73 protein-coding genes and 1 tRNA gene (2 of these 74 running past the window's edge) are annotated in these 52,427 nt (G+C 71.7%); 24 read left to right on the top strand and 50 right to left on the bottom strand.

All coding sequences use genetic code 11. The features are described 5' to 3' along the window. Together BM290_RS04585 and BM290_RS04580 are read left to right on the top strand one after the other, a co-directional pair. A protein-coding gene (locus BM290_RS04585; RefSeq protein ID WP_093610328.1) for a VWA domain-containing protein crosses the window boundary here: on the top strand, positions 1-37 show its 3' end. 914 nt of this gene lie to the left of the window's left edge; 37 of the gene's 951 nt are visible here — the last part of the coding sequence; its start codon lies beyond the left edge, outside the window; the stop codon is at positions 35-37. Between the two features lie 528 nt (positions 38-565). Beyond that, on the top strand, positions 566-1,426 hold the full coding sequence (locus tag BM290_RS04580; protein WP_093610326.1) for a tyrosine-type recombinase/integrase: 861 nt from the start codon (positions 566-568) through the stop codon (positions 1,424-1,426). Positions 1,427-1,486: 60 nt separating this feature from the next. On the opposite strand, the gene BM290_RS04575 is transcribed toward BM290_RS04580, so the two are convergent. Then, positions 1,487-1,822, bottom strand: a complete 336-nt coding sequence (locus BM290_RS04575) for a hypothetical protein (RefSeq protein ID WP_093610324.1) — start codon at positions 1,820-1,822, stop codon at positions 1,487-1,489. Between the two features lie 306 nt (positions 1,823-2,128). On the opposite strand from BM290_RS04575, the gene BM290_RS04570 reads away from it, so the two are divergent. Continuing rightward, positions 2,129-2,338, top strand: a complete 210-nt coding sequence (locus BM290_RS04570) for a helix-turn-helix transcriptional regulator (protein ID WP_239143378.1) — start codon at positions 2,129-2,131, stop codon at positions 2,336-2,338. Between the two features lie 50 nt (positions 2,339-2,388). On the opposite strand, the gene BM290_RS04565 is transcribed toward BM290_RS04570, so the two are convergent. The 4 genes from BM290_RS04565 to BM290_RS04550 form a co-directional block, all read right to left on the bottom strand. After that, the gene (locus BM290_RS04565) at positions 2,389-2,628 is read right to left on the bottom strand and encodes a DUF397 domain-containing protein (RefSeq protein ID WP_093610320.1); all 240 of its coding nucleotides are present in this window, start codon (positions 2,626-2,628) and stop codon (positions 2,389-2,391) included. 249 nt (positions 2,629-2,877) lie between these two features. Beyond that, entirely contained in the window at positions 2,878-3,147 is a 270-nt protein-coding gene (locus tag BM290_RS04555) for a hypothetical protein (protein WP_093610318.1), read from the bottom strand. Further along, positions 3,144-3,302 carry a hypothetical protein gene (locus BM290_RS48085; protein ID WP_177319578.1) on the bottom strand — a complete coding sequence of 53 codons (159 nt, stop codon included), beginning with the start codon at positions 3,300-3,302 and terminating at the stop codon, positions 3,144-3,146. Before BM290_RS48085 ends, BM290_RS04555 begins: the two co-directional genes overlap by 4 nt. 210 nt (positions 3,303-3,512) lie before the next feature. Further along, a complete protein-coding gene (locus BM290_RS04550) occupies positions 3,513-4,688 on the bottom strand; it encodes a helix-turn-helix domain-containing protein (protein WP_143133617.1) in 1,176 nt (391 codons plus the stop codon). A 188-nt stretch (positions 4,689-4,876) separates the two neighbouring features. Here BM290_RS04550 and BM290_RS04545 point away from each other — a divergent pair, with 188 nt between their 5' ends. After that, a complete protein-coding gene (locus tag BM290_RS04545; protein ID WP_093610314.1) occupies positions 4,877-5,368 on the top strand; it encodes a DUF4190 domain-containing protein in 492 nt (163 codons plus the stop codon). Positions 5,369-5,454: 86 nt separating this feature from the next. Next, positions 5,455-5,628 (top strand): hypothetical protein, encoded by a 174-nt coding sequence (locus BM290_RS48080; RefSeq protein WP_177319577.1) that lies wholly within the window; start codon positions 5,455-5,457, stop codon positions 5,626-5,628. On the opposite strand, the gene BM290_RS04540 is transcribed toward BM290_RS48080, so the two are convergent. Further along, positions 5,620-6,285, bottom strand: coding sequence for a hypothetical protein (locus BM290_RS04540; RefSeq protein ID WP_143133615.1), 666 nt, complete (start codon positions 6,283-6,285; stop codon positions 5,620-5,622). The genes BM290_RS48080 and BM290_RS04540 overlap by 9 nt on opposite strands. A gap of 28 nt (positions 6,286-6,313) precedes the next feature. Here BM290_RS04540 and BM290_RS04535 point away from each other — a divergent pair, with 28 nt between their 5' ends. Next, entirely contained in the window at positions 6,314-6,628 is a 315-nt protein-coding gene (locus tag BM290_RS04535; protein WP_143133614.1) for a hypothetical protein, read from the top strand. Between the two features lie 4 nt (positions 6,629-6,632). Here the strand turns inward: BM290_RS04535 and BM290_RS04530 are convergent, their stop codons facing one another. The 34 genes from BM290_RS04530 to BM290_RS04370 all read right to left on the bottom strand — a co-directional run bounded on the left by BM290_RS04530 (position 6,633) and on the right by BM290_RS04370 (position 21,152). Then, positions 6,633-6,977, bottom strand: coding sequence for a hypothetical protein (locus BM290_RS04530; RefSeq protein WP_093610308.1), 345 nt, complete (start codon positions 6,975-6,977; stop codon positions 6,633-6,635). After that, entirely contained in the window at positions 6,974-7,807 is an 834-nt protein-coding gene (locus BM290_RS04525) for a peptidoglycan-binding domain-containing protein (RefSeq protein ID WP_093610306.1), read from the bottom strand. The genes BM290_RS04530 and BM290_RS04525 overlap by 4 nt, the downstream gene beginning before the upstream one ends. Positions 7,808-7,821: 14 nt before the next feature. After that, positions 7,822-8,586: a hypothetical protein gene (locus BM290_RS04520; RefSeq protein WP_093610304.1), complete on the bottom strand. Its 765-nt coding sequence runs from the start codon at positions 8,584-8,586 to the stop codon at positions 7,822-7,824. Continuing rightward, positions 8,586-8,843, bottom strand: a complete 258-nt coding sequence (locus tag BM290_RS04515; protein WP_093610302.1) for a hypothetical protein — start codon at positions 8,841-8,843, stop codon at positions 8,586-8,588. Before BM290_RS04515 ends, BM290_RS04520 begins: the two co-directional genes overlap by 1 nt. Continuing rightward, positions 8,840-9,070 (bottom strand): hypothetical protein, encoded by a 231-nt coding sequence (locus BM290_RS04510; protein WP_093610300.1) that lies wholly within the window; start codon positions 9,068-9,070, stop codon positions 8,840-8,842. Before BM290_RS04510 ends, BM290_RS04515 begins: the two co-directional genes overlap by 4 nt. Further along, positions 9,067-9,321 carry a hypothetical protein gene (locus tag BM290_RS04505; RefSeq protein ID WP_093610298.1) on the bottom strand — a complete coding sequence of 85 codons (255 nt, stop codon included), beginning with the start codon at positions 9,319-9,321 and terminating at the stop codon, positions 9,067-9,069. The genes BM290_RS04510 and BM290_RS04505 overlap by 4 nt, the downstream gene beginning before the upstream one ends. Continuing rightward, complete coding sequence (locus BM290_RS04500) at positions 9,318-9,626, bottom strand: hypothetical protein (protein WP_093610296.1); 309 nt, start codon at positions 9,624-9,626, stop codon at positions 9,318-9,320. The genes BM290_RS04505 and BM290_RS04500 overlap by 4 nt, the downstream gene beginning before the upstream one ends. Further along, positions 9,623-10,054, bottom strand: coding sequence for a DUF6248 family natural product biosynthesis protein (locus BM290_RS04495; RefSeq protein WP_093610294.1), 432 nt, complete (start codon positions 10,052-10,054; stop codon positions 9,623-9,625). Before BM290_RS04495 ends, BM290_RS04500 begins: the two co-directional genes overlap by 4 nt. Beyond that, positions 10,051-10,314, bottom strand: coding sequence for a hypothetical protein (locus tag BM290_RS04490; protein WP_093610292.1), 264 nt, complete (start codon positions 10,312-10,314; stop codon positions 10,051-10,053). Before BM290_RS04490 ends, BM290_RS04495 begins: the two co-directional genes overlap by 4 nt. Beyond that, positions 10,311-10,574, bottom strand: coding sequence for a hypothetical protein (locus tag BM290_RS04485; protein WP_093610290.1), 264 nt, complete (start codon positions 10,572-10,574; stop codon positions 10,311-10,313). Before BM290_RS04485 ends, BM290_RS04490 begins: the two co-directional genes overlap by 4 nt. Positions 10,575-10,646: 72 nt before the next feature. Continuing rightward, positions 10,647-10,877, bottom strand: coding sequence for a hypothetical protein (locus BM290_RS04480; RefSeq protein ID WP_143133613.1), 231 nt, complete (start codon positions 10,875-10,877; stop codon positions 10,647-10,649). Next, positions 10,870-11,244: a hypothetical protein gene (locus BM290_RS04475; protein ID WP_093610286.1), complete on the bottom strand. Its 375-nt coding sequence runs from the start codon at positions 11,242-11,244 to the stop codon at positions 10,870-10,872. The genes BM290_RS04480 and BM290_RS04475 overlap by 8 nt, the downstream gene beginning before the upstream one ends. Further along, complete coding sequence (locus BM290_RS04470) at positions 11,241-11,495, bottom strand: hypothetical protein (protein ID WP_093610284.1); 255 nt, start codon at positions 11,493-11,495, stop codon at positions 11,241-11,243. The genes BM290_RS04475 and BM290_RS04470 overlap by 4 nt, the downstream gene beginning before the upstream one ends. Beyond that, the gene (locus BM290_RS04465) at positions 11,488-11,823 is read right to left on the bottom strand and encodes a hypothetical protein (protein WP_093610282.1); all 336 of its coding nucleotides are present in this window, start codon (positions 11,821-11,823) and stop codon (positions 11,488-11,490) included. The genes BM290_RS04470 and BM290_RS04465 overlap by 8 nt, the downstream gene beginning before the upstream one ends. Continuing rightward, the gene (locus tag BM290_RS04460) at positions 11,816-12,067 is read right to left on the bottom strand and encodes a hypothetical protein (RefSeq protein ID WP_143133612.1); all 252 of its coding nucleotides are present in this window, start codon (positions 12,065-12,067) and stop codon (positions 11,816-11,818) included. The genes BM290_RS04465 and BM290_RS04460 overlap by 8 nt, the downstream gene beginning before the upstream one ends. Further along, positions 12,060-12,395 carry a hypothetical protein gene (locus BM290_RS04455; RefSeq protein WP_093610278.1) on the bottom strand — a complete coding sequence of 112 codons (336 nt, stop codon included), beginning with the start codon at positions 12,393-12,395 and terminating at the stop codon, positions 12,060-12,062. Before BM290_RS04455 ends, BM290_RS04460 begins: the two co-directional genes overlap by 8 nt. Beyond that, positions 12,392-12,901, bottom strand: a complete 510-nt coding sequence (locus BM290_RS04450) for a hypothetical protein (RefSeq protein ID WP_093610276.1) — start codon at positions 12,899-12,901, stop codon at positions 12,392-12,394. The genes BM290_RS04455 and BM290_RS04450 overlap by 4 nt, the downstream gene beginning before the upstream one ends. Before the next feature lie 37 nt (positions 12,902-12,938). Further along, a tRNA-Gly gene (locus tag BM290_RS48075) sits at positions 12,939-13,017 on the bottom strand. Positions 13,018-13,025: 8 nt separating this feature from the next. After that, complete coding sequence (locus tag BM290_RS04445) at positions 13,026-13,322, bottom strand: hypothetical protein (protein ID WP_093610274.1); 297 nt, start codon at positions 13,320-13,322, stop codon at positions 13,026-13,028. Positions 13,323-13,328: 6 nt separating this feature from the next. Next, positions 13,329-14,051, bottom strand: coding sequence for a hypothetical protein (locus tag BM290_RS04440; RefSeq protein ID WP_093610272.1), 723 nt, complete (start codon positions 14,049-14,051; stop codon positions 13,329-13,331). After that, positions 14,048-14,296 carry a hypothetical protein gene (locus tag BM290_RS04435; protein ID WP_093610270.1) on the bottom strand — a complete coding sequence of 83 codons (249 nt, stop codon included), beginning with the start codon at positions 14,294-14,296 and terminating at the stop codon, positions 14,048-14,050. Before BM290_RS04435 ends, BM290_RS04440 begins: the two co-directional genes overlap by 4 nt. Further along, positions 14,293-14,907: a RuvC family protein gene (locus BM290_RS04430; protein WP_093610268.1), complete on the bottom strand. Its 615-nt coding sequence runs from the start codon at positions 14,905-14,907 to the stop codon at positions 14,293-14,295. The genes BM290_RS04435 and BM290_RS04430 overlap by 4 nt, the downstream gene beginning before the upstream one ends. Continuing rightward, the gene (locus tag BM290_RS04425; protein ID WP_093610266.1) at positions 14,904-15,242 is read right to left on the bottom strand and encodes an ArsR/SmtB family transcription factor; all 339 of its coding nucleotides are present in this window, start codon (positions 15,240-15,242) and stop codon (positions 14,904-14,906) included. Before BM290_RS04425 ends, BM290_RS04430 begins: the two co-directional genes overlap by 4 nt. After that, the gene (locus tag BM290_RS04420) at positions 15,239-16,021 is read right to left on the bottom strand and encodes an ERF family protein (RefSeq protein WP_093610264.1); all 783 of its coding nucleotides are present in this window, start codon (positions 16,019-16,021) and stop codon (positions 15,239-15,241) included. The genes BM290_RS04425 and BM290_RS04420 overlap by 4 nt, the downstream gene beginning before the upstream one ends. After that, complete coding sequence (locus BM290_RS04415) at positions 16,018-17,031, bottom strand: YqaJ viral recombinase family nuclease (protein ID WP_093610262.1); 1,014 nt, start codon at positions 17,029-17,031, stop codon at positions 16,018-16,020. The genes BM290_RS04420 and BM290_RS04415 overlap by 4 nt, the downstream gene beginning before the upstream one ends. Then, positions 17,028-17,393, bottom strand: coding sequence for a hypothetical protein (locus tag BM290_RS04410; protein WP_093610260.1), 366 nt, complete (start codon positions 17,391-17,393; stop codon positions 17,028-17,030). The genes BM290_RS04415 and BM290_RS04410 overlap by 4 nt, the downstream gene beginning before the upstream one ends. Beyond that, positions 17,390-17,803 carry a hypothetical protein gene (locus BM290_RS04405; protein ID WP_093610258.1) on the bottom strand — a complete coding sequence of 138 codons (414 nt, stop codon included), beginning with the start codon at positions 17,801-17,803 and terminating at the stop codon, positions 17,390-17,392. The genes BM290_RS04410 and BM290_RS04405 overlap by 4 nt, the downstream gene beginning before the upstream one ends. Continuing rightward, a complete protein-coding gene (locus tag BM290_RS04400) occupies positions 17,800-18,312 on the bottom strand; it encodes a hypothetical protein (protein WP_093610256.1) in 513 nt (170 codons plus the stop codon). The genes BM290_RS04405 and BM290_RS04400 overlap by 4 nt, the downstream gene beginning before the upstream one ends. Continuing rightward, complete coding sequence (locus BM290_RS04395) at positions 18,309-18,623, bottom strand: hypothetical protein (RefSeq protein WP_093610254.1); 315 nt, start codon at positions 18,621-18,623, stop codon at positions 18,309-18,311. Before BM290_RS04395 ends, BM290_RS04400 begins: the two co-directional genes overlap by 4 nt. Before the next feature lie 168 nt (positions 18,624-18,791). Beyond that, positions 18,792-19,037, bottom strand: coding sequence for a hypothetical protein (locus tag BM290_RS04390; RefSeq protein WP_093610252.1), 246 nt, complete (start codon positions 19,035-19,037; stop codon positions 18,792-18,794). Next, entirely contained in the window at positions 19,034-19,381 is a 348-nt protein-coding gene (locus BM290_RS04385) for a hypothetical protein (RefSeq protein WP_093610250.1), read from the bottom strand. The genes BM290_RS04390 and BM290_RS04385 overlap by 4 nt, the downstream gene beginning before the upstream one ends. Further along, positions 19,381-20,661, bottom strand: coding sequence for a hypothetical protein (locus BM290_RS04380; RefSeq protein WP_093610248.1), 1,281 nt, complete (start codon positions 20,659-20,661; stop codon positions 19,381-19,383). Before BM290_RS04380 ends, BM290_RS04385 begins: the two co-directional genes overlap by 1 nt. A gap of 76 nt (positions 20,662-20,737) precedes the next feature. After that, the gene (locus tag BM290_RS04375) at positions 20,738-20,935 is read right to left on the bottom strand and encodes a hypothetical protein (RefSeq protein ID WP_143133611.1); all 198 of its coding nucleotides are present in this window, start codon (positions 20,933-20,935) and stop codon (positions 20,738-20,740) included. 7 nt (positions 20,936-20,942) lie between these two features. Then, the gene (locus BM290_RS04370) at positions 20,943-21,152 is read right to left on the bottom strand and encodes a helix-turn-helix domain-containing protein (protein WP_093611179.1); all 210 of its coding nucleotides are present in this window, start codon (positions 21,150-21,152) and stop codon (positions 20,943-20,945) included. Positions 21,153-21,266: 114 nt separating this feature from the next. On the opposite strand from BM290_RS04370, the gene BM290_RS04365 reads away from it, so the two are divergent. From BM290_RS04365 to BM290_RS04345, 5 genes are all read left to right on the top strand, one after another. After that, positions 21,267-21,584, top strand: a complete 318-nt coding sequence (locus BM290_RS04365) for a helix-turn-helix domain-containing protein (protein WP_093610244.1) — start codon at positions 21,267-21,269, stop codon at positions 21,582-21,584. 136 nt (positions 21,585-21,720) lie between these two features. Beyond that, a complete protein-coding gene (gene fabG, locus BM290_RS04360) occupies positions 21,721-22,425 on the top strand; it encodes a 3-oxoacyl-ACP reductase FabG (protein ID WP_093610242.1) in 705 nt (234 codons plus the stop codon). A gap of 32 nt (positions 22,426-22,457) precedes the next feature. After that, positions 22,458-23,225, top strand: coding sequence for an enoyl-ACP reductase FabI (gene fabI / locus BM290_RS04355; RefSeq protein ID WP_093610240.1), 768 nt, complete (start codon positions 22,458-22,460; stop codon positions 23,223-23,225). Between the two features lie 20 nt (positions 23,226-23,245). Then, on the top strand, positions 23,246-24,274 hold the full coding sequence (locus BM290_RS04350) for a ferrochelatase (protein ID WP_093610238.1): 1,029 nt from the start codon (positions 23,246-23,248) through the stop codon (positions 24,272-24,274). Then, positions 24,217-25,053: an HAD-IIA family hydrolase gene (locus BM290_RS04345; protein ID WP_373871028.1), complete on the top strand. Its 837-nt coding sequence runs from the start codon at positions 24,217-24,219 to the stop codon at positions 25,051-25,053. The genes BM290_RS04350 and BM290_RS04345 overlap by 58 nt, the downstream gene beginning before the upstream one ends. Here the strand turns inward: BM290_RS04345 and BM290_RS04340 are convergent. Next, entirely contained in the window at positions 25,019-25,495 is a 477-nt protein-coding gene (locus BM290_RS04340) for a signal peptidase I (RefSeq protein WP_177319576.1), read from the bottom strand. The genes BM290_RS04345 and BM290_RS04340 overlap by 35 nt on opposite strands. Positions 25,496-25,624: 129 nt before the next feature. Between BM290_RS04340 and BM290_RS04335 the strand changes: the two genes are divergently transcribed. The 3 genes from BM290_RS04335 to BM290_RS04325 all read left to right on the top strand — a co-directional run bounded on the left by BM290_RS04335 (position 25,625) and on the right by BM290_RS04325 (position 27,837). Then, on the top strand, positions 25,625-26,047 hold the full coding sequence (locus tag BM290_RS04335; protein ID WP_093610232.1) for an NUDIX domain-containing protein: 423 nt from the start codon (positions 25,625-25,627) through the stop codon (positions 26,045-26,047). After that, positions 26,044-26,451, top strand: coding sequence for an NUDIX hydrolase (locus BM290_RS04330; RefSeq protein ID WP_093610230.1), 408 nt, complete (start codon positions 26,044-26,046; stop codon positions 26,449-26,451). The genes BM290_RS04335 and BM290_RS04330 overlap by 4 nt, the downstream gene beginning before the upstream one ends. Positions 26,452-26,628: 177 nt before the next feature. Then, positions 26,629-27,837 (top strand): M20 metallopeptidase family protein, encoded by a 1,209-nt coding sequence (locus BM290_RS04325; protein WP_203779161.1) that lies wholly within the window; start codon positions 26,629-26,631, stop codon positions 27,835-27,837. Between the two features lie 421 nt (positions 27,838-28,258). Here BM290_RS04325 and BM290_RS04320 read toward each other — a convergent pair whose 3' ends face one another. The 3 genes from BM290_RS04320 to BM290_RS04310 all read right to left on the bottom strand — a co-directional run bounded on the left by BM290_RS04320 (position 28,259) and on the right by BM290_RS04310 (position 34,856). Continuing rightward, entirely contained in the window at positions 28,259-33,445 is a 5,187-nt protein-coding gene (locus BM290_RS04320) for an Ig-like domain-containing protein (RefSeq protein WP_093610226.1), read from the bottom strand. 125 nt (positions 33,446-33,570) lie between these two features. Beyond that, on the bottom strand, positions 33,571-34,068 hold the full coding sequence (locus tag BM290_RS04315; RefSeq protein ID WP_093611177.1) for an NUDIX domain-containing protein: 498 nt from the start codon (positions 34,066-34,068) through the stop codon (positions 33,571-33,573). A gap of 5 nt (positions 34,069-34,073) precedes the next feature. Next, entirely contained in the window at positions 34,074-34,856 is a 783-nt protein-coding gene (locus tag BM290_RS04310) for a hypothetical protein (RefSeq protein WP_093610224.1), read from the bottom strand. Positions 34,857-34,945: 89 nt separating this feature from the next. Between BM290_RS04310 and BM290_RS04305 the strand changes: the two genes are divergently transcribed. Further along, positions 34,946-35,752 (top strand): DUF3097 domain-containing protein, encoded by an 807-nt coding sequence (locus BM290_RS04305; protein WP_093610222.1) that lies wholly within the window; start codon positions 34,946-34,948, stop codon positions 35,750-35,752. Here BM290_RS04305 and pdxR read toward each other — a convergent pair. Further along, positions 35,703-37,202, bottom strand: coding sequence for a MocR-like pyridoxine biosynthesis transcription factor PdxR (pdxR, locus tag BM290_RS04300; protein WP_093610219.1), 1,500 nt, complete (start codon positions 37,200-37,202; stop codon positions 35,703-35,705). The two genes, BM290_RS04305 and pdxR, sit on opposite strands and share 50 nt — an antisense overlap. 14 nt (positions 37,203-37,216) lie before the next feature. Between pdxR and BM290_RS04295 the strand changes: the two genes are divergently transcribed. Beyond that, on the top strand, positions 37,217-38,170 hold the full coding sequence (locus BM290_RS04295) for a DMT family transporter (RefSeq protein WP_093610217.1): 954 nt from the start codon (positions 37,217-37,219) through the stop codon (positions 38,168-38,170). A gap of 278 nt (positions 38,171-38,448) precedes the next feature. Here BM290_RS04295 and BM290_RS04290 read toward each other — a convergent pair whose 3' ends face one another. Next, positions 38,449-39,753, bottom strand: a complete 1,305-nt coding sequence (locus BM290_RS04290) for a serine hydrolase domain-containing protein (RefSeq protein WP_093610215.1) — start codon at positions 39,751-39,753, stop codon at positions 38,449-38,451. A gap of 74 nt (positions 39,754-39,827) precedes the next feature. Between BM290_RS04290 and BM290_RS04285 the strand changes: the two genes are divergently transcribed. The 3 genes from BM290_RS04285 (at position 39,828) to BM290_RS04275 (ending at position 42,252) form a co-directional block, all read left to right on the top strand. After that, positions 39,828-40,277 (top strand): NfeD family protein, encoded by a 450-nt coding sequence (locus BM290_RS04285; protein ID WP_093610213.1) that lies wholly within the window; start codon positions 39,828-39,830, stop codon positions 40,275-40,277. A gap of 14 nt (positions 40,278-40,291) precedes the next feature. Further along, positions 40,292-41,386, top strand: coding sequence for an SPFH domain-containing protein (locus tag BM290_RS04280; protein WP_093610211.1), 1,095 nt, complete (start codon positions 40,292-40,294; stop codon positions 41,384-41,386). Positions 41,387-41,583: 197 nt separating this feature from the next. Beyond that, positions 41,584-42,252 carry a hypothetical protein gene (locus tag BM290_RS04275; protein WP_093610209.1) on the top strand — a complete coding sequence of 223 codons (669 nt, stop codon included), beginning with the start codon at positions 41,584-41,586 and terminating at the stop codon, positions 42,250-42,252. On the opposite strand, the gene BM290_RS04270 is transcribed toward BM290_RS04275, so the two are convergent. Further along, positions 42,187-43,035: a TrmH family RNA methyltransferase gene (locus BM290_RS04270; RefSeq protein ID WP_093610207.1), complete on the bottom strand. Its 849-nt coding sequence runs from the start codon at positions 43,033-43,035 to the stop codon at positions 42,187-42,189. The genes BM290_RS04275 and BM290_RS04270 overlap by 66 nt on opposite strands. A gap of 51 nt (positions 43,036-43,086) precedes the next feature. Here BM290_RS04270 and BM290_RS04265 point away from each other — a divergent pair, with 51 nt between their 5' ends. Next, positions 43,087-44,631: a flavohemoprotein gene (locus BM290_RS04265; RefSeq protein WP_093610205.1), complete on the top strand. Its 1,545-nt coding sequence runs from the start codon at positions 43,087-43,089 to the stop codon at positions 44,629-44,631. A 321-nt stretch (positions 44,632-44,952) separates the two neighbouring features. Here BM290_RS04265 and BM290_RS04260 read toward each other — a convergent pair whose 3' ends face one another. After that, entirely contained in the window at positions 44,953-45,324 is a 372-nt protein-coding gene (locus BM290_RS04260; RefSeq protein WP_093611175.1) for a cupin domain-containing protein, read from the bottom strand. A gap of 511 nt (positions 45,325-45,835) precedes the next feature. On the opposite strand from BM290_RS04260, the gene BM290_RS04255 reads away from it, so the two are divergent. Next, a complete protein-coding gene (locus BM290_RS04255) occupies positions 45,836-46,288 on the top strand; it encodes a MarR family winged helix-turn-helix transcriptional regulator (RefSeq protein ID WP_093610203.1) in 453 nt (150 codons plus the stop codon). On the opposite strand, the gene BM290_RS04250 is transcribed toward BM290_RS04255, so the two are convergent. Beyond that, the gene (locus tag BM290_RS04250) at positions 46,255-47,556 is read right to left on the bottom strand and encodes a MurL-like N-terminal domain-containing (RefSeq protein WP_483392416.1); all 1,302 of its coding nucleotides are present in this window, start codon (positions 47,554-47,556) and stop codon (positions 46,255-46,257) included. The two genes, BM290_RS04255 and BM290_RS04250, sit on opposite strands and share 34 nt — an antisense overlap. Before the next feature lie 73 nt (positions 47,557-47,629). Here BM290_RS04250 and murD point away from each other — a divergent pair, with 73 nt between their 5' ends. After that, complete coding sequence (gene murD, locus BM290_RS04245; protein WP_093610201.1) at positions 47,630-48,982, top strand: UDP-N-acetylmuramoyl-L-alanine--D-glutamate ligase; 1,353 nt, start codon at positions 47,630-47,632, stop codon at positions 48,980-48,982. Between the two features lie 232 nt (positions 48,983-49,214). Here murD and BM290_RS04240 read toward each other — a convergent pair whose 3' ends face one another. Then, positions 49,215-49,940, bottom strand: coding sequence for a hypothetical protein (locus BM290_RS04240; RefSeq protein WP_093610199.1), 726 nt, complete (start codon positions 49,938-49,940; stop codon positions 49,215-49,217). Between the two features lie 470 nt (positions 49,941-50,410). Here BM290_RS04240 and BM290_RS04235 point away from each other — a divergent pair, with 470 nt between their 5' ends. Both BM290_RS04235 and BM290_RS04230 read left to right on the top strand, forming a co-directional pair. Beyond that, positions 50,411-51,409: a MurR/RpiR family transcriptional regulator gene (locus BM290_RS04235; protein WP_093610197.1), complete on the top strand. Its 999-nt coding sequence runs from the start codon at positions 50,411-50,413 to the stop codon at positions 51,407-51,409. Positions 51,410-51,450: 41 nt separating this feature from the next. Next, positions 51,451-52,427, top strand: partial view of an extracellular solute-binding protein gene (locus BM290_RS04230; protein ID WP_093610195.1) — the 5' portion only. It continues 337 nt past the right edge of the window; the window shows 977 of its 1,314 coding nt (coding positions 1-977); its start codon is at positions 51,451-51,453; its stop codon lies off the right edge, out of view.

Here is a 52,427-nt window from a genome sequence, read left to right as displayed (position 1 = left end):
CGCGACGAGCTTGTTGTGGACGTCGAGACTGCCGTGATCACGGTGTCGTGGTCACGGAGTGTTGTGGGCGAGCACGAAGAGCACTACGACCCACGCCGAGAGCAGGGTGAAACCGAGAGGCGCGACGAAGTTACGCATGGTGAACCGTCTTCCGCTGGCGACTGAGCAAAGGGCGCTGGGTCACTCGCGGCCGGAAACCATCGCACGCGAAAAGGCCGGCGGGACGCCGGTGGGCGTACGGATGGGGAGTCGTCTGGTCAGCGGTCAGAAACGCTGACGAGCGTCCCGGCCACGACTGGGAGGATCGCTATCTCGCACAGCGATCACCTCCGTAGCTCGTCGGGCCTGGGAACCGTTTGGGAGCGTACTCCTTAATCGCAACTTTGCCCACGACTACCCCATCGGGTCACTCAAACGGACGAAAGGATGACCACCGGCCCCGAATCGGCCCCTACGCCGGCGGACGCCGGGATTCCGTACGACCCGTGTCAGCCATTCCGGTGAGCCAGCGGCGCCCCAAGGCACTCCGGCCGCTCGGTCGGCCGGGTGATCGGCCGATGCCCCGATGACCGCCGTCGCCCAGGATCGAGAGCAGGAGGCGATCATGGACGACACCGACATCGACCCGATCCGCGACTACCTGCAGTTCCGCGAAGACGGAGCCCTCGGCATCCGCCCGCTCGGCGAGAACTCGCTCGAGCACTACGAGACCATCCTGCGGCGCATGGACCTCGGCCTGCAGGCGGGCATCCTCGGCTCTACCACCGACGAGATCCGCGCCTGGATCTGCCGGCCCGGCCGCAGCGCCTCGACCCGCTCGAACTACATCGCCATCGTTCGCGGCTACGTCCGCTGGGCGGTCGCCGAACGATGGATCGACTACGACACCACCGTCCGCCTGCCGAACATTCCGACACCACCAGGCCGGCCGAAGCCGTGGCCCGAGGAGGCGCTCGCCGACATCCGGGCGCGGGCAGCCGCGCCCTGGGCGCTGGCGATCGACCTGTCGTCGTACGGCGGCCTGCGGTGCATCGAGATCTCCCGCCTCGACCGCGAACACGTCACCAGCCGGGTCACCCGGTTGTGGGGTAAAGGCGGTAAGTACCGCGACGTGCCGACCCACCCGTACATCTGGGAGCGCGTGGAGAGCATGCCGGCCGGGCCGTTGATGGTCGGCGCCCGTACCAAGATGCGGATGACTCCGAACAGCATCTCGGTCGGCGTCCGGGCGCACCTGAAGACGCTCGGCTATCCGGGCTTCCACAACCACATGGGCCGGCACCGATTCGGCACGCGCGCCTACCAGACGTCCGGCCACGACATCCGTGCCGTGCAGGAGTTGCTTGGCCACTCCAGCATCGCCACCTCGCAGCGGTACGTCGACGTTGCCGAGGGCGCGCTCGCCAGCGCCGTCGCTGGCCTGTGAAACGTGGAAAGCGCCGCCCACCTCCCTGCCGAGGTGGGCGGCGCTTTCACGTGGGGAGGACTACTCGCGGCGGAGCCGCCGGGGGCGGCGGTCCCGGTCGTGGGCGGGGGAGCCCGGCCGTACCGGGCGGATCGCGAGCTGGTTGCCGTCGCCGACGAATTCGACCCGGGGCCCGCGGGGGTCGACGTTGTCGCGGCGTGCGATGAGGACCTGTGCGGTCCCGTCGGCGAGCATGCGCAGCCCGTCTTTGTAAGTGCGGACGATGCCCGCGAAGGTGTACCCGGCTTCCGTGCAGTGGGTCATGCACTGGCCGAAGTAGTGGGCGGTGATGTCTCCCTTCGAGATGGGCACGAAGACGACAGCGGCTTCGGGCGGACGGTTTTCGGTGTTGGCCACGGTTGATCTCCCCTCTGATCGTTACCGGTCGCCGCAGGCCTGTCTCGGCCTTGTGACCTGCGGCGATGAGGCCCCGAGGGGGATCATTTTCAGCGGCAACTACCGTCGATTGCTACCCCAAGTAGCGGTATCGCAACCGAATGTTTCGATCAGGTGTCCGAAAGTCGGATATGAAACGTTGTCACATCCGGGCCACTCGGACACTCCGGAAGGGTGGTCACTCGACAATGTCATTTCTGACAGCCATCTGACACAGTCACCTCTCTCAGTCATCACCCCCAGCACTCATGCCCATAGCGTCGAAGCATGCGCACAGGACGGCTCATGGGAGCCGGCGAGATCGGCCGCCGCCTCGGCGTCGGACCGTCACGCGTGCAGCAGCTCATCAATCGCAAGGGCTTCCCCGACCCCTACGACGAGCTCGACATGGGCAAGGTGTGGCGAACTGCTGACGTCGAGAAGTGGATCCGGGAGCACCGCAGCGACCTCGCCCAGGATCCCGAGGGCAGCGAGTAGGCCAGCGGCCGGGAGCGCCCATCGCCCCCGGCCGCCGTCGTGCGGTGTGGTCAGTTCTTCCGGTCGAACTCGCCGTCCTTGGCGCCGCCGACGAAGGCGTCCCACTCGCCCGGGGTGAACAGCAGCGCGGGGCCGTTGACGTTCTTCGAGTCGCGGACCGCGACCCCCTCGCCGACGAACGCGACCTCCACGCAGTTGTCACTGTTGGGGGTCGACTTGGTGCTCTTCGTCCAGGTGGCGTCGGCCAGCTCCAGCGGGTTGACCATCATGCCCTTGTACGGGATCTCCATGGGTGTCACCTTCCTGCTTGCGGCCGGGCCTGCGTGCCCAGCCGACGAATCGTTGGTAGAGGTCCGGCTCGTCGAGGACGAGTGCCGCCTCCTCCAGGTCGCTCGCGAGGCGGAGCAGCAGATCGGAACGCCGGTCCGCGGTTTCCCACAGGCTGGTGCGGGCGGTCTCGCACGGCCAGGGGTATCCGCATGTGCGGCAGTCCCACGTGGCCGTATCGGCGGCGTGCCACGGAAGACCGTCCGGAGCCGTCATCCGCGTACACCCGTCATCTCGTAAACGCCCCGCTCGACGGGCCGCGCGTACAGCGTCTGGTGCGTCCAGCCCGCGGGTGTCGGCAGCCCTTCGAGGATCTCGCCGTACAGCCACAGCCAGCCCGGCTCCGGGGCGGGGTTCACAGTGTTCAGCTGCATGAACCGCATGCGGATGTCCGGCGCGCCAGGGCGCCGAATGAGGATCGTCTCGCCGCGCATCGGCGCCGGGGCCGGGGTGATGAGTGCGGGCGTCTCACCGGCCTTCACGATCGCGGCCGGCGGATCGTGCCCATGCCGACCGGCGCCACCGCGGTGATCCGCTTGACGGCTCGCAGATACTCCGCGCGTTCGGCATCGCGCCACGCGTGCACGGCGCGCACCCGCCGCCGCCACAGCAGGTGCCGCATCACCTCGATGAGCATGTCAGCCTCCGGAAGGTTCCGGGGCGGCGAGCGGTCACGAGTCCGCCCGCCGCCGATCTGGGGCGGCGACGGGCATGAGCCTTCTCGGGGCCTCGGCGCCCGCCGCCGCTGCAACGATCGTGACCCGGAGGCAGCGCACTGAACAGCACAAACGCGTCCACAGCAGCGTCCACAAGCGCCCGATGCGTCCACAAACTGTGGACGCCCCGATCAGGTGGCTTGGCTTGACGCTTCCACAGCATCGTGCAGCGAATCGACCAACCATGACGGCGCCGACGCCCGGCTCGCCCGCCGAGATGCGGCACGCAAAATCCGAGGCACACGCGCCGACGAGCCCGCGGCCGCCGTGTCCAGCAGCTGGCCCACCACGTCATCGACCTCACGCCAGCCGTGTACGTCGACCAGGTCCGAGATCAGCCATGCCCGGTACAGAACTTGGTCACGGCCTTGCCTTGCCGGCAGCGCTTGCACGGCCTGCTCCGACCAGGCCACCGCGCCGGGGCCGTCGCCGGCCAGCGACCGAATCCGTGATTCGTGCACGGCCAGTTCGGCGGTGTGCAGCCACCACGTCCAGCCCGGGTCGTCAGGGCCGATACCCCCCGACAGCTCCCGCCGGGCAAGGTTGAACTCGGCCAGCGCCCGCTGGCCGTCGCCGAGCCGGGCCAGCGCCCGAGCCCGGCGGACCCGCATCAGACCGACCACTCGTTTCGAGCGGGGCTGCTCGGCGATCACCTGGTCTGCGATCGCGAGGCCCTCGGCGCCCTGCCCCAGGTAAGTGGCCTGCATCGACAGATGCGACGACAGGAAGCGGGCCATGCTCGTGTCTCCGGCTCGCTGGGCGATCAACAGCGCCTCGGTGGCCGCACGGCGGCTGTCTTCTTGCTGGTCGCTGTCGTAGGCGAGCCACGCGGCGACCTCGCCGACCTCAGCAACGGCGGCGTGCACGTCGGCATGGTCGGGGTTACGTGCACCGACCCGGGCGAGGCGATCCCTATTGGCGTTGAACGCGGCGAGGGCGGTGATGTGCAGGCCGGCGGATCCGTGGGCGGTGTCGAGGGCGACCAGGTGCCGGACGGTCTCGTGGAGGTGCTCGATGTCGTTGGCGCCCATCGGCTCGGCGAGGTCGACGGCCGATTTCCCATTCAGGTCGGCGACAGCGGGTGGCGCGGGCTTTGCGCTGTCGACCATCCCGACGAGTTGGCCATGGGCTTCCAGGGTGTCGTCGAGGCGCTGCGCGATCTGGGATGTGGGTGGCCGGGTGCCGCGTTCCAGCATGCCGATGTAGGACTTGCTGATGTAGGCGCGGTCGGCGAGCTGGCGCACGGACAGGCCGCGGGCATCGCGTAGCTCGCGGAGCTTGGCTGCAAAGTCGACCAGGTCTGGCATGTCACGTCCCCTGCTTGCGGTCAGGGTGGTGGCGGCCGGGCCGCAAGACACCGGCCGCCACCGTCGATGGTATGCCACGTCAACGAGCGGTTGGGCCAGCAGCTACGGGTCCGCCGTTCGGCCGGACTTCGTCGCTGATCATCCGTCCACACTGGCCCCGCCAGGCCGTCAGCAACCATGCTCGTGAGTTGCCGCCGATCACCGACCCGGGAGAGTTCGTGTCGTACCCGCCGCCCTACCACGGCCACTACCGGCAGCCACCAGTCTCACCCGGCCCATACCCGCCCCAGCAGTACCCGCAGCAGCCGCAGTCCCCGGCCGGCTACTACCCTCCGACCCAGCAGTACGCGCCCCAGCCCTACCCCCAGCAGCAGTACGCCCAGCCGCCGATGATCAGGGTCGCGCCGACTTCCGGGTGGGCGGCAGCCTCTCTGGTGCTCGGTTTGATCGGCCTGTTCGGCGGCTGGTGCGCGATCGGTATCCCGTGCATCCTGGCGGTCGTCGCCGGCCACATCGGGCTGAAAGAGACCCAGGACGGTTCCCGCGGAGGCCGAGGTATGGCGGTGGCAGGGCTGATTCTCGGCTATCTGGTGGTCATCCCGGCCGTGCTGATCTTCTTCACTGTGGGCGGGCTCGGTGTGATCGGGTCAACGGTGCCGGATCCGACCGGCACGCCGTAGCCCCGGATACGACGAAGCGCCCCGCCCCGCGGACGTTTGTCCACAGGGCGGGGCGCGGCTCGTTGGTTCTGGTCTACGGTCGGCGGATGGACTTGGAGGAGCGGATCACGGCCCGGCTGGTCCGGGTGGTCGAGCACCAGCGGCGCGGCAACGTCGAGGTGCCGGACGGCCAGCTGGCGCTCGTCGACGAGGACGGGACGCCGCGGCTGAGTCTGGCGGACGTGGCCCGGCTCGCCGCTGACGAGGCTCGGTCAGGGTAGGCCCCAGATCGCGCCGGGGGTGCGCCACAGCTGGTTGGCGAGGGCGCCGGGGGTGACGGCCTGCTCGGCGGTGTTCGGCATGACGTCCTTGCCCGCGAGCGTCCACGCCTGGTCGACGAGCACGGAGCAGATCGCCTCGACCGGCAGTTGCAGGCCCGGGACGAGCATCATCTCGGCCGAGAGCCCGGGGACCTTGACGGCGGGATGCCTCCGGTTGATCCACGCCTGCAGCCGTTTCGCCTTGAACCCGAAGCGCCAGGCGGCCAGCGCCGCGTAGGACCCGAACGAGTACGGGGTGCCGACCATGTGCCGGGCAATCGCCGCGGCGTCGGCGGCCTGGCCCGGGTAGTCCTCCGGTAGCCTCAGGTACGCGTGCCGCGGCGTCCAGTGCGTGCCGGTGAACAGGTCAATCTCCTCCGCACCGCCGGGCATCGCCTGCACAAGCCGGGGTCCGGTGCGCAGGTCCGGCTCGCCGCTCCAGTCGTCCATCGCCTCGACCACGATGCCGACGTGCCGCACCGACAGTCGGCCGACGCGGAACACCTCGCCGAGCGCCAGCTGGCCGAGGCCGACCGGGAACACGCCCGGGACCAGGCCCCCGATCGGGGCGAACATGATGTCGCCCGGCCGCAGGTCGGCCAGAGAGCCGATCGCCATGATGGACTCCTCGAGGAGGTGGAGCAGGATGAAGAGAACGCCGTTCGGGGCCGAGTTGTCCCGCGAGCAGCGGATGGCGGTCGCGGCCGTCACCGGCCACGCCGAGCGGCTGCTGTCCGGGCTCGGCCGGCCCGTCGACGAGCACGCCGTCGCCGAGCTCCACGCGATCGCCACCGACCCGGTGGTCTACGGGATCGCCCTCGGCAACGTGCTGGCCGCGATCGAGCGCGGCGGCTGGGACCACCTGCAGCCGATGGCCGACCTCTACCGGGCGGCCGGCGCCGACGCCGAGGTGGCGGACCGGCAGCGGGCGTGGCGGCTGTCCCGGCCCTGGCCGATCTGACGGGCTACTTCAGCCCCGACACGATCAGGGCACCGACCACCGAGGTGATCAGGGTGATGGGCATGCCGATCGCTGCCAGTTTCACGGACCATGTGGCCTGCCAGGACCGCTGCTGCGCCGTCTTCTCGGTCTCCCGGCGCTCCTTGCGTTCCTCTTCGAGGTCGTCTTCGAGGCGCTGGACGCGGTCGCGGTACGCCAGCATGTCCGCGGCGTACACCGGCGCCGGCACGAAGCTGAGGCCGGCGATCTCGCGGCGGATCGCGGCGAACCCGGCTTGCATCTCCCTCTCGACCCGGTTTACGGACCGGGCGACCTCGCCGAGGGTCGGCTCGTAGGCGTCGCCGGTCACTGGGCTTCGACCGTGAGCTGGCCGCCGGTCACGGTCAGCGTGCCGGTCAGCTCACCGGCCGGACCCGGGTCGCCCTTCGGGCCCGGCGAACCCTGCGGGCCGGGCGCTCCGGCCGGCCCCGCCGGACCGGCCTTGCCGGCGCGGCGGTTCATCATCTCCCGCAGCATCGCGAACCCGTGGTAGCCGGAGATGTAGCTAATGCTGTTCTGGCCCAGTGCCTTGCGGTGGGCGTTGACGGCCGCCTCCATCTTCGGGCCGTAGTCGCCGTCCACCGTCCCGAGGACCGGGCCATAGCCCAGGTCACCGAGGACGAACTGCCAGAACTTGACCTCTTCGCCGCTGTCACCCTTGCGCACCAGCATGTCGTCTTCCCCCTTGAGTTCGTCCAGGCCCCACGACGCCGTCGACGCCTCGTGTGCGGTTTCGTACGACGCGCTGAAGTGCGCGTGTTCGGTGTGCGGCGAGTCGCCGTCGTAGTCGCGCTGCTTCCAGCCGTTCGACGCTTCCCAGATCCGCCGGTTGTAGATCACGTACCGCAGCCGCTTCTCCGCGCCCGACCGGCAGCGGGCGACGATGTGCTGGACGACCATCTCCATGGTCAGACCCGGGGTCCGCAGATCCGCGTCCAGGTCCACGGCGTGGACCTCGTGCTTGGAGTCGGCGTCGCGGATCGGGACCTTGCCGACCTCGTCGTCGTTGTGGTCCGAGACGTGCTGCTGGTGGGCAGCGTCGCCGATCGTGCCGTCCGTGGTCTTGTCGCGGTTCGGCGCGATGAGGTTCAGCTCGTCGCGTAGGCAGTCGAGACACGGCACCAGAATCCAGCTGGCCATCCCAGCCTCCCCTCCTACAACGAAACCCCGGTGTCACCGGGGTCCTTGCCCGTGCACTCGACGATCAGGTGGCACGGCTCAGTGGCGCTCGCGAAGATCTGGAAGGTGCCGAGCGCGGTCACCCGCTGGCCGGTCAGTAGCACCGAGAGGTAGCCGTTGGACGGCGCGAAATAATCGGTCACCAGCGGGGTGAGCGCGGCCTGCGCGTTCGCGTCCTGGTAGTCGCGCATCATCCCGATCTGCGTGCTCGCCGTGGTGGCCGGCGTTCCCGGGGCCGCGTTCTGCGCCACCCGGATCCGCGCCGCACCGACCTCACCGTCGACCGTCGAGTCGAGCGTCAGGCACGAGGTGATGATCCGGTAGACGTAGCCGCCCAGCACCGGGATGTCGTCCAGCCGCAGATAGCCGGCCTCGCTGGTGATGCCGGATTTCGCGGTCGTCCGTACGGCGCGGGCGACCACACCGATCGCGTTGACGTCGGCGGCGTTGGTGTTGTCGCCAGCGAAGACGAGCGTCACAGCGCCCACCTCCCCGTGTTGTAGATGCTGCCGGGGGCCGTGGGCGGTGGTCTCGTAGGTGCAGCTGGTCGAGCGGCAGGTGGCCGGGTACCAAACGGTCCGGCCGATCTCTTCGGGCTGGCCGGGCTTGAGGGGGTGCTGGCAGCGGGGGCAGATGCCGACGGAGAGGCCGTTGCGGAGGCAGCGGTCCCATTCGATGCCGCTGACGGCGTCGTAGCCGATGAGGACGGCCCGGTCGTAGACACGCTGACGTGGGGGCATCAGAACGGCGCCTCGTCGAAGACGGCCGGGTTCCGGGCTCGCCAGAACCGGTCGCGGGCGTGGCGCCGGAGCTTGCGCCACTGGCGGCGGTGCTGCTGCCAGCGGCGGGCGTCGCGGCGGTGTGTCCGGCCGGGCCGGGGCCCGCACCACGTGCACCGCTGCTTTCGGGGGTGCCAGCATTCCGGCTCGTCTGGCTCGTTGAAGTCGTCGTAGAGGTCGTCGTATTTCCAGTCCTCGAAGTCGTCGACGTCGCTCACTGGTCGCCTCCGATCGGGCGCATCCGGCAGGTGGTCGCGGCGGCGCATTCGGCTGGCCCGGGATGCTCCACGCACCGCCATCCGAACGTGGTCTCCGGCTCGGCCCGCCGGATCCACAGCTGGACGGCCCGGCGCACGAGGTGGGCGGTGCAGTCGGCGACGGCGACAGGCGTCCGGTTGGGCGGATCGAACACGACGGCCGGGTCACAGGTGCAGTCGAAGGTCACAGGGTCACCTCGGCATCCACCCAGCACAGTCCCGCGCGACAGTGAGGTCCGTACTGGTGCTCGCTGACCGGCGGTGCGGCGGCTCGTGCGATGTCGGCGTGCACCGCGCAGGCGGAGAAGGCGACGAGTCCCCAGCCTCGGTCGAGCGCGGCGATGTGGACGGCTGGTGTGTCATTGCATGCTGGCTGGTCGAGGTCGACGGAGTACGCGCATCCGTCGACCTCGGTGGGCGGTCCGGTGAACGGCTTCACGAGGTGCCTCCGATCGGGAGTACCTGGCCGCCAGACCCGGCGCGCAGGTAGCGGCTGTGGCAGGACGGGCCGAGCCGCTGGACGACCGTGGGTTGGCCGTCGACCAGCTCGGTGACCGGGGTGAGGTGCCGGGCGGTCCGGCCGCAGGCGGAGCACCGGTCCGGGCCGGACGCCGGCCGGAGGTTGCGCTCGGCCACGGCCAGCACGGCGACCAGGGCCTGGCGGACGTCGTCGGGCGTGCCGACGTGCTCGCCGGGATACGTCTCCCAGTAGGCCCGCACCATCTCGGCGGTCACCGGGATCACCGGGCACCTCCCGCCAGCGCGAACAGGTCCAGCTGCTCGAAGGCCTGCTCCGGATCGACGGCCGGGCAGTCGCACGGGCACCGCCAGGCACACGGCGTGCCGGACGGCCACACCTCGACATGGACGCGCCGGCCAAGCGCCTGCGACCACAGGAGGACCAGCGCGCCAGAGGCGTTGTGCACCCAGCCATAGGAGGAGACCGGAGGCTGCCCGGCGAAGCCGACCTTGGTGGTGCACTGGTCGTGGTTCCCGAGGTCCTTGCATCGGCCGCACGGGCCCCACTGGCACGGGCAGACGCGGACGGCAGCGGTGCCGAGCTGGTCCTCGTCCTTGCCGCGGCCCTCGGCGCCGACGGCCCGCCGGTAGGCCGGCGTGAGGACCTCGGCGTACACCCAGCCGGCGGCGGCCGCGGTCATCGGCGCGATCACTTCCGCCTCCACTTATCGGCGGCCGAGCAGGTCGCGAAGTGCGCCTTCCGCATCGGCTTCGGGAACAGCGTCGGCCCGGTAATCACCGTCGCGACCGGGCCCACGAACAGGCCCGGCTGCAACGACAGCTCGACGTTGCCGTCCTCCGACACCGCGGCGTCGACGGGCATCGCCTTGCCGCCGCTGCTGGTCGCCCAGATGATCTCGGCGTCGCAGCTGCGGCAGTTGGCGATGTCCCAGACCGGCTCGGGTCCGGTCATGACGACTCCCCGCACCGGGTCTTGCGCCGGCAGATGCCGTCGGCGCGGGTCCGCTGCCTGCACTTCGAGCAGCGGAGGCTGCCGCCGCCCATGTTGATGCCGGTGCGGACCGGGTCCGGCGGTGGCGGTGTGTCGTCGAGGCCAAGGATCTCGATGAGGTCGGCGTTGCCGGTGCGGGTGAGGACGCGGACGGCGGCGGCCCGGGTTTCGGGCTGCTGGTTGTACGGCTCGTCGAGGCGGGTCGTGATGCTCTCACCCACGGTTCGACCCCCCGGAGAGCAGTGCGGCCACGAAGATCGCGCCGATGACCAGGAGCAGGACCTCGCCGGTGCTCATGAGGTGACCTCGCCGTCGAGCAGCTGGTGGGCGATCTCGGCGGATCGGGCGAACCCGCCGGCGCGGCCCTTCTTGAGGGCGATCTCCAGCGGGTACTCCGGCGGGATGTAGACGACGTCGGCCCGTTCCTTCGCCGCGATGCGGTCGAGGGTGGCGAGCAGCTCGTCGCACGCCTTCCGGAGGACGGTGAACGCCTCAGCGATCGCAGGCTTCTCGTGCTCAGCCACGGCCATCACCACCTCGCCCGAACTGCACGTCGCTGACGTACGGAGTCAGGTCGACGCCACCGATCGAGATCGTCGACTCGCCCGGAACCCACTGCAGGTGGAGCCGGACCCGGGGCCACGGCAGCGGCCGCAACTCCCGACGTCGGACGACGAGCGTGCGCACGGTGTGGCTGTCGTCGCAGAGCCGCATGTGGCCGGACTGGTCGTGCCAGTAGACGGGGATCCGCCACTCGCCGGCGGCCGGGTCGAACTCGGGGACGGCGTCGATCGGGACGCGGTCCGGGTTGACGCGGTGGTCGCGCAGCCACGACCGGATGGCGTCCTGGTCGTCGTAGCCGAGGCGGTCGAACGGAATGCGGTCGCTCACCGGTTCTCACCGCCTCGGGCCCGGCCGGCCGGGTGACGGCGCATGGCCGCACCCAGCTCGACCTGATCCGGACCGGTCACCGTGCCGCACGGGCACCAGCCGTACCGGACCGCCAACTCCCGGCATCCCGGCTGCACGCGCGCCCACGGGCGGCGGGTGCGCCGGTTGGCCCACAGCCAGACGGTTTGCTGGCAGCCGCCGGGGATACGGGCGAGCAGCCGGGCGACCGCGAACCGCAGACGCCTACGCATCCCGGCCGCCCATCCGGTCGAGCAGCGCCCGCAGCCGATCGGCGTCGGAAGCGCGGAACGTCCGAACCTCCTCGCTCGGATCGCGGTCACACGTGCAGTCGTCGTCCTCGCAGATGCATCCCGGCTCGCCGGGCACGAGGACGACGTGGCCGACGATGCATTCGACCTTCCACGTCCCGACGTCGCCGTCGGTGGGCATCAGCGGCTGGCGATCGTCGAGGCTGCCCTGGTAGAGGTCGACGTAGTGCTCGAAGGAGAGGTTGAGGTACTCGTCGCACTCGGGCATCGGGCACGTGAGCGGCTCGTAGGCCCGCTTGGCGTCAGCCACGGCCCGCCTCCTCGAGGACGGACCGCCCACGAGCGGTCACCTGCCACGCCCGAGACGTGAACGGCTGCTCCACCCAGCGCACCCGCTCCATCTCCCACACGCCCTGCCGCACGTCGACCGGCTCCTCACCGTCGACGTGCAGCCGCGGCGTGAAGTCGGCGTCGTCGGCCACCTTGCCGTCGGCCACGTCACGGAGCAGACCGAGCCGAACGTCGGTCTGCTCCAGCTCGATCGGGTCAGCCACCGGAGCGACCACCCATCCACGGCGGCACCGGGATACCGAGCACCGCCGCCAGGTTCCGGCAGGACCGGCACTTACCCAGGTGGTCATCGAAAGGGCCGAACATCGTGGGGTGCTCGGGCGTCTCGCTATCCGGCTCCTCGTTGTCCGCGCCCCGGAGGTACGCCTCGAACACCTTGGCGGTCTCGACGATCTCGTCGGCCGCCGGCAGCACCCGCGCGCCCGGCGTCGCGACCATCACCTCGTCCGGCTCGTACGCGTTGACCGCCAGCTCCAGGGCGGCGGCGCGGATGTTCATGTCGGCGTCGGGCGCGCCGTCCAGGCCGATCACTGGTCGCCGCCGGAGAACTCCGCCGCCGGCACACCGGCCGCCCTTGCTTCCTCGGCCTCGGCGAGCAGTTCCTCGCCGGAGGCCTCCGGCACCGTGTGCTCGCCGTCCGGGCCGATCCGGACCTCGCCGACCCGGCGCGGCTCACCGTCGTCCGGGCCATCGAAGTCGAACGACTGCTGGCCCTCCAGCTGCGCACCCGACTGCGGCGGCACGTCGTCCGCCGTGCCCAGCCCGCGCTCCTTGCGGAGGGCGTCGATCATCTCGATCACCGACTTGCCCCAGCCGTGGGTGTCGTTGCCTTCCGCGTCGACGACCGCCTCGACGACCGGCAGCGCCACGGTGAGGGTGTTGCCGGTGGCGACCTCGGTGTACTGGTGGAACTCGACCCAGCCGACGATCGGCACGCGGGTGGTGCGGTTGTCGTTGATCAGGTCGGCGACCTTGGTGAGGCCGTTGTTCGGCCTGGTCTTCTTGCTCCAGGTGCCGGACAGGTTCACAGCGTCCATGCGCGGTGGTGCTCCTTGCTCGAAGGGATGTGGTGCGTGCCGCCGGCGGGACTCGAACCCGCGCTTCCAGCTGGCCCCGTCGGAAAGGGGCGACGCCCTGCCGGGCGCGCGGCGGCGGTCCGGATCAGCGCGCGGTGCGCCGCAACTCGGGGAACATGGCGTCCATGAGCCCGCCGGGGCTGCACGCGATGCAGCCCGGCTCGCCACACCCGCCGGGGAACGAGGTCCGCGTCTCCGGCTTCTCCGCGGGCTCCGGCTTCGCGGTCTCGCTGCCACGGAGGTAGGTCTCGAACCGGGCGGCCCGGGTGAGCACCTCGTCCTCGCTCGGCTGTGTCTCCACGTCGAGGCTGTCGACGGCCAGGCCGAGCGCGGCCTTACGGATCTCGAAGTCGGTGGGCTGGTCGGTGGTGGGCGTGGTCATTCGCTGCTACTCCTCGATGAAGGTGATGCGGACACGCACCGGCACGAGCCGGGCGCACGGATGGGTGGTGTGGAACTCCCGGTACCGGCCGCCGCAGACGGGGCACAGGTAGCGGACGTGGGTGTCGTACAGCCGCTCACCGGCGGGCAGCTGGTCCTGGAGATCGCGGGCGTACTCCTCGGCCTGTTTCAGCCGGTCCCGCAGCGACGTGACCTCGGCGCCGCGCTCCTGCAGGAGCCGGGCCCGGGTGATCTCGTGCTGCCGCAGGTCGCCGACGGTGAGGCGTGCTAGATCCAGCTCCGCCTGCAGCTCCTTGGTGGCGGTGGCGATCGCCTCGGGCAGGTCCTCGTCCTGGATCTGGCGGCACCGGTCCTCGGCCTGCCCGAGCTGGGCGGTCAGGCGTTCGATCTCCTCGCGCGCATTGGCCCAGCGCTCGGCCGCGCCGTCGCGCTCGGCGATCAGCTTCCGGGCCGCGTCGGCGGATGCGGTCATGTTGGCGTCGCGCTGCCGGCGGGCCTCGGCCAGCTGCCGCTCAACGTCCGCGAGCCGGGCGGCCAGGTCGGCCTCCCGCGACGCGTCGCCCTCGACCTCGGCGAGCAGCGCGGTGACATCCAGCGCCACCACGGCGGCCGCCTCAAACGCGGTGCAGTCCCGGCACGACTTGCAGTCCCGGCGGGCCAGCAGATGCCGGCCCTGCGGATGCCCGCACACGCACAGCCGCTCGCTCATGACGACCGGCCCGGCACGATCGGCACCGACACCCCGGCCGCCGGCAGACACAGCGCCCGCCGGATGTCGAGGAGCAGGTCGACGAGCTCGCCGTTGCGGTCGTCGGCGTACAGGTCCGACTGGGCGAGCAGGTTGACCGCCGTCAGCCGGTCCACCTCGGCGATCCGCGAGAGGAGCACGGCCGGGTTCGGGGCGGGCGGCGACACGGTTTCGACGACCGGGCCGCGGTTACCGAGCGGCTTCACCGGACACCCGCCATCGATAGATCGAGCTTCGGCCACTTCACCGTGTTCAACGCCCGTCGATGCGAGTCCGGCACCGGAGCGAGCGGCTGCCCGTACGCATCGAGACCCATCGCCAATTGGGCCACCGCGTCCGCACAGTTGTCGTCCGTCGGCGGGATGTGCAGCAGCCGCCCGTACGTGGCGATCACCGCCGCGATGACCTTGTCCTTGGTCACCTTGTTCGCGCCCGACGTTGCACCGGACCCGGTCGCGTAGACCTTCACCGTCGCCGGAGCGACATCGACGTACGGGATCCCCTGCCGGGCAAGCCACTGCGTCACGCAGGCCCGGATGTGGTGCAGGGGGTAGTCCGACGCTGACTGGCGGGAGAACGTGCCCTCGATGACGACCAGGTCCGCCCAGCCCTCGCCGAGAAGACGGTTCCCGGACCCGAATCCGCAGGCCTGCCGGACCTGGATGTCGATGATGTCGGTCTGCATGTGCAGCGGACGCTTGGCGCTGTCGATGGTGCGGACCGACAGGCGCGGCTCACCAGTCGAGGCATGCGTCGATGCGATCGCGGTAGCCGCCGTCGATAGATCGAGGGCGACCGCCCGCAGCGGCCGGATCATCGACCGCCGCCGTTCGAACCGACGTTCGGATTGATGAGCGTCGCCAACACCGTGATCGCATCGACGCACAGCACCCGAACCACCCGCTGGCCCTCCGGCCGGTCCTCGATCAGGCCGGCGTCCCGCAGGATCCCGAGGTGGTGCGAGACGGTCGGCTGGGCGAGGCCGAGGAGCGGGACCAGGTCCCGGCCGGCCATCGGCCCGTGCTGGCGGAGCAGGCCGAGGATCCGGAGCCGGGCCGGGTCGGCGAGCGCCCGGAGGTGGCTGGCGAGGACGCCGGCGTCGTCGGCGTTGAAGTCGGCGACGGTGAACGGGGAGACGAGGTCGGCGCTCATCGGCCCTCACCGGCCTCGCTGCGCTGCAGGCCGATCCGCTCGCACAACGCCAGCAGCGGCTCCTCGTCGCCGACCTCGTTCACCACCGGCACCCCGCCCCGGCCGTGCTGGCGCAACTCGGTCCGGATCTGCCGCAACCGACCGAGCGACGTCCGTGGGTCGACGATCTCGTCCCGGTACTGATTCGGCGTCGGCCCGGCGTGCTCGCCGCGCTCGTGGCCGCGGTCGACGTCCGGGTCCTGCGTCGGAATGTGCAGAGCGGTCAGGAACAGCACCCGTTGCGCGACCGAGATGGCCTTGGCGGTGCCCTTGTCGCTGGTATCCGTGGCTTGGCCGGCCGACTGGACCGGCGGCAGCGCGTCGCCCTTCGGCCCGAAGATCGTCCACTCCACGCGCACGGTGACGTCCTGCATCACCTTGCCGTTCGTGGTCCGGGACTCCTTGTACTCGACCGACAGGATCTCGGTCGGAAGCACGAGCACCCCGTGTCGGCGCAACGCCGGGCCGACCGCGTTGACGACCCGGTCGACGCCGCGGAACGCGTACCGGCCGCCGGTGTCGGAGCGCTGGTCGCCCTTGGACACCGACTGGACGTCGGCCATCACCCGCGCCCACGCCACCTGCACGGGCACGTTCTCGGCGTCGGTGATCGCGCCGGTGTACTCGATGTCCTCCAGCGGCGCCGTGGTGATGGCCGGCCGGGCCGGGCCGTCACCCAGCCCGGCCGCCGGCGTCTCGTGCCCGTTGGCCGCCGCCGCGGCCCGTTCTCGCAGGCTCACGCCTTACCTCCAGGGGTCTGCCGGAACTCCTTGGCGATCCGGATCTGGTCGTGGGTCTTCTCGGTCACCACCGCGGCGTACGCCTCCGGCCAGCGCGCCTTCAGCTGGTCGAGGTCGACGTCCCGCCGGGTAACCGGGCTGTACTCGTAGGCCAGCTCGCCGCCGAACGTCACCGTCCGCGCGCCGGCCGCGAGACGTCGCAGCGTGGCGCTCGACTCCTTCAGCGCCTTCGTCGCCGCGCTCTTGGCCGCGGACCGTTCGGCGTATTCGATGACCTCGCCGACGTCCGCGATTCCGATCTCGCCGACCCGGACCGGGTGCATCAGCGAGTCCATGTCGATCAGCGCCTGCGCCTTGCTGAGGTCCCAGTCCGGCTCGACACCGGCGAGCAGGTGCTCGTCGCGGAACCGGCGGACCTCGCCGAGGACAAACGCCTCCAGCGCCTGGTCGCGCTCGACGACGGTCAGCTTCAGCTCGTTCCCGCCGAGCAGCACCGCGACGTGGACGTGATCGAACCCGGTCACCGACATCTGCCACACCGTCTGCGCGAGGACGTCGTCGGGGACATCGCTGCGCCACCGGTTGGCCTTGAACGCCGACCGGCACTTCACCTCCAGCGCGCACGCGGTCCGGACCGACCGGTCGAGCGGGCACTCCAGGACCCGCCGGTCGAGGGTCGCCATCCGCCACGGCTCCTCCGCGTGGGCGACCAGGCCGACGCGCTGGATCACCGACCGCTGGCGGCGTGCCCATTCCCGGGCGACGGGCTCCTCGAGGAGGTGGCCCCAGAGCGCGGCTTCGCCGGCGTCGTCGACGAGCTGGCCGCGTTTGTCGCGGTAGACGTGGACGGCGGTGGCGTAGTCGGCGGCGCCGAGGATCGCGGCGACGTCGGAGGAACCGATCCCGGCGCGGCGGGCGGTGAGCCAGGTGTCGCGGTCGGCGTCGGCGGGGAGGACCCGGACGGCGGTGGGTGTAACCCGCCGTCCGGTCGTCGTCTGCGGCTCGGTCATCGGGCTTCGCCCGCCTCGACCACCGCGACGTGGTACTGAGCGACCGTGGCCAGACGGCCACCGAAGTGGTCGGTGTCGTAGACGGTCACCATCTCGACGTCCGGCATCCCGTAGACCCGCGACCATGCCGAGTCCGGCTTCTCCGTGACGGCGACGATGTAGCCGGTACCGCGCAGGATCGCCTCGACGTACCGGTGGCCGGCGTGCCGGATCCGGCGGCCTGGTTTCAGCACGGTGCCGTCGCGGTCGACGTGCTGGTCGACGGTGGCGTAGCCGCACTCGTGGAGTTCGGCGACCCGCCGTTCGACGTCGGCCTGCTCGTCGGCGGTCAGGGTGAACGGCATCTGCTCGGCGGACGTCATGCGACACCTGCCCAGCGGACCGGGGCGTCCGTGCGGTCCAGCACCTCAGTAAGCGCCCGGACCTCTTGCTCGGTCGTCAGCTTGCTCTGCGGCGTCACGACCACCGCGGTGCCGCACGTCTGGACCTCGACCGGGATGCCGGCCAGGTCCAGGACCGTGTTGATCCAGGCCAGCTCGGCCGAGGTCAGCGGGTGCCGCGGCTCGTGCGTGTACGGGGCCCGCTGCTGGCACCTGGCGAACGCCGCGGCCTGCTTCCGGGCGGCGCCGCGCTCGGTCAGCGCGGTGCCCTCGATCAGGGTTCGGCCGCCCATGCCGTCGGTGATCCGCCACGTCCAGCGGCCGAGGTGCTCCGGCCACGGAAGGGGACGATGTGCGAAGTGCTCGTAGTAGAGCGGCTCGGCGGCGGTCATGACGCAGACCCGGCGTTCGGCGGGAGGTCGTCCTCGTCGTAGATGACGTCGCCGTTGCTGTCGTACTCGCGGCGGCAGTCGTCCGCGCCGACGCAGAAGTTCGGGATGCAGCCGCCCGGCGGGCAGCCGCCGGTGTCGTCCGGGCGCGGGCCGAAGATCTCGGCGACCACACGGCCGAGGGCAGCACGGTTCCCCACGTAGAACAGCTGCCGCCACTCGCCGGAGTAGAGGCCGAGCAGCTCGGCAGCGCGGTACTTCACGCTCCGGTCGTGCGCGTGGTCGTCGTTGCCGTCCTCGACGACGGTGACTCGGGAGACCTCGTTGTGGAGGGTGATCACCGGGGTGGCCGGGGTGTCACCGGCGAGGAGGCAGGTCCATCCGGCGAAGCAGGCGACGGTGCCGCAGTCGGTGTCGAACCTGATCCAGGTGCCCTGGTCGTGCTGCTCGGGGTGGGCGTCGATGTGGTCGAGGACGCGGTACGCCAGCTCGGCGTTCGGCTGGCCGCTCACCGGACACCGGCCAGGCGGAGCAGCGTGCGGGCCAGGCGGACGAGCAGGCCGGGCTGACCGCTGCTGCGGTGACGGCCCGCCGGCAGCTCCCGGTCGAGCGCGCCGGCGAAGAACCGGTTGAACCGCTCCTGCTCCGGGTCCGGCGCGACGACCGGGATCTCACCGGTCGCCTCCGGGCGACGGAACGCCGGCGGGCGGCTGCGGTAGGCGGACAGGTCTCGGGTGGTGAGTTCAGGGAAGTCCGGGGTGGTGAACCGCACGGTGTCCTCCAGGTCGATCACCCAGCGGGGCTGGGTGGTGGTGCTGGTCATCGGTGGCTCCCGGTGAGGAGAAGGCGAGGAGGTGAGGTCTGGGGTGGCCCGGGGCGCTGCCTGGCGGGATCAGCGCCCCGGGCCGGGGGCCGGACCCGAGTCCGAGCGGGTCCGGCCAATGGCGGGCGACGCGAATGGCAGGGGACCTGCGCCGCCCGGTCGGGAAGATCAGGGGGAAGCGGTCGCCAGCTCGCCGAGGATCCGGCCGCCGTTCCGCTCGACCACCACGAACGCGTGCCACACGCACAGGTCCGCCTGATGGACGGTCATCCGCCCGCGCTGCCGGATCGCGAGGAGCACCCGGTGGTAGGCAGGGCTCTCGCACTGCTCCGGCACGTTCAAGGTCCAGCCCTCGGCCTGAGCGAGCAGCACCAGCAGCTCCGGGTTCGCGCACAGCGGCCGGCGGGCGCTCACCGGGAGGCCTCGCTGGGCTGGTAGTCCTGCTCGCGGACCACCCGGACCCGGTCCATGCCCCAGCCGACCATCTCGTCGAAGCGGGCCATCGCCGTCTCACGGTCGATCGACTCCGACGCGATCGTGATCGGCCCGGCCGGAGACGGCAGCGTCCGCAGCACCCGGAACCCGCCCGCCAACCGCGTCTTGCAGGCGTCGCAGGTCACCTCAAGGCGGTCAGTCGTCGCGAGGTCGAGGAACGGCAGGTCGGGCCAGGCGATGCCGCACGCGGTCGGCTGACGGAACTCGGGCACGTGGTGGATCGGGGCCGGGGTGCGGGCGGCCTCGCCGCGATGCAGGCCCATCAGCGGGCCTCACTCACCGGCTCGACGACCAGCAGCTCAGCCGCGGCCTTCAACGCGGCCTCGGCCCGCGCCGGGTCCGTGCCGGGCGCAACGATCACCTCATGCTCGGTCCACCGCGACACGACCTCGGTCGTCGACGGCCGGCCCGCCAGGTAGTCGAACGACCAGCGGTTCTCGTACCGGCTGGCGAACATCGCCTCCCGGCACCCGTCGTACGTCGGCGCGACCACCGTCACGTAGCGGCCGACCAGCTCCCGGCCGCTGTCCCGGTCGATCTGGCCGTAGCCGAACGAGAAGTAGGTGACGACCGGCGTGGTGCCGGCCAGCGGGCCACGCGACTCGTCGGCCGCCTTGGTCAGGCCGGTCGGCGACGTCGCCGCCTCGATGTGGAAGGCCAGCTGCGCACTCGCCTCGGCGAGAGAGTCGAAGCCGTCGAACGTGGCCTCCCCGCACGCGCACTCAACGCCGCACTCGCCGGGCCCGTCGCCCTTCCAGCCGCGCACCTCGTAGTGCCCGACCGGGGTCTCGTCGACCAGCTGGCCGCCGTCGACCACGCCGCCCGTTTGGACCGGACCGCCACGCGCCGGCGACACCGGCGTCGGGTCATCCTGCTCACGGGAGTAACCGAAGCCCAGGTCGTCGACCGGAGCGCAGGCCTCGCCGGGAATATGGCCCAGCCTCCCGGACTGGATCTCCCGCATCGACTCGCCGCAGGTCTCGCACCGCTCGTCCTCGACGACCGGCTCGGCCGGGCGCCCGGCCTTGTGCCAGGCCACGATGACGTACTCGGTCGCCCCGACCTCGCGGGTCGCCGTGATGTGCTCGTTGTCCTGCATGACCTTGCCGTCGAACAGTCCGGCGAGCCGCCGGACCTCGGCCACGCCCTCGGCGCCGCTGTTCCAGACGTCACCGTGCGGGTTGAGCGACGCCTGCATTCGAATGTTGGTCACGGGCAGCGCCGGGTGCTGCTCCAGGAAGTCGGCGAAAGCCCGGATGTCGGCGATCCGCTCGGCGCGCTCTGCGGCGGCTTTCGCCTCGGCCAGTCGCTCGGCGGACAACACGGGCACCGTCTGAGTCGCGTTGTCGAAGAAGCTGGCCCGGGGGTCGCTGAGGCCTCGCGGGCGGTAGAGGATCACCGCGGAGCCCTGGTAGGCCTCGACGTGCAGCACCTCGGCCTCGCCGTGGTCGCAGCCGTCCTCGTCGATCGCCTGAATCCAGGTGCCGCGCGTCAGCTTGGCGACCGGGATCTCTTCCGGTTCAGGTACGGTCTGGGTAGTCACTGGACGTCCTTTCTTCGCGGGGAGTTCTGTCCGGTGCACCGCGCCGTCCGGTGGCATCCGGGCGGCGCGATCTATGTCAGGGGAGCGGCAGGCGCATCACGCCGAGGCCGGGGACCTCACCGACCCACCAGCGCGAGACCTGGCCGAACCACGGCTCCAGGTCGTCGGCGATCACTTCGGCTTCGGCAGCCACCACGGCCGTTTCGGGCCGGACGGCGGGCGAGGTGTCGACGGACCGGAAGGTGCCGGATGCGTCGGCCCGGGTCGTCTCCACGGCCACATCAGGCCGCGGTGTTGCCGGCGAGGATCGCGTCGATGACCTCGCGCCGGAAGCGCCGCTGACCGGACGGGAGCGTGATGCAGGCGATCCGCCCGTCACGCGCCCAGCGATTCACGGTCTCGTCGCTGACGCCACCCAGTGCCTCCCCGGCCTCCTTGGCCGTGAGGAGCTCCGGCTTAGAAGCTGTCTCTTGCGGGGGAACCTGTGTCATGCACAGCATCATGGTCCACAGCAAGAACCTGTGTCAAGCACAGGTTGCTGGCTATTCATGCCAGTCTCTGTCCATTGCATTGCGATCTGTGCCATGCCCCGTAAGCTGTGCCCTATGACAGCCGTGCATGGGGAGCCCTCGCCCGCGAACGAGGGGACCACCGGCGGGGGATGGACCGTCGACGACACCACCTTCGGCGCCCGCCTCGCCCTGGTCCGCCAGCGCATGCAATGGAACATCAAGGAGGCCGCCAAGGAGTGCGGCCTCCCGCCCGCATCCTGGGGCACCTGGGAGAACGGCGCCATGCCCCGGAAGTACACCGAGGTATGCGAGAAAATCGCCCGCCGAACCGGCGCCGACTTCGTCTGGCTTATCGCCGGGCCAGGCGGAAAGAACCGCAGCACAGGCGCGGGCTCATTTAACGCAACTTAAGAAAATCGGCCCGGCACTGAACGGGGTGTAAGTCGGCGGGACCGTCCCTCGGGGGTGGGACGGCGGGCCGATAGTCTCGCTCTTCAGGGAGCTCCTGTGACCCTGAGTGAGTGAAGCCTGTCGAATGGAGTGTGTTGTGGCTCGCACCGTTCTGGTGACCGGAGGAAACCGCGGTATCGGCCTGGCCATCGCCCAGGCTTTCGCGAAGCAGGGCGACCGGGTGGCCGTCACCCACCGTGGTTCCGGCGCGCCCGAGGGCCTGTTCGGCGTGCAGTGTGACATCACCGACTCGGAGGCCGTCGACGCCGCGTTCACCGCTGTCGAGAACGAGCTGGGCCCGGTCGAGGTGGTCGTCGCCAACGCCGGCATCACCGACGACACCCTGCTCCTGCGGATGAGCGAGGAGCAGTTCGAGCGGGTCATCGACACCAACCTGACCGGCGCGTTCCGGGTCGCCAAGCGGGCCAGCGCCAAGATGCTGCGCGCCAAGTGGGGCCGGATCATCTTCATCTCGTCGGTCGTCGGGCTGTATGGCGGTCCCGGCCAGGTGAACTACGCGGCGAGCAAGGCCGGCCTGGTCGGCATGGCCCGCAGCATCACGCGGGAGCTGGGTGGCCGCAACATCACGGCGAACGTGGTGGCCCCCGGCTTCATCGAGACGGAGATGACCGCCGTCTTGTCCGACGCGCGCAAGGCCGAGATCATCAAGGCCGTCCCGGCGGCGCGTCTCGCCTCCACCGACGAGGTCGCCGCGGCGGTCACGTTCCTGGCAAGCGACAGTGCGGCTTACATCTCGGGCGCCGTGCTGCCGGTCGACGGTGGCCTCGGAATGGGCCACTGAAAGCTCGGGAAACTTTTTCAGGAGAGTACTAAGTGTCTGGACTGCTGGCCGGAAAACGGCTGCTCATCACGGGTGTCATCACCGACGCCTCGATCGCCTTCTCGGCGGCGAAGATCGCCCAGGAGCAGGGGGCGACGGTCGTGCTGACCGGCTTCGGCCGCCTGTCCCTGGTGGAGCGGATCGCCAAGCGGCTGCCGGAGCCGGCGCCGGTCATCGAACTGGACGTGACGAACGAGGAGCACCTCGCCGGGCTGGCCGACAAGGTCCGCGAGCACGTCGACGGGCTGGACGGCGTGGTCCACTCGATCGGCTTCGCCCCGCCGAGCTGCCTCGGTGGCGGCTTCCTGGACGCGCCGTGGGAGGACGTGGCCACCGCCGTCCACGTCTCCACGTACTCGTACAAGTCGCTGGCCAAGGCGGCCCTGCCGCTGATGTCGTCGGGCGGCAGCATCGTCGGCCTGACCTTCGACGCGACCAGCGCGTGGCCGGTCTACGACTGGATGGGCGTGGCCAAGGCCGGGCTGGAGTCCGCCTCCCGTTACCTGGCGCTGCACCTGGGCAAGCAGGGCATCCGCAGCAACCTGGTGGCGGCCGGCCCGCTGCGCACCATCGCCGCCAAGTCGATCCCCGGCTTCGAGCAGTTCGAGGACGCGTGGGCGGAGCGGGCGCCGCTCGGCTGGGACCTGTATGACACGGCGGCCGCGGGCAAGGCGATCTGCGCTCTGCTGTCCGACTGGTTCCCGGCCACCACGGGTGAGGTTGTACACGTTGACGGGGGTTACCACGCGATCGGTGCGTGACCCGGTGGCAGGATGGTCGGGTGGTTTACGACGCGTTCGTCCTGCTCTCTTTCGGCGGGCCCGAGAAGCCCGATGACGTGATGCCGTTCCTGCGCAACGTGGTGCGCGGGCGCGGCGTCCCGGACGAGCGCCTCGCCGAGGTGGCTGAGCACTACATGCACTTCGGCGGGGTGTCCCCGATCAATCAGCAGTGCCGCGACCTGCTCGCGGCGATCGATGCCGAGTTCGCGGCGCACGAGGTCGGCCTGCCGACCTACTGGGGCAACCGCAACTGGCATCCGATGCTCGCCGACACCCTGGCGCGGATGCGCGACGACGGTGTCGAGCATGCGCTCGGCTTCGCCACCAGTGCGTATGGCGGGTATTCCTCCTGCAAGCAGTATTGGGAGGACATCGCCGCCGCCCGGGCGCACGTCGGCCCGCGCGCTCCGCGGATCGCCAAGCTGCGGCAGTTCCACGACGACCCCGGCTTCGTCGGCCCGCACACCGAGGCCGTGACCACGGCGCTCGCCGAGCTCGACCCGGCCCGGCGGGCCACCACCCGGCTGGTCTTCACCGCCCACTCCATCCCGGTGACCATGGCCGAGACCGCCGGCCCGACCGGCGGGCGCTACAACGCCCAGCTGGAGGAGACCGCGCGCCTGGTGCACGCGGCCGCCGCCGCGGACCTGCCCTACGACCTGGTCTGGCAGAGCCGGTCCGGCCCGCCGCAGGTGCCGTGGCTGGAGCCGGACATCAACGACCACCTCGAAGCCCTCGCGGCCAAGGGCGTGACCGATGTGGTGGTCAGCCCGATCGGTTTCGTCTCCGACCACCTCGAGGTCATCTGGGACCTGGACAACGAGGCCAAGGACACCGCCGAGCGGCTCGGCCTGGGGTATGCGAGGGCCGTGACCCCCGGCGTCCACCCCGACTTCGTATCCATGATCCGCAGACTGGTACAGGAGCGGACCGGCGACCGGTCGCGGGAGTCGCTCGGTACGCTCCCGATCTGGGACGTCTGCCCCGCGGACTGCTGCCCCCCACCCGCGCGACGAAAGGCGTCCTGATGAAGGAGCGCAAGGCGATCGAGAGCTGGCTCACCGACATGGACGGTGTGCTCGTCCACGAGGGTGAGCCGGTGCCGGGCGCACCCGAGTTCGTCAACCGGATGAAGGAGAGCGGCAAGCCGTTCCTCATCCTCACCAACAACTCCATCTACACGCCGCGTGACCTGCAGGCCCGTCTCTACCGGATGGGCTTCGACGTCGACGAGACCTCGATCTGGACGGCGGCGCTCGCGACCGCGCAGTTCCTCGCCGACCAGCGGCCCGGCGGCACCGCCTACGTGATCGGCGAGGCCGGCCTGACCACCGCGATGCACGCGGCCGGCTACATCCTCACCGAGTTCGAGCCGGACTACGTGGTCCTCGGCGAGACCCGCACCTACAGCTTCGAGGCGATCACCAAGGCGATCCGGCTGATCAGCGCGGGCTCACGGTTCATCTGCACCAACCCGGACGCCACCGGCCCGTCCAACGAGGGCCTGCTCCCGGCGGCCGGCTCGGTCGCGGCGATGATCTCCCAGGCCACCGGCGTGAAGCCGTACTTCGTGGGCAAGCCCAACCCGATGATGATGCGCTCGGCGCTCAACGCGATCGGCGCGCACAGCGAGACCACCGCGATGATCGGCGACCGGATGGACACCGACGTCCTGTGCGGTCTCGAGGCGGGGCTGGAGACGATCCTGGTGCTGACCGGCATCAGCAGCAGGCTGGAGAGCGAGACGTACCCGTACCGGCCGTCCCGCATCATCAACTCGGTCGCCGATCTGATCGACGAGATCTAGACCACAACCACCACAGCAGGGGTACGAGAAGAGCCGGCGCCGTCACGACCAGGCGCCGATACCCGCCCTCGATCCACCACAGCACCGGCAGCCCCAGGTAGGGCACCCGAAGCCGCCACACCCCGGTGACCGTCTCGGCCGGCACCGGGGTCGCGTCGGCGATCCGGTTCGCGTCCCCTTTGGTGACGAGCCGCCCGTCCCCGGCGACCCGGACGATGCGGTGCAGCACGTATCGGCCGGGCCGGCGCGGGTCGTGGAACCGGATCACCCGCCCCTCCCGCAGCGGGCTCCCGCCGACCGGCGCGGTGACCACGACGTCGCCCGCCTCGACCAGCGGGCTCATCGACCCGGAGATCACCACCGACGACGACCATCCGAGCCGCGCCGGGACCGTGCCGCAGACCAGCAGCACCCCCACCGCGGCCAGGAGAATCCGGGTCACATGTATCCGGTCGGCCGGAACGGTCCCCGGCTGAGCCCGGTCACGGCGCTGGGATAGCGTTCTGCCGTGCCGTGGGAAGAGTCGTACCTGGGAAGATTACGGGCGATCACCGGGAGCGAGCCGGTCCTGATGACCATCGGGGCCAGAGCCGTGGTCCGCGACCCCGACGGCCGCGTCCTGCTGATCCGGCGCAACGACAACGGCCGCTGGGCGTTGCCGGCCGGCACCATGGAGCTCGGCCAGACGCTGCGTGACTGCGCGATCCGTGAGGTGTATGAGGAGACCGGCCTCACCGCGCACACCGTCACCCCGTTCGCCCTCTACTCCGGCGAGGACCTGCACACCAACGTGTTCGGGGCGACGTACCAGCACGTGTCGCTCGCCGTGCGCGTCGATTCGTGGTCCGGTGAGCTGGTCCGGGTCACCGACGAGACGCTGGACGCCGGGTTCTTCGCGCCCGGCGCGATGCCGGAGGACCTGTCCGGCGCGGTGCCGGTGACCCTCGACCATCTGGCCCGCTTCGAGGCCGGCGACCCGTTCGTGCTCGCATGACCGCCGTGGACGTCGTCGTCGCGGCGGCCTGGGTGCACGTGCGGGACCGGCGGGTCCTCACCGTGCGGGCGGCCGGCTCGGACGCGTTCTACCTGCCCGGCGGCAAACCGGAGCCGGGCGAGACCGACGCCGAGGCCGCGGCCCGCGAGGTGCTCGAAGAGGTGGGCCTGGTCGTCGAACCGGCGACGATGCGGCCGTTCGTCACCATCGACGCCGAGGCGCACAACCGCCCGCCCGGCACCCGCGTCCGCCTGGTGTGCTTCACCGGCGCCGCCGACGGCGTCCCGGCGGCTGCCGCCGAGATCGCCGAGCTCGGCTGGTTCACCTCCGCCGACCGGCCCCGCTGCGCCCCGGCGATCCGGCTCCTGCTGGACGAGCTGCTCGAGGCCGATCTGATCGACTAGCGCCGTCCCGGTCGGGTCGCCGGGGGTGGTGCTGGTACTACCTTCGGGCGGGTGTCTGCCCCATCGTGCCCGGGAGCGAATCGCGACAGGCTGAACCACGTCGAACAAGGACGGGGGAAACCGATGCGAAGCTCAGAGGGTCAAGTGGTCAGCCGGCGGGCTGTTCTCGGTGGAGCGATGGCGGCGACCGCGGGGGCGTTGTTCACGTCGACCGAGGCGGCCTCGGCGACCGACGGCGACGCGCTGACCGTGGAGCGGCAGGCTTCCCGGCTGGACGGCGCGCTCGTCGCGTTGCGCCGTGACCTGCACGCCCATCCGGAGCTCTCCGGCCAGGAGCAGCGGACCGCCGCGGTGGTGGCGGCCCGCCTGCGGGCGGCGGGGCTCGACGTCACGACCGGCGTCGGCGGGCACGGTGTCGTCGGCGTCCTGACCGGGACCCGGCCGGGCCGGACGGTGGCGTATCGGGCGGACATGGACGCGGTCGGCCCGGCCGACGGCGCCGGCGGCGCCACCGGCCCGTCCCACCTGTGCGGTCACGACCTCCACACCACGATCGGGGTGGGGATCGCCGAGGTGCTGACCCGGCTGCGGGAGCGGCTGTCCGGCCGGTTGGTGTTCCTGTTCCAGCCGGCCGAGGAGAGCCTGGCCGGCGCCGCCGCGATGATCGCCGACGGCGTCCTGACGGCCACCCGCCCGAGCGAGATCCACGCGCTGCACTGCGGCCCGTTCCCGGTCGGCCGGTTCGCGACGATCGCCGGCATCGGCATGCCCGGCCAGGACAGGGGCCAGATCACCCTGACCGGCGCCGACGCCCCGGCGCGGGCTCAGCGGCTGGCCGAGAGCATCACCCGTATGAGTTCGGTGAAGCGCCCCGCCGATCCGGTCGACCTGCAACAGTTGCTGGCCGACCTGCAGACTCCCGGCGGCCCGCTGGCCCGTTTCGTCTTCGTGCAGGCCCAGGCGGCCGGCACAACCGTGCGGGTGTCGTCCCGGTGCTGGCCGGAGGAGCGCTACCGAGAGGTGCGGGCCGAGATCCGGCGCCGCGCCCGGGCGCTGGGTCCCGCCACCGTGGACTTCCCGTCCGCCCCGTTCCCGGCGATGCACACGCCACGACGCGAGGGCCAGGCCCTCGAGCGCTACCTGCGACGCACGCTGGGCACCGAGCGGGTGGTCCCGTTGCACGCCGCGATCCCGTTCAACGGGGAGGATTTCGCCCACTTCCTGAACCGGATGCCCGGCACCTACACCTTCCTCGGGGTCCGCGCCCCCGGCAGCGGCATCGAGACCGGCTACCCCCACCTGGCCACCTTCAACCCGGACGAGGCCGCCATCGGCCACGGCGTCCGCACCATGTCCACCTGGCTGCTGACCCGCACCCGCCTTTGACGATCCCGGATCGACCGGCAGCGCTGCCCGGTCTCGCCCGAGCGACTCCGGCAGCCGGCCAGATCAAGCCGGCTGGTCGCCAGTGCGGTGGGTCCGGCCGGGCCCGCCGGCTCGTTCCCGATGCCCTCTCGCCCCGTCGGCAGAGACTCTGGCGCCCGCCGGGTTTCCGTCGGCTCGCTGCCGGAGGTCACCGCCGTGTCCGCAGCAGGTGTGGGAGCCGGCTCGGGTTCCTGTCGTGCGGTTGTGTGGCGTCGACCCTGGCTGATCACCGGGAGACCCGTGATCGATGGCCTTCGTGCCCGGGAAGTGAGCGGAGTCAAGGCGACCGATGACTGGTTTGCCGGAAGCGGATCCGGCCGCCTGCTGAGACGGCTGCCGAGCCGCCCGACGCCCTTCGGCAGAGGTTCGCGATGTTGATCGCTCATCGGCGTCGGTGGCGGCCCCGGTCCGGTGGGCCCCACGCGTACAGCACGGCTCCGACGACGCAGGCCAGACAGCTGCCGATGGTGGCGGACACCAGGCCCGGGCCGGTGGTCGGAAGGTCGGGCTCCGGCCCGCCGCCGGGGGACGGTGTGGCTGCCGGTGGTGACGTCCGTGACGGTGTCGTTCCCGGCGGACCGGCCGCGGGTGACGTGGTCGGGTGGCGTGAGGGCGTCCGGCTGACCGGAGCGGTGGGAGCCGGCGGTTCGGCGGTCGGCATCACCGGCGGGGTGGGCGACGGGGTGGGGGTGGCCGGCTCCGGGGTCACCGGGACGGGCGACGGCCCGGCCGGCACGGTCACGATGACGGTGCCGTAGGCGACGTTGCCGTCCGCGTCCACGATCTCGTAACTGAACCGGTCGATGCCGGTGAAGCCGGCCTCCGGCGTGTAGGTGATCGTGCCGTCCGGGTTGAGCTGTACCGTCCCGTGCTGCGGCCGGCCGATCTGTCCCACGGTCGCGGGGCGGCCCCGCTCGTCGGTGCTGGGCAGCGGGATCGTCACCGGCCGGCCGGGTGGTGTCCCGGCCTCGCGGTCCGGGGCGGTCGGTGGCGGGCCGACGGTGATGGTCAGGGTGGCGCCGGTCAGGGCGCCGTCCGCGGTGGCGGCGGTGTAGGTCAGCACGGCGATCCCGGAGAAACCCTGCGGTGGGGCGTAGGTGACGGTCCGGTCGTCGGCCCGGGCGCTGCCGTGGTCCGGTTGTGTCACGGCGACGATCCGCAAGGTGCCGCTGGGGTCCAGGTCGTTGGCGAGCACGGGTACGGTGACCTCGCGGCCGTACGGGGTCGAGCGGGAGTCGGCGACCGCGTACGGAACCTGGTGGGTCACCGTCACCGTCACCGTCGCCTCCGCTGTGCCTCCGTCGTCGTCGCGTATCTCGTACCGGAAATGGTCCTGACCGCTCCAACCGGCCGGCGGCGCGTATCGCACCCGGTCCCCGGACCGGGTTGCGGCGCCGTGCTCGGGCGTGCCGACCGTGGTGAGGCCGAGGGTCTGTCCGGGGTTGTCGTCGGTGTCGTTGGCCAGCACGTCGATCACCACCGCATGGTCGGCGAGGGCCGCGGCGCTGTCGTCGCGGGCGATGGGGGGAGCGTTCGCGACCTGGACGGTGACCTCCGCGGTGGCGGTGTTGCCGATCGGATCACGGATCCGGTATCGGAAGACGTCGGTGCCGGTGAACCCGGGCCGCGGCGCGTACCGGATGGCGCCGGGGGCCGGCAGAGTGGTGTATCCGTGCGCCGGCGTCCCGGTCCCGACGATCTCCAGTGCCCGCATCTCCGGATCCGAGTCGTTGATCAGCACCGGGACGTCCACCGGCGCGGACGGTCCGGTGGACGCCGTGTCGTCGACCGCCGCCGGGGCCGCGTCGACGGTGATCGCGACGGTGGCCGTGTCGGTGCCGCCCAGGTCGTCGCGCAGCAGGTAGTCGAAGGTGTCCGCGCCGGTGCCGCCGGGTGCGGGGGTGTACTCGAAGGTGCCCGCCGCGGTCGGTACGGCGGTGCCCCGCGGCGCCGTGCCGACGGAGCTGACGGTCAGTGGCTGGCCGGTGTTGGCGTCCCGGTCGTTCTGCAGCACCGCGAGGGTGGTGGTGCCCTGCTGGGCGACGGTGTACGCGTCGTCGGCCGCCACCGGCTCGGCGTTGCGGACCGTGATCGACACGAGGGTGGCCGAGCCGGCCCCGTGCGGGTCGGCGGCCGTGTAGCCGAAGCCGTCGATCCCGGTGAAGCCGGCGTCGGGCAGGTAGCGCAGCGATCCGGCCTGGTCGATGGTGACGGTGCCGTGTGCGGCGGCGGTCCAGCCGGAGACGGTCAGCGGCTCGCCGTTGGGGTCGCTGTCGTTGGCGAGCACGTCGATGCCGGCCGCCGTGTCGGTGTCGGTGACCGCGGCGTCCGGCCGGGCCACCGGAAGGGCGTTGACCAGCTCGATGGTCACGGCTGCGCCCGAGGTGCCGGAGCGGCCGTCGTCGACCGTGTAGTGGAATGCGTCGCCGCCGGACCAGCCGGGCGCCGGGCGGTACTCGACGAGGCGGCCCCTGACGGTCGCTGTGCCGTGCCCGGCCGGAGTGTCGATCGTGATGCTGAGTGGGTCGCCGTTCGGGTCGTCGTCGTTGGCCAGCACGTCGATCACCGAGAGCTGCCCGGTGGGCAGGGTTACCGCGTCGGTACGGGCGACGGGCGCGGCGTTGCGGACGGTGATCGTGATCGTGGCGGTGCCGGTGCCGCCACGGTTGTCGGCGATGGTGACGGTGAACGTGTCGGGCCCGGACCACCCGTCGTCCGGGGTGTAGGTGAGGGTGCCGTCGGGGTTGGGCACGACCACTCCGTGGGCCGCCGCCGTGATGCCGGCGACATGCAGCGGATCGTTGTTGGCGTCGGCGGCGCCGGCGAGCGGGCTGACCGTCACCGGTGTGCGGTAGGCGGTGCTCACTGACGCGTCGGCGCCCACCGGCGCGGCGTTGGCCACCACGACGGTGATCTGCCCGGTCGCCGTGCCCGCGTGGTTGTCGGCGATCGCGTAGCCGAAGACCACGGTCCCGGCGAAACCGGCAGCGGCCTGGTAGACGACGCTGTCGCCGGCCGGCGTGGCGGTGCCGGAGGACGGCGGGTCGACGCCGGTGAGGGTGATCGGGTCGAGGTTGCCGTCGGCGTCGTTGGCCAGCACCGGGATCGTCACGCTGCCCAGGTGGGCGACGGTGGCCAGGTCGTCGCTCGCGGTGGGCGCGGCGTTCGCCACGTCGACCAGGATCTGGGCGCTCGCGGTGTCCCGGCCGTCGCTGATCGTGTAGCCGATGACGGCCTGCCCGACGAACGTGGGCGCCGGCTGGTAGGCGACGGTGCCGCCGCCGGCTGCCCGGACGGTTCCGGCGCCGGCCTGCGGGCCGCTGACCGCGGTCACGGTCAGCGCGTCACCGTTCGCATCGGTGTCGTTGCCGAGCACCGGGACGATCACCTCGGTGCCGGACGGGGTGGCGTCGGCGTCGTCCCGGGCGACCGGCACGGCGTTGGCGGTCCGCACGGTCACCGTCGCCGTCCCGGCGCCGCCGTTCGCATCACCCAGCACGTACGTGAACGTGTCGTCACCGGCCCATCCGGCCGCCGGCGTGTAGGTGATGGTCCCGTCCGCCTCGACCATCGCGGCGCCGTGCCCGGGCGCGGCGCCGATCGCAGCGGTCAGCGCGCTCGCCGGCCCGTCCGGGTCCATGTCGTTGCCGAGCACCGGGATGGTCACCGTCGTCATGGTCGGTGTCGTCGCCGCGTCGTCGACGGCCACCGGCGCACGGTTGACCAGGAAGGCGGCGGTGGCGATGTCGTTGAGGGCGTCGGTGTCGCCGCCCGTGCCGGTCGCCGTCAGCGCCGCCGCCGGGCCGGCGGACGCGGACGCGCCGACCGTCGCCGGGATGACCACGGTGCCCGTCGTTCCGGGCGCCAGCGGCCCGATGGCGCACGTGACCACCTGGGCGAACGCGCCACAGCCGGCGGGCAGGACCCCGGCGGTGACCCCCGGCGGAAGAATCAGCTCGGCCACCGCGGCGTTCTCCAGCGCCGTCCCGTTGTTGGCCACCGTGCCGGTGTAGACGATCGGCCCGGGCAGGGCCGGCCGCTGGAGGACGGCGGGCGCGACCGTCAGCCCGGCGACCAGATCGGTGCCGCCCGCGCTGACCGCGGTGGCCACCGCGGCGGCGGGTCCGGAGACACGCACGGCGGCGGTGTGCCCGGTGTAGCTGAGATCGACCAGGCCGGTGATCGAGTAGCCGGGTGGCACCCCGGAGTCGACCCGGACCCGCAGCAGCGCGTACACCACGCCGGTGCTCGGCACGTCACCGAGAACGAGTTCGGCGCGGCCGCCGCCGAAGGTGCCGGCGTCGTCGCCCGCCGTGTCGGTCGCCGGGGCGCCCCGGACGCGCATCGAGCCCGGCACGTAGGTGGTCCAGGTCGGAACGGCCACGGAGAGGACCGCGTCGTCGGCGGTGTCGAGGCCGTCGTTGCGGACCATGATCAGATACTCGATCTCGTCACCGGGGACCAGGTCGCCACCGTTGACGTCGGTGCCGGTCATGGTGGTGGTCATCCGGGGGGCGTAGAGGTCGATGGCGAACGTGACCACGCCCGGGAAGTAGGTGTCGCTGGTGGTGCTGAGCGTCAGTGTGGCCGAGGTGGCCGCGTGTCCGAGCCGGCCGGTGGCGTCGGCCTGGTCGATGTCCACGCCGAACAGGTTGGGCCAGCCGGGGTCGCGCCCGGCCACGTCGGCGCCGCCGCTGCTGACCGTGCTGTTGAAGAAGTTGTCCGGCGGGTTGGCGCCGTCGCTCACCGCGGTGCCGTCGATCTTCAGCGTGTCACCGATCTTGCCCCGGTCGCCCTCGTAGACGACGGTGCCGATCTCGGCGCGCACGGTCCCGCTGTGCGGGGTCTCGAATCCGCCCACGGTGATGTCGACGGGGCCGGAGGTGCTGCTCACCGAGCCGTAACCGTCGTAGACGCGGAGCGCACGCAGGGCCTGTGCCGGGTTGCGGTAGGCGATGGCCAGTGTCCAGCCGGCGTACCGGTCCTGGCCGAGGCCGGCCTGGATGTCGGCCACCCCGTACACGCCGTTGCCGGCCCCCGCCACCAGCGCTGTCACGTCGGCGAAGCCCTGGTAGCCGCCGCCGCCACCGCCGAACACGGTGGACGCGATCACCGGCTGCCAGGTGGTCACGGGGGTACGGAACAGCACGCGATTGCGGTGCCCCGGGGTCGGTGCGCCGGCGCCGGAGACGCCGGCCGTGGTGTCCGCCGCCCAGTACAGCGCGGCGAACAGCACCGAGCTGCCCGGTGGGACGGCCACCGTGGCCGTGCTGTCGTTGACGGTGGTCACGCCGAGGTCGCCGTCGGCGTCCGCGTTGATCATCAGGTGGCCGTTGTTGTCCAGCGACTCACCCGAGGGACGCAGACCCTGACGTGCGTTGGGGCAGCCGCCGACCGGGGTGCAGACCAGGTTGGCGTTGCCGCGCAGCAGGATCGAGCCGTTGGTGTTGGCGGCGTAGCGCAGTGTGAACGGATTCGTCACCGCGGCCGCGACGGGCCGGGCCACGAGTGCCGTCGCGGTCAGCAGAGTGACATAGATCAGCAGAACCGCGGTTCCGGTCCGGTGCATCGCTCGTCCTCGCGGGCTGCGTCCGGGCCCCGGCGACCCGGCGTGGTTAGTACGCTAACCGCCGCAGACGTGGTAAAGCCTGCTAATACCTGCATATCGGATGGTGCGGCCGATCCGGCCCGCGCTCAGGAGCGGCGCTCGGTGAACCACCGGGTCGCGATGGCCGTGTGGATGCTGAAGCCCAGCTCGGTCGGGCCGTAGAGGACCTCGCGGCTCAACGTCTCGTCCTCGTCCGGAGGCGGGGGCAGGTGCGCTGTGCTCGGCAGCGGGGGCAGCAGCCCGAAGACCAGGATCGTCCCGTCGGGGGCACTGATCGTGTCGTACAGGCGGACCCCCGAGGGGTCTGCCTCCACCCCGGTCTCCTCGCGCAGCTCGCGGACCGTGGCCGTCTGCCATGTCTCGCCGACGTCGATGAAACCGCCCGGCAGGGCGAGCCGGCCCCGGGCCGGCGCGATGCCGCGGCGCACCGCCAGCAGGCCGTGGCCGACCGGCTGGACCGCGACGGCGACCGGGCTCGGATTGAGGTAGCTGGTCTCGCCGCACGCGCCGCACCGGCGGGGCCAGGGCTGACCGGACGGGAACCGCGCGCCGCAGAACGTGCAGTGCGCATAGCGGTCCTGCACGGGCGTCACGGGTGCAGCGGGGAGTTGCAGGCCGCGACCAGCGCCTGACGGCAGGCGGCGGTGAGCGGGCGCAGCGCCTCGTCACGCTGCTGCGCCTCGTAGCCGTTGACGGCCCCGCCGGGCGCGTTGGTCCCGGCCAGGGCGAGCACCTGGTCGAGGACGCTGGCCCGGGCGAACAGGCGGCGCGAACGCGGGTCGAAACCGGGTGGCAGGGTCTCGGTGCTCTCCGGGCGGCGCAACGCCTGCAACGCCCCGGCCAGCTCGGGTTTCCACTGGGCCACGTCCAGTTTGGTGAGCCGGGCGGTGGCCTCGCCGAGCGCGGCGGTCAGCTGTGCCTCGGCCTCGGCGGCGCCCATCTGGAACACCGGGCGGTGCTCGGGCGCCGGCATCACCCGCCACAGCACCGTCTCGAACTCCACACCGGAACCGGACGTGTGCCGCCGCACCTCGGGCACCACCCCGAACGACGGTGTCATCACGGCCTCGCCGGCCAGCAGCGCCGCGCCGGTCAGCTCACCGGGGCCGGGCAGCCCCCGCGGGTCCCCGGGCGCCGGCAGCACCAGGCGGATCTCGTCGGGCCGCAGCTTCGCGAAGATCGGCAGGCCCTGGCCGAGCGGCACATCCGTCCAGGTGCCGGGGGCGTCGGCGACGAGGTGCTCCTCGTCCGCGGCGATCTCGTCGGCCAGCTCGTCGAACGGGACGAGGCCGGCGCGCCAGGCGCGGACCCAGGCGACGAACCTGGTGGACCGGCGTGCGGTACGGGTGGCCGCATCGGCTGCGGGTGACATGCGAGCAAGGGTACGTGGCAGCTATGACAGTTGTCTCGGCTCGGAGCGTCACCGAGGGTGTGTCCGTGATCGCGCATACAGTGCGGGGCATGTATGGGGAGGATGTGATGGCGGGCAACTGGCGCCGCCGCAAGGTGATCCCGGAGGTGGAGGCCGAACCGGATCTGGTCGTCGAGGACGCCGACTCCGGTTTCTGCGGGGCCGTCGTCGGGTTCGAGCTCGGCGCCGTGGTGCTGGAGGACCGGTTCGGCAAGCGCCGCAACTTCCCGCTCACGCCGGCCGCGTTCCTGCTCGACGGCCGGACGGTCACGCTGGTCAAGCCGGCCGCGCGGCCGCAACCGCGGCAGCGCCGGGTGACCGCCTCCGGGTCGATCGCCGTCGACAACGTGAAGGCGCAGGTCGCCAAGGCCAGCCGGATCTGGGTCGAGGGCATCCACGACGCCGCGCTGGTCGAACGGATCTGGGGCGACGACCTGCGGATCGAGGGCATCGTCGTGGAGCCGCTCGACGGCATCGACGATCTGGCGTCAGCGGTCGCCGGGTTCCGTCCGAGCGGCCACCGCAGACTGGGCGTCCTGGTCGACCATCTCGTCGCCGGGTCCAAGGAGAGCCGGATCGTGGCCGCCGTCACCGACCCGAACGTCCTGGTCACCGGTCATCCCTACGTGGACGTCTGGCAGGCGGTGAAGCCGGAGCGGGTCGGTCTGCGCGCGTGGCCGGTGATCCCGCCGGGCCGTCCGTGGAAGGAGGGCGTCTGCGAGGCCGTCGGCGTCCGTGAGCCGGCCGACATGTGGCGGCGCATCCTCGCCTCGGTCAGCTCGTACAAGGACGTCGAGACGCCGCTGATCAACTCGATGGAGCGCCTGATCGACTTCGTGACGGTGCTGGACGACTGAGGGCGCGGCCGATGCGGGCGGCGGCCTCGGCGAGGCGGTCCGGCGGGTGCGCGGCGTAGCCGATCACCAGGCCCGGCGGTCCGGGACGGCGACGATGCCACGACAGCGGATGCAGTTGTACGCCGGCGGCCGCGACCCGATCGGCCAGGACGGTGTCGTCGGCCGTGCCCGGAAGCAGCACCAGCACGTGCAGTCCGGCCGCGACGCCGGCGACGCGGGCCTCCGGCAGATGCGCGCGCAATCCGGCGAGCAGGGCGTCGCGGCGGGACCTCTGGCGGGTACGGACGGCGCGCAGATGCCGGTCATGGTCCCCGGAGGACAGCAGCTGCGCCAGCACCAGCTGCGGCAGAGCCGGATTGCCCAGATCGGACGCGTGCTTGACGGCCAGCAGCTCGGCCTGCATGCCGCGTGGCGCGATCAGCCACCCGGTCCGCATCGCCGGCGCCAGCGACTTCGACACGCTGCCCAGATAGGCCACCCGATCCGGCGCGGAACCCTGCAGAGCGGCGACGGGCGCCCGATCGTACCGATGCTCGGCGTCGTAATCGTCCTCGATCACCAACCCGCCGCCGGCCCAGGCCAGGAGCTCGCGCCGCCGCTCCGGGGACAGCACCACCCCGGTCGGGAACTGGTGCGCCGGCGTCAGCAGGGCCGCCTCCACCCCGGCGCCGGCCAGCTCGTCGACGCGCATGCCGTGCTCGTCGACCGGCACGCCGACCTGCCGCATCCCCCAGAACGCCATCTGGTCGGACGCGCCCCGTGACCCCGGGTCCTCGACCGCGAGCACGTCCACACCCCGGGCCCGCAACACCTGCGCGAGCAGGGCGAGCCCTTGCGCGACACCCGCGGTGACCACGATGTCGTCCGCTTCACACCGCACTCCCCGGGTACGGGCGAGCCACCCCACCAGTGCCGCGCGCAGCCGTGGGACGCCGCCGGGGTCGCCGTACCGCAGATCGGCGGCGGTCACCCGGTCGAGCACCGCGCGCTCCGCCCGTAGCCACGCCGCCCGGGGGAACGCCGACAGGTCCGGCACTCCCGGTGACAGGTCGATGTCGATGCCGTCCGCGGTGGAGATCGGCAGCCGCAGCTCGTCGAGGGTCTGCCGCCGGTCACCGGCCGGCCGTGGCGGCCGTCGCGCCCCACGCCCGGTGATCACCGTCCCCGACCCGGTCCGGGCCGCGGCCAGCCCTTCGTCGACGAGCCGCTGGTAGGCCTGCACCACCACACCCCGGGACACGCCCAGCTCGGCGGCGAGCAGCCGGGTGGCGGGGAGCCGGGCGCCGGGTGACAGCCGGCCCGCCGCGACCGCGGTCCGCAGGCCCTCGGCGAGCCAGGCGGTCAGCCCTTTCGCCGGCGCCTCCTCGGCCCGGAGCTGCAGGAAGTCCGATCCGGAAATTGGTCCTCCTGACCGCGCTGGGATTGGCCCTCGAACCGGACCATACGCCATCCGAGGATCGGTGCATGAAAGCTCTCCCGATCCTCGCCGGGGCGGCCGGCATGGTCTTCGTGGGTGGCAGCGTCGCCGTCTCCGGCCATCTCACCGACGCCCCGATGCACACCGTCCAGGCCCTCCGCTACGCCGCCGCCTGCCTGCTGCTCCTGGCCTGGGCGCACCTGACCCGGACCGGTCCGGCCGGGCGCGCGGCGGTGCTCGTGCCCCGTGGCCGGGAATGGCTGTGGCTGCTCGGCGTCACCGTCACCGGCCTGGTGATCTTCAATGTGGCGCTGGTCCAGGGCTCCCGCCACGCCGAACCCGCGGTCATCGGCGTGGCCGTCGCCTGCGTGCCGATCCTGCTGGCCGTCGCCGGCCCGCTGCTCGAAGGCCGCCGCCCCGCCGCCCGCGTGCCGGCCGCCGCCTCGATCGTGACCGTCGGCGCGATGCTCGTGCAGGGACTCGGCCGCACCGACGCGGCCGGCCTGTTCTGGGCGGCCGTCACGTTCGCCTGCGAGGCCGCGTTCACCCTGCTCGCCGTACCGGTGCTGGGCCGCCACGGCCCGCTCGGCGTCTCCGTGCACGCCACCTGGATGGGCGCCGCGATGTTCGCCGTGCTCGGCCTGGCCGTCGAGGGCCCGGCCGCCGTGACCCGGATCCGCCTCGACGATCTGCTGGCCGGCGCCTATCTCGCGGTGCTGGTGACGGCCGTCGCGTTCGTGCTCTGGTACACGTGCGTGACCCGCATCGGCGCCGGCCGCGCCGGTCTGCTGACCGGCATCACCCCGATCGCCGCCGCCGCGACCGGCGTGGCCCTCGGCGGCCCGTTCCCCGCCCCGGCCGTGTGGCTCGGCATCACCACGGTCGCCGCCGGCCTGGCTCTCGGCCTGTCCGCCCCCGGCCGAGCGCGCCGCACCACACCCCCGGCTCCGGGCGCTGTATCAGCGCCCGGGATACAGCACTCCGAACCGGCAACCCCGTGACGTCTCGTCCCACCAGCCGGGCGGTGATCGCGGGCGCGGTTCCAGCGCCCGCGGAACAGCTCCCGGAGCCGGCCGGGTGGTGACGTCCTGGGCCGGCTGTCCGGTCGTGGGGGGCTGTTTCGGTCTCCGGGAGACGGCTCCCAGGGCCGGCCGGGGAGCGGCGCACATGCCCGGCGGGCGCGGTGGAGGCCGGGAGCGGGCAGCCGCCTCGCGGGGACGCTACGGGACGCGTGGGTGCGGTTGAGGCAGGCGTGGCCGTACCATGTGCCGGTTTTGATTCAGGCCAGATGCAGGGGGTCGCGGCTGAACCGGAGGGTGGCGATGTCCAGGCGGTCGGCCTTGCCCTCCGCGGTCCGCAGGATGCGCAGGACCTCGCCCTCGTTGGGGCCGGAGAGGCCGCGCCAGCGGTCCGGGGCCTCGCGCGCGTAGCGCGTCTCCGCATACGGCCCGGACATCAGCAGCGTGTCGCCGTCGGGGGTGATCGAGTGTTCGCGGCCCATCCACCACCAGCGGCCGCAGATCTCGGCGGCCTCGCCCCGCGGCGCGGCCGGCGGACGCCAGGCCGGCACCGGAACCGGCTCGCTCTCCACCGCGGCGGTCAGGGCGTCGAGGCTGACCTGCTGGATGCTGGTGTTGTCGAGGCCGTACGTGTTGGCGAACACGACGGCCCCGAGCCGGCTGTCCCGGTGCACGGCGACGTGCGCGAGGTAGCCGGGCATGGAGCCGCCGTGGCCGACGTAGACGCGTTCGCCGACCCGGAACAGCTGCGGGCCGAGCCCGTGACCGGCCGTCCACGACTCCAGATCGCTGATCACCACGGGGGCGCACATCTCGTCGACGGTCTCCCGGGCCAGGACGGCGGGCGCCGGGTCGGCCAGGAACGCGGCCCACTTGGCCATGTCGGTGATCGTCGACCACAGCTGCCCGGCCGGGGCCATGGCGCCGGTGTCCGGGCGTGGCTCCTCGTGCAGCGCGCCGGTGAGGGCGTGCACGACGTAGCCGCGGGCGTACGGCTCGACCGGGTGGTAGCTGGTGCGTTTCATCCCGAGCGGGTCGAGGACACGTCTGCCGGCCAGCTCGCTCCACGTCGTGCCGGTGACCCGTTCCAGGACGGCGCCGAGCAGGCCGTAGGCGAGGTTCGAATAGCGATAGCGGCGGTACGGGGCGCCCGCGAGCTTCTCGTAGGTCAGCTCGGCCAGCAGCGCGTCCACGTCGCCGCCGGCGTTGCGTTCCCACCACGGGCCGTCCGGCTCGCGTTGGAGCCCCGAGACGTGCCCGAGCAACTGGCGCAGGGTGACGCCGCCGATCGGGGTGCCGGGCAGGTGCCGGTAGAGCAGGTCGTCGAGGGCGAAGAACCCCTCGTCACGCAGCTGCATGACCAGGGTCGCGGTGATCGTCTTGGTGATCGAGCCGAGCCGGTACTGGGTCTTCGGGTCCGGCCGGGGCTGCTCGCCGGCGCCGGTGAAGTGCAGGACCGCGCGGTCACGGACGACGGCGAGCGCGAGCGACGGCGCCCGGCCGGTGGACTGCGCGCGGGCGGCTATCTCATCGATCCGGCGGGACGTCTCCGGAAGCAATGTCACGGTGTGTCCTCTCCTGGTGACGAACTCATGAGTCCAACTGTTCGGAGCGTGCGCGGACGTGCCACGATCGGGGAGTGGAAGCCGTGTTATGGGTCGTCCTCGCCATAGGCCTGGCCATCGCCGAGGCCTTCACCACCACGTTCCTCGTCATCTTCTTCGCGGCCGGCGCTCTGGCCGCGGCCGGCGCCGCCGCTCTCGGCGCGGGCCTGCTGATCCAGTTGATCGTCTTCGCGGTCGTCTCCGGCGTCTCGGTGGCGGCGTTGCGTCCGATCATCCTGCGACACGCCCGGCCGGCGGTGGAGACGGGGGAGCGGCCGTTCGGCATCGAGGCGATCTCGGGCTCGCTCGGGACGGTGATCGACGAGGTCACCGGCGACGCCGGCATGGTGAAGATCGACGGGGAGCTCTGGCAGGCCCGGGCCGCGGACCCGCAGGAGGTCTTCGCTCCGGGCGATCACGTGCGGGTGGTCGAGCTGCGCGGCGCGACGCTCCTGGTGTGGCACGACGACCTACCCAACGTTTAGCAGGGAGCGACGTCATGGAAGTGGTTCTGGCAGTGCTCGGCATCGCGATCGTCCTGTTCGCGGTGATCACTCTCGCCAAGTCGGTGCGGATCGTCCCGCAGCAGCGGATGGACGTCGTCGAGCGGCTCGGCAAGTATCAGCGCACCCTGTCACCCGGCCTCAATCTGCTGGTGCCGTTCATCGACTCGGTCCGGACCAAGGTGGACATGCGGGAGCAGGTCGTCTCGTTCCCGCCGCAGCCGGTGATCACCTCCGACAACCTGGTCGTGTCGATCGACACGGTGCTCTACTTCAAGGTCGTCGACCCGGTGCGGGCCACCTACGAGATCTCGCACTTCCTGCAGGCGATCGAGCAGCTGACCGTCACCACGCTGCGCAACGTGATCGGCTCCCTCGATCTGGAGCGGGCCCTGACCAGCCGCGACCAGATCAACAAGCACCTGTCCAGTGTGCTCGACGAGACCACCGGCCGCTGGGGCATCAAGGTCACCCGGGTGGAGATCAAGGCGATCGAGCCGCCGCCGAGCATCCGCGACTCGATGGAGAAGCAGATGCGCGCCGAGCGGGAGCGCCGCGCCACCATCCTCAACGCCGAGGGCCACAAGCAGGCCGCGATCCTGACCGCCGAGGGCGAGAAGCAGGCGGCCGTGCTGCGCGCCGACGGTGACCGGCAGTCGCGGATCCTGCAGGCCGAGGGTCAGGCCAAGGCGATCCGCACCGTCTTCGACGCGATCCACCAGGCCAACCCGTCCCAGAAGGTGCTGGCTTACCAGTACCTTCAGTCGCTGCCGCAGATCGCCAACGGCACCGCCAACAAGGTGTGGATCCTGCCGACCGAGCTGACCAAGGCCCTGGAGGGCCTGGGCGGGGCGCTGGGCGGTCTGGCGAACATGGCCGGCGACGAGCCACGTCACGGCGGCCTCGATCCGGCGGCGGTCGAGCGGGAGGCGGCGGAGGCGGCCGAAGCGGCGGCGGCCGAGGCGGAACGGCTCAACGCCGAGGTGCGGGAGGCCCAGACCGAGGCGCTGCCCGCGCCGGACCCGATCCCGCCGACCGCGGCGCTCGGCGGCGCCGACTACGACGGGGCGGCGCACATCGAGAAGCGCTGAAGCGCTCGATCCGGACGGCATCGCGCACATGCAGAAGCGCCGAAGCGCTCGATCCCGACCGAATCGCGCACATCGAGAAACGCTGAATATGTGAGATCGGCCGCAGTTCAGGCGTGTCGTTTGGCATGCTCGCAGCAGGATTCCCGACCGGTGCCCCCGGCCGCTCGGCTTGTTGCCCCTGCTACTGAGGCGGAGCCATGAGCATCAGCCATCGTCAGACGGCGAGTGGGCGGCCCCTGCGGGTCGCCCCTGCCTGGGTCGGCGCACCGACCCCGGCCGAGTCGGACGGACACCTGCTCCCGGTCCGGGACGCGATCTGGATCTGGTCGGTCCGCAGGTACGCACGACTGGCCCTGTGGGCGCTGCCGGCCGCCGCGGTCCTCTACGGCTGGGTCACGCTCGGCGTCCAGAGCCCACCCGGCCCGCTCGCGGTCGGGCTGCTGGCCGGCTGGCTCGCCGTGATCGCCGTGATCGCGCTGGCCGGCCTGCTCGCCGGCTCCCGCACCCGGCGGTGCGCCCTGGCCGGGCTGCTGGTCACGCTGGCCGGCGGGACGATGCTGGTCCCGCTGGCCGCGCTGCCCGAGAACGCCGTCGTGGAGAGCGCTCCGCTGGCCGAGGGGCACGTCACCGACCTGCTCACCACCGCGGTGGTCGTCTCGGCGACGGGGCTGCTGCTGCTCGGCTGGGCGGTCTTCCGGTCGAAGCTGGTCAACCCGGCCGACGGGGTGCTGCTGATGCTGGCCGCCCTCGCGATGGGCGCCGGCCCCGCGACGGCCCCGCCGGTCCCGACGGTCGGCGCGTTACTGCTGCTGGCCGCCGGCATGGGCCTGGCCTGGACCGGCGGCCGCCTGGTTCCCCGCTCCTAGCTCGTAGAACGCCACGGCGGCCGCGGTCGCCACGTTGAGCGAGTCGACGCCGTTGAACATCGGGATCACCACCCGTACGTCGGAGGCGTCCATCGCGGCCCGGGTCAGCCCCGGCCCCTCCGCGCCGAGCAGCAGCGCCGGCCGTTCCCGCTGCTGCGGGGTGAGCGCGCGCAGCGCCACCGCGTCCGGCGCCGGGGTCATCGCCAGCAGCGTGAACCCGGCCTCCCGGATCGCGGCGAGGGTGCCCGGCCAGTCGTCGGACTTCGCGTACGGGATGGCGAACACCTCACCCATGCTGACCCGGACGGCCCGGCGGTAGAGCGGGTCCGCACAGTTCGGTGACAGCACCACGGCGTCGATGCCGAGGGCGGCCGCGCTCCGGAACAGCGCACCGAGGTTGGTGTGCGTGTTCAGCCCTTCCAGCACGGCGATGCTGCGCGCCCGGGTGAGCAGGCCGGGCAGCGCCGGCAGCGGACGGCGGTGGAACGACGCCAGCACGCCCCGGTGCACGTGGAATCCGGTGATCGACTCCAGGACCGCCGGGGGAGCGGTGTAGAGCGGCGCGCCGTCCGGCAGCCCGGTGAGCTGGCCGGCCCGTTTCTCGTCGACGAACGCCGAGCGCATCCGGTATCCGGCGCGCAACGCCCGCCCGATCACCAGCTCCCCCTCGGCGATGAACAGCCCGTTCGGCGGCTCCCACCGGGTCCGCAGCTCGACGTCGGTGAGGGCGCGGTAGTCGCCGATCCGCGGGTCGTCCGGGTCGGTGATGGTCAGTGCTGGCACACCGGCATTATTCGCGGCGTGTGTGCCGGGGCATGCGGGTAGGGTTCTTCTGTGTCGTCTGGTTCGGGTCCGGGGTCAGACCCGCATCTGCTGTCCCTGCTGCGGGCCATCCGCCTGCGCCGGAACGCTCCGGACGCCGCCGCCGCGGGCGAGGCCGACACCGCCGCCGCGCTCTCCGAGATCGCCGCGGCCAAGAAGGACGCGGCCGAGAAGGACGAAGAGGAGACGGAGCTGGAGAAGCCCCGCCGCGACCCCGGCGCCGCCCTGGCCCGCGGTGTCGTGCCGCCGGTCGGGGGTGTCAACCCGTCCGGTCCGGCCACCCCGGTGCCGTATATTCCGCCGCTCTCCGGGATCCGGCCGATCGGCGCGCCCGGCACCGAGTTCCCGTCCGCCCAGGCGTACCCGTCGATCCCGCGTGGCTTCCCCGGCAAGACCCTGCCCGGCCCCGGGCCGCACCGCGACGGCATGGACCCGGCCGACGACGCCGCCCTGCGTGACACGCAGCGCCTGCTCAGCACCAGCCTCACCTTCGCGGGCGGCCCCGAGGAGGTGGCCGGCCGGCTGTGGCATGCGCTGCAGCAGGCGCAGCCGGGTCTGCTCGGCTCCCTGCCCGGCGGACCGGACGGCCAGCGCGCCCAGCTGGCGAGGGCCATCACCTGGCTGGTCCACACCATGGACGACCCGCCCGCGCTGGTCACCGGCTGTTCCGCGCTCGGCGCCGCGCTCGCCGAGTGCGGCCTCCAGTGGAACCAGCTGCACCTCGTCGGCGCGGCCCTCGCCGAGTCGATGCGTACCGGCATGGCTCCCGGGGCCTGGCGGCAGGATTTCGACCAGGCGTGGCGCTGGACGTGGCAGCACACGTACGAGTGGATCGTGCACGGGGGGACGCTCACGGCGTACCAGCCGACCGTCTGGGACACCGAGGTCGTCGAGCACGACCTGCGCCGCGACGACCTGGCGGTGGTCCGGCTGCGCCCGTTCCTGCCGATGCCGTACCGTCCCGGCCAGTACGCCCGCTTCGAGGTCCCCGGCGTCCCCGGCATCTGGCGGCCGTATTCGCTGGCCGGCGCGCCCCATCGCGACGACGTCATCGAGCTGCACGTCCGGGCCAAGACCGAGACCGGCGTCAGCGGCACCCTCGTCCACCACACCCGTCCCGGCGACCGGATCCGCGTCACCCGCGCCGAGGGCGACATGTCCCTGCCCGCCGAGCCCGGCCGGGGCGTCCTCATGATCGCCGGCGACACCGGGGTGGCCCCGATGAAGGCGATGCTCGCCGAGCTGGCCGCCACCGCCGACACCCGCCAGGCGGTCCTCTTCTGGGGCGTCCGCGACCTGACCGAGCTCTACGACATCGAGGCCCTCACCGCTCTGGCCGCCGAGATCCCCCGCGCCACCGTCGTCCCGGTCGTCGCCGAGGGCGACCCCGGCCCGTACCCGTCCGGCCTGGTGACCGACGCGGTGGCCGCCTACGGCGAATGGTCCCGCCACGAGATCTATCTGGCCGGCCCGCCCCTCATGATCGCCGGCACCAGCGCGGTCCTCCAGCAGCTGGGCGTCCCCGCGGCCCGCATCCACCACGACCCGGCCGAATGACCCGTCGGATCAAACCCTTCCAGACCCCTTTCCGGTACGCCGCAGGCCGCCCCCGACCACATCGTTCCCGTCCCGTCCCCACCCCGCGACGGTCCTGCGCCCGCACGACCGAAACGCGGCCGCCGGGCTGAGGCGCCCCGCACTGTTACCCCGGGCCCGCGACGTGCCGCCCAGTCGTCCCGCCCTGCTGCGGCGTGCTCTGGCCTGCCGCTCAGTCGTCCCGCCTGCCGTGGCCTGCCGCTTATCTTTCCGCCCTGCCGTGGCCTGCCGTAGCCTGCCGTGGCCGCCGTCGGCCTGCCGCGGCGTGCTGTGACCTGCCGGTCAGTCGTCCGCTCGGACGGCGTAGCCGGGGACGGACGGCCAGCGCACCGTGAGGACGACCGATTCCTCGGCGGCATACCAGGAGTGGTCGACTCCGCGGGGCCACACCACGTAGTCGCCCTGCTTGTCGAGGACGACCGTGCGCTCCGGAAACTCCATGTGAAAGCAGCCACTGATCAGCACCAGCAGGGCGGTGCGCTCCTCCCCGCGGACCCAGGCCGCCCGCCGGTCCCCCTTCGGGTGCCGCCCCCACTTGATCTCGACGTCGGTGCTGTGCCGAGGGTCGCCTTCCGGCTTGAAATACCCCATAAGCCAGCCCTTGTCGGCAAGCGCATCCGGGTCGGCGTTCCCCACATAGATCTCGTCACCCACGCCCGGAAACGCTACCGCCCCACCGCCCCACCGCCCCACCGCCTCGTCGCCCTGCCCTGGCCGTAGCCCGCCGTCCGCCGTCCAGCCGCCGGCGGCCATTCCCGGCCCGTCGTCCGCCGTCCGCCATCTGGCCCGTCGTGCGCCATCCCCGCGCCGCCGGCCGCCGCCAGCCATTCCCGGTCCGCCGTCCGCCATCCCCGCGCCGCCGTCCGCCGCCAGCCATTCCCGGTCCGCCGTCCGCCATCCGGCCCGCCGCCCGCCGCGCGCCGCCGGCCATTCCCGGCCCGTCGTCCGCCGCCCGCCATCTGGCCCGTCGTCCGCCGTTCGCCCCTCGACCTTCCCGTCCGCGCCGTCCCTGACCCGCCGCTCGTCGGGCTGTCGGTGGCCTCGCAGCCCGGTCAGCGCCGGAAGCCGGGAAACTCCGGAACTTCGTGCGGTGGCCGCCGGAACCATGGTCACCCGCGAAGACAATAAGCGGAGGTGACGGTGAACCGCTGTTACCATCTCGCGCATGCGGCGCAGTGAGCGGAAGCAGCAGGATCCCGACCTGGGTGTGCTGGCCAGCCGGCTCCTCTTCGCGGTGCAGGGTGAGCTTTTCGCCGCCCTGGCCGAGCAGGGCCACGCGGGCCTGCGGCCGCAGCACGGGGCGGTGCTGGCCTACCTCGACGCCGAGGGGAGCCGGGCCACCGACCTGGCCCGGCAGTCCGGCCAGCACAAACAGGTCGTCGGCAAGCTTCTCGACGAGCTGGAGGCCCTGGGGTATGTGGAGCGCCGCCCCGATCCCAGCGACCGCCGCGCCAAACTCATCGTGCCGACCGCCCTGGGCCTGGATCAGATGGCGCGTTCCGACGCGATCGTGGCGGCCATCGAGGAGCGCGCCGCCGCCTCGGTGGGGGAGGCGGCTTACGCGTCCTTCAAGAGCCTGCTGCGTCAGGTGGCCGCCTCGTCGAGGAGTTTGCGGTAGGCCGGCGGGATGTGGTTCGGCCCGCCGGGCGTGAAGACGGTCGAGTGGGAGGCGTCGGCCCACGCCGAGTCGGGGACGGCGGCGCGCAACGCGACCAGCACCGGCGCGTCGTCGGTCAGGAGGGAGAGCGCGACCAGGCACTCCTCGGCCTCGCCGACGCACTCGAACGGCTTGTGCGCGTCGACGCCGAGCAGCTCCAGGAAGCCGGGCGTCTGGGCCGGGTCGGCGAACAGGTCGCGCCCGAAGATGTGCGCCAGCCGCTCCCGTGACATGTGCGGCGCGAGCGCCAGGAAGACGAACCGGCACTTCGGGCAGTCACCGCACCAGCGCGCCGTCGGGTCGTGTAGCTTGAACGCCTTGTTACAGCTGGTGACGACGTCATCATACGCTGTGTGACCGGCGAACAGCTGCGCGATGTGCAGCTCGGAGAGCGGCCGCAGCAGCGAGAAGTACGGGTCGGCGAGTCCCGCGTATGCCGCGACGGCATCCCGCAGCAGCCCTTCGGCGACCACGCCCTTGGACCACTGGTGGTTGACCTCGTGACCGTTCCAGATCAGGTTGGGGTCGGAGGCGGACCGCTCGTTGGACATCACCACCGGCCCGAGCCGGTGCCACGTCGCGGTGGCGATCGCGATCAGCGAGTTGATCGCGGTGACCGGGATGTGCCCGTTCAGCGCGCCGGCCTTGTTCAACTCGAAGAGCCGCGGGTCGAGCTTGCGGCGGGCAGCCAGCGCGGTGAGGCCGGAGGCGGCGTTCACATTGTCGATGACGTGGTTGGGATTGACCGAGAACGGCACCGGGTCGAGCCCGGCGGCCCGCAGGATCTCGAGAGTGACGATCGAGTCCTTGCCGCCGCCGACGGCGGAGAGCGGCCGGCCGCCGACCGGGGAGAGAGGCGGATCACTGTCGAGCGGGGTCGTCTCGACGGTGAGCTCCAGCACGTGCGGCAGCTGATTGCGATACGCGTACTCCGCCATGCCCTCGGTGTAGACGGCGGTGAAGAAGGCGGCCGCCGCGGCCGGGACCGGCTTGGGCGCCACCACCCGGGCCGGCGCGCCGACCTTGAAGTAGCTGACCCCGGCGACCACGTGCAGCAGGTCGAGCACCCGGGTCAGCGCCTCGGGCACGGACGGGTCGGCCGGCACCGGCAGCGTGATGGTCTCGGTGAACCGCAGCGGTGACGGCCCGTCCAACAGGTAGTCGAACGTCGCCACCCCTGTCGCCGGATCGAACGCGTACGAGGGGAAGCGCATGACGTCGAACTGCACCCGGAACTCCTGTCCTGAAGGTCGAGGGGCAATATTAGTGCGTCCGAGGCGGAAGCGACCCGAGGAGACAGACGTGCGCCTGGCAGACCTGCGGGGCCGATCGGTGGCGGTCTGGGGCACCGGCCGTGAGGGCCGGGCCGCGGTGATCGCGATCGCCCGGCACGAGCCGTCCCGACTGATCGCTGTCGACGACAGCGCCAACTACCTGTCCGTCGAGTGGACCGGGGAGCTGGCCGAGCTGGCCCCGCTGGCCGGTGGCGAGCACGCGTTCGCCGCTCTGGCCAGCGCGGACGTGGTGGTGCGGTCGCCGGGTGTGCCGTCCACCCATCCGTACATGATCGAGCTCCGCAAGCGCGGGATCCCGGTGACCGGCGGCAGCGCGCTGTGGATGGCCGACCACGCCGCGACGACCGTCGGGGTGACCGGCAGCAAGGGCAAGAGCACCACGTCCAGCCTGATCAGCCACCTGCTGACGGCGGTCGGGCGGCCGAACGCCTACGGCGGCAACATCGGCGTGCCGCTGCTCGACATGCCCGAGGCCGAGCTCTACGTGCTGGAGCTGTCGAGCTATCAGTGCGCCGATCTGACCGATTCGCCCCGGGTGGCGGTGGTCACCTCGTTGTTCCCGGAGCACCTCGACGCGCACGGCGGCGAGGGTGAATATTACCGGGACAAACTAAACCTTCTGGGGTACGGGCCTGAGCTGATCGTGGTCAACGGGACGGACAAGCGGCTGCGCGACGAACTCCGCGGGGTGCTCGACTCGAGCCACTTCCCGCCGGTCGCCGCGGCCGCCGCCGACTCCCGTTTCCGCGTCGAGGACGGGCGCGTCTGGTGCGGTGCGGAGGCGCTGTTCGACCGGGCCGCGCTGCGCCTGAAGGGCCGGCACAACGAGGGCAACCTGTGTGTGGCGCTGGCCGTGCTGGACGGCATGGGCGTCGACGTGCCGGCCGAGCGGGCGGTCCTGGAGGCGGCCGTGCGTGACTTCGCCGGCCTGCCGCACCGGCTGGCCGAGATCGAGGACCCGTCCGGCCTGACGTTCGTCGACGACACCCTGTCGACCAGTCCGTATGCCGCGATGCACGCCATCGAGGCCTACGAGAACCGGCCACTCACCGTGTTGGTCGGCGGCACCGATCGCGGTCTCGATTACACACCGTTACGTGATTTCCTCGCCGACCGCGAACTCACCGTGATCGGCCTGCCGGACAGCGGCCCCCGCATCCTGGAGGCCCTGGCCCGCCTGCCCCGCGTACGCACCGAGCCGGCCGAGGATTTGGTCGACGCGGTCCGCCTGGCCCGGAAGGTGACCCCACCCGGCGGCGTGGTCCTGCTGTCCCCGGCGGCCCCGAGTTACGGCCGTTTCCGCAACTTCGAGCACCGCTCCGAGGTCTTCGCCCAGGCGGTCCGCGACACCGCCGAGTAGCCCGGGCCCGCGGCGGCCGGTCGGCTCTCCGGTGGCGGTCGTGCACGGTATGCCGGTGGCGGGGTGCAGGGTGAGCCGGTGGTCGGCGTGCACGGTGTTCCGGTGGCGGGCGTGTGCCGGTGGCGGTGGTGCGCGGTGTGCCGGTCGTGGGCGTGTGCCAGTGGCGGGCGTATGCCGGTGGCGGGCATGCGCGGTATGCCGGTGATGGGTGGCCACGGTTCGTTATGGCGGGTCACGGCTCCGGTGGAGCCGTGGTCACGGTGCGGTGCTGGGGGAAGTAGACCTGCACGTCGCGGAACTCGGCGGACAGGCCGGTGGTCACGGTGGTGTTCAGGTATCTGGCCGAGCGGATCTCGCCGCCTTTGTCGTCCGGGCAGGGCAGGCCCGGCTCGGGGGGCACATCCATGCTGGAGGCGCCGCTGCTGGCGCCGGTGATCCGGAATCCCGTCAGCGTGCGCCCGGGGTTTTCCCAGGCGACTTCGGCGTCCAGCCCGGCGCTGGTGCTGCCGGGGTTGTGGCCGGCCTCGACGCGGACGCCTTTCTCGCAGGTCACGGCATAGATTGCCTCTTTACCGACGTGGTAGGTGAAGCCGACCTCCGGCGCGTTGCGGATCAGACCGGCCTCATCCCAGCCGAAGGCCTTGCGAACGTCCTCAGCACCGACGAAGCCGGTGTTGGGTGCCGGGTCGAATCGGATGTCCTCGGCGTCGTCGAAGCCGGTGTTGGGTGCCGGGTCGAATCGGATGTCCTCGGCGTCGTCGAAGCCGGTGTTGGGTGCCGGGTCGAATCGGATGTCCTCAGCACCGACGAAGCCGGTGACCGGGCCTAGGCGGACATGGCCGGCGGGGACGGAGCCAGGGCGGCCGGCCGGGTCGAAGTGGATCGCAGCCCTGGCCGCTGTGGGGGCGAGGACGCTGCCGGCGACTAGCGCGCCGGTGATCACGGGAAGCAGTCGCATGCCCTTTTCTCCTGTTTTGTGAATCGATCACCTGATGCTTCCACGGGACTGCGCACCACCCGACCAAAGGGAAGAATTCCGGCCATTCGGATGAGGTGCTCGCCTCTTTCGCGGCCTGACCAGCGCGTGGCCCGTACCGATAAATTTTTTGATCTTGTTTCGGGAGTAACGACAAGGTTTCGCCGCGTGACCCATACCGGCCGAAAGGACCACCCCGCGATGGCCGAAAGGTCATCCCGCGCTCAACGATCGGCCGAGCAGAAAACGGTCGTAAATCGGACATGTGATGGCGGTCACGTCGTATCGGCCATTTGTGGATCGATGGCCGTCATCCGCCTGCGCCGAAACACGCGGTCATTCGGGCTGGTCGGTAACGGTTCTGAAAACATCCTTCACAGTCTTGACAGGAAGGGGCCGTTAGTAAGAACTTTTACCGCGACAGTAAACAGTCCTTCCTGAAAGGGTGACCGATGGCTGAGCCGGAGATGGACGGCACCGCGCAGACCGTGGTCGCCGCCTCGCTGGTTCGCGGTGCCGCCCGTATCGGGACTGACCACGGGGGCGAGCGAATCTCCACGAACGGCGTGAACCGTGCACCGGCCGACGGGGTGCTCGCTCGGGTCCGGACGCTGCTGCCGGACTTCACCGGAGCGCTGCAGCGGGTCGCCGAGCAGGTGCTCGCCGACCCGGCCGCGGCCTCCCGGGCCACCATCGTCGAGCTGGCCGAGCGCAGCGGCACCTCGCCCGCGACGATCACCCGCTTCTGCCGGGCGGTCGGCTTCGACGGCTACGCGGACCTCCGCCTGGGCATCGCGGCGGAGACCGGCCGGGCGCGCTCGGCCGGCTGGACCGTCGACATCGGCCGCGAGATCCAGCCGAACGATCCGCTCGAGCGGGTCCTCGGCCAGATCATGGCGGCCGACACGCGGGCCATGCACGACACCGCCACGCTGCTGGATCTTGGCGAGGTGGAGCGGGCCGCGGTGGCGATCTCCGCCGCGCAACGCGTGAACATCTTCGGCGCCAGCGGATCCGCGCTGGTCGGCGAGGAGATGCAGTTCAGTCTGCATCGCATCGGCATCCCGGTGTGGGCCTGGACCGACGTGCACAACGGTCTGGCCAGCGCCGCGCTGTCGCGGCCCGGCGACGTCGCGCTCGGCATCTCGCACAGTGGCGAGACCGGCGAGACCATCGAGCTGCTCGCGGAAGCGAACAGCCGGGGCGCCACCACGATCGCGCTCACCAGCTTCCCCCGATCCCCGCTGGCCGAGTTGGCGGACATCGTTCTGCTCACCGCAACCCAGGCGACGACCTTCCGCCCGGACGCGCTCAGCGCCCGGCACCCGCAGCTCGTCGTGCTCGACCTGCTGTACGTCGCCGTAGCGCAACGAACCCACGAACGTTCGCACGCCGCGTTCCAGCGCACCGCGCAAGCCGTGCACGGGCACAAGGCCGCGAAGGACAGCTGATGAACCCCTTTTCAAAGAATGAAATCCCTTCGGGAGGAACAGTGAAGCGCAAGATCGCGGTCGCCGCGGCGCTCGCCGCGTCGCTCTTCGGTACCGCAGCGTGCGGTGGTGGCGGGAGCGACGAGGGCGCGACCTCGGCCACCGGCCAGGTCGACGGCAAGGGCAAGACGATCAAGGTCTGGCTCATGGTCGACGCCGAGACCAGCTGGAAGACGGTCGTCGACGACGCCACCAAGCGGTTCACCGACGCCACCGGCGCGCAGGTCAACGTCGAGTACCAGCAGTGGGCCAACCACCTCACCAAGCTGGACGCCACCCTGGCCGGCTCGGACGTGCCGGACGTGGTGGAGCTCGGCAACACCGAGTTCTCCAAGTACGTCTTCTCCGGCGGCTTCGCCGAGCTCAACAAGGGTGACTTCGAGAACTCCGGCACCTGGCTGTCCGGCCTCTCCGGCGCGTGTGAGTCCGAGGGCAAGGTCTACTGCGTGCCCTACTACGCCGGCGCCCGCGTGATGATCTACCGCACCGACCTCTTCCAGAAGGCCGGTGTCGCCGACGCCCCGAAGACCTACGCCGACCTGCTGGCCGCCGCCGACAAGCTGCAGGCCGGCAACGCCGCGGACAACAAGTTCAGCGCCTTCTACATGCCGGGCCAGTACTGGTACGCCGCGATGTCCTGGGTCAAGTCGTCCGGTGGCGAGATCGCGAAGAAGGAGGGCGACAAGTGGGTCGGCCAGCTCTCCACCCCGCAGTCGCTGGAGGGCCTGCAGAAGTGGGTCGACCTGACCAAGAAGTACTCGAAGGCTGACGTCACCAAGAACGAGAACGAGCAGGCCGGCATCTTCTCCCAGGGTTCCGGCGGCATCTTCTACGGCAACGCGTGGGAGCAGGGTGTGGCCGAGGAGGTCCGCAAGGACCCGAACGACCCGACCTCCCCGCTGGTCCCGACCAAGGTCAAGGGCAAGCTGGCCGCCGCTCCGCTGCCGGAGATCCCGTCCTTCCTCGGTGGCTCGAACCT

The sequence above is a fragment of the Actinoplanes philippinensis genome, assembly GCF_900113015.1.
GTDB lineage: Bacteria > Actinomycetota > Actinomycetes > Mycobacteriales > Micromonosporaceae > Actinoplanes > Actinoplanes philippinensis.
The sequence above is the reverse complement of the archived record's forward strand: the minus strand, read 5'-3'. Positions and strand labels throughout refer to the sequence as shown.

What these genes read in the sequence shown, in the direction of transcription:
- BM290_RS04335 (WP_093610232.1), top strand. Translation starts at nt 25,625, where the DNA reads ATGACCATCGGGGCCAGAGCCGTGGTCCGCGACCCCGACGGCCGCGTC.
- BM290_RS04325 (WP_203779161.1), top strand. Translation starts at nt 26,629, where the DNA reads ATGGCGGCGACCGCGGGGGCGTTGTTCACGTCGACCGAGGCGGCCTCG.
- BM290_RS04450 (WP_093610276.1), bottom strand. Translation starts at nt 12,901, where the DNA reads ATGGACGCTGTGAACCTGTCCGGCACCTGGAGCAAGAAGACCAGGCCG.
- BM290_RS04490 (WP_093610292.1), bottom strand. Translation starts at nt 10,314, where the DNA reads ATGACCGGACCCGAGCCGGTCTGGGACATCGCCAACTGCCGCAGCTGC.
- BM290_RS04440 (WP_093610272.1), bottom strand. Translation starts at nt 14,051, where the DNA reads ATGAGCGAGCGGCTGTGCGTGTGCGGGCATCCGCAGGGCCGGCATCTG.
- BM290_RS04395 (WP_093610254.1), bottom strand. Translation starts at nt 18,623, where the DNA reads ATGACCAGCACCACCACCCAGCCCCGCTGGGTGATCGACCTGGAGGAC.
- BM290_RS04295 (WP_093610217.1), top strand. Translation starts at nt 37,217, where the DNA reads ATGAAAGCTCTCCCGATCCTCGCCGGGGCGGCCGGCATGGTCTTCGTG.
- BM290_RS04305 (WP_093610222.1), top strand. Translation starts at nt 34,946, where the DNA reads ATGTATGGGGAGGATGTGATGGCGGGCAACTGGCGCCGCCGCAAGGTG.
- BM290_RS04320 (WP_093610226.1), bottom strand. Translation starts at nt 33,445, where the DNA reads ATGCACCGGACCGGAACCGCGGTTCTGCTGATCTATGTCACTCTGCTG.
- BM290_RS04310 (WP_093610224.1), bottom strand. Translation starts at nt 34,856, where the DNA reads ATGTCACCCGCAGCCGATGCGGCCACCCGTACCGCACGCCGGTCCACC.
- BM290_RS04415 (WP_093610262.1), bottom strand. Translation starts at nt 17,031, where the DNA reads ATGACCGAGCCGCAGACGACGACCGGACGGCGGGTTACACCCACCGCC.
- BM290_RS04330 (WP_093610230.1), top strand. Translation starts at nt 26,044, where the DNA reads ATGACCGCCGTGGACGTCGTCGTCGCGGCGGCCTGGGTGCACGTGCGG.
- BM290_RS48085 (WP_177319578.1), bottom strand. Translation starts at nt 3,302, where the DNA reads ATGCTCATCGAGGTGATGCGGCACCTGCTGTGGCGGCGGCGGGTGCGC.
- BM290_RS04280 (WP_093610211.1), top strand. Translation starts at nt 40,292, where the DNA reads ATGGAAGTGGTTCTGGCAGTGCTCGGCATCGCGATCGTCCTGTTCGCG.
- BM290_RS48080 (WP_177319577.1), top strand. Translation starts at nt 5,455, where the DNA reads ATGGACTTGGAGGAGCGGATCACGGCCCGGCTGGTCCGGGTGGTCGAG.
- BM290_RS04565 (WP_093610320.1), bottom strand. Translation starts at nt 2,628, where the DNA reads ATGGAGATCCCGTACAAGGGCATGATGGTCAACCCGCTGGAGCTGGCC.
- BM290_RS04410 (WP_093610260.1), bottom strand. Translation starts at nt 17,393, where the DNA reads ATGACGTCCGCCGAGCAGATGCCGTTCACCCTGACCGCCGACGAGCAG.
- BM290_RS04580 (WP_093610326.1), top strand. Translation starts at nt 566, where the DNA reads ATGACCGCCGTCGCCCAGGATCGAGAGCAGGAGGCGATCATGGACGAC.
- BM290_RS04385 (WP_093610250.1), bottom strand. Translation starts at nt 19,381, where the DNA reads ATGGGCCTGCATCGCGGCGAGGCCGCCCGCACCCCGGCCCCGATCCAC.
- BM290_RS04570 (WP_239143378.1), top strand. Translation starts at nt 2,129, where the DNA reads ATGCGCACAGGACGGCTCATGGGAGCCGGCGAGATCGGCCGCCGCCTC.
- BM290_RS04255 (WP_093610203.1), top strand. Translation starts at nt 45,836, where the DNA reads ATGCGGCGCAGTGAGCGGAAGCAGCAGGATCCCGACCTGGGTGTGCTG.
- BM290_RS04540 (WP_143133615.1), bottom strand. Translation starts at nt 6,285, where the DNA reads ATGGCGATCGGCTCTCTGGCCGACCTGCGGCCGGGCGACATCATGTTC.
- pdxR (WP_093610219.1), bottom strand. Translation starts at nt 37,202, where the DNA reads ATGGCGTATGGTCCGGTTCGAGGGCCAATCCCAGCGCGGTCAGGAGGA.
- BM290_RS04425 (WP_093610266.1), bottom strand. Translation starts at nt 15,242, where the DNA reads ATGAGCGCCGACCTCGTCTCCCCGTTCACCGTCGCCGACTTCAACGCC.
- BM290_RS04470 (WP_093610284.1), bottom strand. Translation starts at nt 11,495, where the DNA reads ATGCGTAGGCGTCTGCGGTTCGCGGTCGCCCGGCTGCTCGCCCGTATC.
- BM290_RS04370 (WP_093611179.1), bottom strand. Translation starts at nt 21,152, where the DNA reads ATGACACAGGTTCCCCCGCAAGAGACAGCTTCTAAGCCGGAGCTCCTC.
- BM290_RS04405 (WP_093610258.1), bottom strand. Translation starts at nt 17,803, where the DNA reads ATGACCGCCGCCGAGCCGCTCTACTACGAGCACTTCGCACATCGTCCC.
- BM290_RS04525 (WP_093610306.1), bottom strand. Translation starts at nt 7,807, where the DNA reads ATGGCCAGCTGGATTCTGGTGCCGTGTCTCGACTGCCTACGCGACGAG.
- BM290_RS04445 (WP_093610274.1), bottom strand. Translation starts at nt 13,322, where the DNA reads ATGACCACGCCCACCACCGACCAGCCCACCGACTTCGAGATCCGTAAG.
- BM290_RS04235 (WP_093610197.1), top strand. Translation starts at nt 50,411, where the DNA reads ATGGCTGAGCCGGAGATGGACGGCACCGCGCAGACCGTGGTCGCCGCC.
- BM290_RS04240 (WP_093610199.1), bottom strand. Translation starts at nt 49,940, where the DNA reads ATGCGACTGCTTCCCGTGATCACCGGCGCGCTAGTCGCCGGCAGCGTC.
- BM290_RS04430 (WP_093610268.1), bottom strand. Translation starts at nt 14,907, where the DNA reads ATGATCCGGCCGCTGCGGGCGGTCGCCCTCGATCTATCGACGGCGGCT.
- BM290_RS04550 (WP_143133617.1), bottom strand. Translation starts at nt 4,688, where the DNA reads ATGCCAGACCTGGTCGACTTTGCAGCCAAGCTCCGCGAGCTACGCGAT.
- BM290_RS04520 (WP_093610304.1), bottom strand. Translation starts at nt 8,586, where the DNA reads ATGCCCCCACGTCAGCGTGTCTACGACCGGGCCGTCCTCATCGGCTAC.
- BM290_RS04535 (WP_143133614.1), top strand. Translation starts at nt 6,314, where the DNA reads ATGAAGAGAACGCCGTTCGGGGCCGAGTTGTCCCGCGAGCAGCGGATG.
- BM290_RS04365 (WP_093610244.1), top strand. Translation starts at nt 21,267, where the DNA reads ATGACAGCCGTGCATGGGGAGCCCTCGCCCGCGAACGAGGGGACCACC.
- BM290_RS04275 (WP_093610209.1), top strand. Translation starts at nt 41,584, where the DNA reads ATGAGCATCAGCCATCGTCAGACGGCGAGTGGGCGGCCCCTGCGGGTC.